The 54,353-nt window shown below is 69.6% G+C and carries 50 protein-coding genes (1 of these 50 cut by a window edge); 23 read left to right on the top strand and 27 right to left on the bottom strand.

The genetic code is table 11. The features are described 5' to 3' along the window. Positions 1 to 7, top strand: the 3' end of a protein-coding gene (locus EDF33_RS14605) for an SbcC/MukB-like Walker B domain-containing protein (RefSeq protein ID WP_132100399.1). Its footprint begins 3,359 nt before the window's first position; the window shows 7 of its 3,366 coding nt (coding positions 3,360-3,366); its start codon lies beyond the left edge, outside the window; the stop codon is at positions 5 to 7. A gap of 336 nt (positions 8 to 343) precedes the next feature. Further along, positions 344 to 670, top strand: coding sequence for a hypothetical protein (locus tag EDF33_RS14610; RefSeq protein ID WP_132100400.1), 327 nt, complete (start codon positions 344 to 346; stop codon positions 668 to 670). A gap of 181 nt (positions 671 to 851) precedes the next feature. Here EDF33_RS14610 and EDF33_RS14615 read toward each other — a convergent pair whose 3' ends face one another. Further along, a complete protein-coding gene (locus tag EDF33_RS14615; RefSeq protein ID WP_131846848.1) occupies positions 852 to 2,315 on the bottom strand; it encodes a peptide MFS transporter in 1,464 nt (487 codons plus the stop codon). A 401-nt stretch (positions 2,316 to 2,716) separates the two neighbouring features. Between EDF33_RS14615 and EDF33_RS14620 the strand changes: the two genes are divergently transcribed. Next, a complete protein-coding gene (locus EDF33_RS14620; protein ID WP_228505749.1) occupies positions 2,717 to 4,690 on the top strand; it encodes an acyl-CoA dehydrogenase in 1,974 nt (657 codons plus the stop codon). 113 nt (positions 4,691 to 4,803) lie between these two features. Here EDF33_RS14620 and csrA read toward each other — a convergent pair whose 3' ends face one another. The 13 genes from csrA to EDF33_RS14685 form a co-directional block, all read right to left on the bottom strand. After that, positions 4,804 to 5,073: a carbon storage regulator CsrA gene (csrA, locus tag EDF33_RS14625; RefSeq protein ID WP_132100402.1), complete on the bottom strand. Its 270-nt coding sequence runs from the start codon at positions 5,071 to 5,073 to the stop codon at positions 4,804 to 4,806. Between the two features lie 4 nt (positions 5,074 to 5,077). Continuing rightward, positions 5,078 to 6,010 carry a hypothetical protein gene (locus EDF33_RS14630; RefSeq protein ID WP_132100403.1) on the bottom strand — a complete coding sequence of 311 codons (933 nt, stop codon included), beginning with the start codon at positions 6,008 to 6,010 and terminating at the stop codon, positions 5,078 to 5,080. Further along, positions 5,985 to 8,039, bottom strand: coding sequence for a flagellar biosynthesis protein FlhA (locus tag EDF33_RS14635; RefSeq protein WP_132100404.1), 2,055 nt, complete (start codon positions 8,037 to 8,039; stop codon positions 5,985 to 5,987). Before EDF33_RS14635 ends, EDF33_RS14630 begins: the two co-directional genes overlap by 26 nt. Further along, positions 8,036 to 9,229 carry an EscU/YscU/HrcU family type III secretion system export apparatus switch protein gene (locus EDF33_RS14640; RefSeq protein WP_132100405.1) on the bottom strand — a complete coding sequence of 398 codons (1,194 nt, stop codon included), beginning with the start codon at positions 9,227 to 9,229 and terminating at the stop codon, positions 8,036 to 8,038. Before EDF33_RS14640 ends, EDF33_RS14635 begins: the two co-directional genes overlap by 4 nt. 6 nt (positions 9,230 to 9,235) lie before the next feature. Then, positions 9,236 to 9,994: a flagellar biosynthetic protein FliR gene (locus EDF33_RS14645; RefSeq protein WP_123339580.1), complete on the bottom strand. Its 759-nt coding sequence runs from the start codon at positions 9,992 to 9,994 to the stop codon at positions 9,236 to 9,238. Continuing rightward, positions 9,994 to 10,269 (bottom strand): flagellar biosynthesis protein FliQ, encoded by a 276-nt coding sequence (gene fliQ, locus EDF33_RS14650; protein WP_111084131.1) that lies wholly within the window; start codon positions 10,267 to 10,269, stop codon positions 9,994 to 9,996. Before fliQ ends, EDF33_RS14645 begins: the two co-directional genes overlap by 1 nt. Positions 10,270 to 10,278: 9 nt before the next feature. After that, positions 10,279 to 11,025: a flagellar type III secretion system pore protein FliP gene (gene fliP, locus EDF33_RS14655; RefSeq protein WP_243692464.1), complete on the bottom strand. Its 747-nt coding sequence runs from the start codon at positions 11,023 to 11,025 to the stop codon at positions 10,279 to 10,281. Between the two features lie 68 nt (positions 11,026 to 11,093). Beyond that, complete coding sequence (locus tag EDF33_RS14660; protein ID WP_132100407.1) at positions 11,094 to 11,621, bottom strand: flagellar biosynthetic protein FliO; 528 nt, start codon at positions 11,619 to 11,621, stop codon at positions 11,094 to 11,096. Positions 11,622 to 11,628: 7 nt separating this feature from the next. Next, the gene (fliN, locus tag EDF33_RS14665; RefSeq protein ID WP_132100408.1) at positions 11,629 to 12,333 is read right to left on the bottom strand and encodes a flagellar motor switch protein FliN; all 705 of its coding nucleotides are present in this window, start codon (positions 12,331 to 12,333) and stop codon (positions 11,629 to 11,631) included. Continuing rightward, on the bottom strand, positions 12,333 to 13,211 hold the full coding sequence (locus tag EDF33_RS14670) for a flagellar motor switch protein FliM (protein ID WP_123292756.1): 879 nt from the start codon (positions 13,209 to 13,211) through the stop codon (positions 12,333 to 12,335). The genes fliN and EDF33_RS14670 overlap by 1 nt, the downstream gene beginning before the upstream one ends. Before the next feature lie 88 nt (positions 13,212 to 13,299). Further along, positions 13,300 to 14,229 (bottom strand): flagellar motor protein MotB, encoded by a 930-nt coding sequence (locus EDF33_RS14675; protein ID WP_132100409.1) that lies wholly within the window; start codon positions 14,227 to 14,229, stop codon positions 13,300 to 13,302. A 2-nt stretch (positions 14,230 to 14,231) separates the two neighbouring features. Further along, positions 14,232 to 15,056 (bottom strand): MotA/TolQ/ExbB proton channel family protein, encoded by an 825-nt coding sequence (locus EDF33_RS14680; protein ID WP_123339575.1) that lies wholly within the window; start codon positions 15,054 to 15,056, stop codon positions 14,232 to 14,234. A 1-nt stretch (position 15,057) separates the two neighbouring features. Further along, positions 15,058 to 15,339 (bottom strand): flagellar FlbD family protein, encoded by a 282-nt coding sequence (locus tag EDF33_RS14685; protein WP_123938088.1) that lies wholly within the window; start codon positions 15,337 to 15,339, stop codon positions 15,058 to 15,060. Between the two features lie 239 nt (positions 15,340 to 15,578). On the opposite strand from EDF33_RS14685, the gene EDF33_RS14690 reads away from it, so the two are divergent. From EDF33_RS14690 to EDF33_RS14715, 6 genes are all read left to right on the top strand, one after another. Continuing rightward, positions 15,579 to 16,418: a DUF4397 domain-containing protein gene (locus tag EDF33_RS14690; RefSeq protein WP_131879985.1), complete on the top strand. Its 840-nt coding sequence runs from the start codon at positions 15,579 to 15,581 to the stop codon at positions 16,416 to 16,418. Positions 16,419 to 16,468: 50 nt separating this feature from the next. Further along, on the top strand, positions 16,469 to 17,068 hold the full coding sequence (locus EDF33_RS14695; protein ID WP_132100410.1) for a class F sortase: 600 nt from the start codon (positions 16,469 to 16,471) through the stop codon (positions 17,066 to 17,068). Positions 17,069 to 17,136: 68 nt separating this feature from the next. After that, the gene (locus EDF33_RS14700) at positions 17,137 to 17,682 is read left to right on the top strand and encodes a sigma-70 family RNA polymerase sigma factor (protein WP_131879981.1); all 546 of its coding nucleotides are present in this window, start codon (positions 17,137 to 17,139) and stop codon (positions 17,680 to 17,682) included. Then, positions 17,679 to 18,428 carry an anti-sigma factor gene (locus EDF33_RS14705; protein ID WP_132100411.1) on the top strand — a complete coding sequence of 250 codons (750 nt, stop codon included), beginning with the start codon at positions 17,679 to 17,681 and terminating at the stop codon, positions 18,426 to 18,428. The genes EDF33_RS14700 and EDF33_RS14705 overlap by 4 nt, the downstream gene beginning before the upstream one ends. Positions 18,429 to 18,536: 108 nt before the next feature. Next, positions 18,537 to 20,105, top strand: coding sequence for a UDP-N-acetylglucosamine 1-carboxyvinyltransferase (locus EDF33_RS14710; protein WP_185002989.1), 1,569 nt, complete (start codon positions 18,537 to 18,539; stop codon positions 20,103 to 20,105). A 147-nt stretch (positions 20,106 to 20,252) separates the two neighbouring features. Next, a complete protein-coding gene (locus EDF33_RS14715; RefSeq protein ID WP_131879978.1) occupies positions 20,253 to 21,398 on the top strand; it encodes a DUF475 domain-containing protein in 1,146 nt (381 codons plus the stop codon). 1 nt (position 21,399) lies between these two features. Here EDF33_RS14715 and EDF33_RS14720 read toward each other — a convergent pair whose 3' ends face one another. Further along, entirely contained in the window at positions 21,400 to 22,740 is a 1,341-nt protein-coding gene (locus tag EDF33_RS14720; protein ID WP_243692459.1) for an MFS transporter, read from the bottom strand. Positions 22,741 to 22,956: 216 nt separating this feature from the next. Between EDF33_RS14720 and EDF33_RS14725 the strand changes: the two genes are divergently transcribed. The 3 genes from EDF33_RS14725 (at position 22,957) to EDF33_RS14735 (ending at position 28,081) form a co-directional block, all read left to right on the top strand. After that, entirely contained in the window at positions 22,957 to 25,929 is a 2,973-nt protein-coding gene (locus tag EDF33_RS14725) for a glycosyl hydrolase (RefSeq protein ID WP_132100412.1), read from the top strand. Further along, the gene (locus tag EDF33_RS14730) at positions 25,926 to 26,420 is read left to right on the top strand and encodes a MarR family transcriptional regulator (RefSeq protein ID WP_123292749.1); all 495 of its coding nucleotides are present in this window, start codon (positions 25,926 to 25,928) and stop codon (positions 26,418 to 26,420) included. Before EDF33_RS14725 ends, EDF33_RS14730 begins: the two co-directional genes overlap by 4 nt. A gap of 80 nt (positions 26,421 to 26,500) precedes the next feature. Next, the gene (locus EDF33_RS14735) at positions 26,501 to 28,081 is read left to right on the top strand and encodes a Na+/H+ antiporter (RefSeq protein WP_131846864.1); all 1,581 of its coding nucleotides are present in this window, start codon (positions 26,501 to 26,503) and stop codon (positions 28,079 to 28,081) included. Between the two features lie 58 nt (positions 28,082 to 28,139). Here the strand turns inward: EDF33_RS14735 and EDF33_RS14740 are convergent, their stop codons facing one another. The 5 genes from EDF33_RS14740 to EDF33_RS14760 all read right to left on the bottom strand — a co-directional run bounded on the left by EDF33_RS14740 (position 28,140) and on the right by EDF33_RS14760 (position 31,908). After that, positions 28,140 to 28,988, bottom strand: a complete 849-nt coding sequence (locus EDF33_RS14740; RefSeq protein WP_131880222.1) for a formylglycine-generating enzyme family protein — start codon at positions 28,986 to 28,988, stop codon at positions 28,140 to 28,142. Between the two features lie 50 nt (positions 28,989 to 29,038). After that, positions 29,039 to 30,580 carry an arylsulfatase gene (locus EDF33_RS14745; protein ID WP_123292748.1) on the bottom strand — a complete coding sequence of 514 codons (1,542 nt, stop codon included), beginning with the start codon at positions 30,578 to 30,580 and terminating at the stop codon, positions 29,039 to 29,041. 103 nt (positions 30,581 to 30,683) lie between these two features. Then, complete coding sequence (locus tag EDF33_RS14750; RefSeq protein ID WP_123292747.1) at positions 30,684 to 30,989, bottom strand: hypothetical protein; 306 nt, start codon at positions 30,987 to 30,989, stop codon at positions 30,684 to 30,686. After that, the gene (locus EDF33_RS14755) at positions 30,986 to 31,492 is read right to left on the bottom strand and encodes a DUF1269 domain-containing protein (protein ID WP_123339568.1); all 507 of its coding nucleotides are present in this window, start codon (positions 31,490 to 31,492) and stop codon (positions 30,986 to 30,988) included. The genes EDF33_RS14750 and EDF33_RS14755 overlap by 4 nt, the downstream gene beginning before the upstream one ends. Continuing rightward, positions 31,489 to 31,908, bottom strand: a complete 420-nt coding sequence (locus EDF33_RS14760; protein ID WP_123339567.1) for an SHOCT domain-containing protein — start codon at positions 31,906 to 31,908, stop codon at positions 31,489 to 31,491. Before EDF33_RS14760 ends, EDF33_RS14755 begins: the two co-directional genes overlap by 4 nt. 154 nt (positions 31,909 to 32,062) lie before the next feature. Here EDF33_RS14760 and EDF33_RS14765 point away from each other — a divergent pair, with 154 nt between their 5' ends. From EDF33_RS14765 to EDF33_RS14780, 4 genes are all read left to right on the top strand, one after another. Next, the gene (locus tag EDF33_RS14765; protein ID WP_131879970.1) at positions 32,063 to 32,977 is read left to right on the top strand and encodes an HAD family hydrolase; all 915 of its coding nucleotides are present in this window, start codon (positions 32,063 to 32,065) and stop codon (positions 32,975 to 32,977) included. Next, on the top strand, positions 32,974 to 38,988 hold the full coding sequence (locus tag EDF33_RS14770; RefSeq protein WP_131879967.1) for an isopeptide-forming domain-containing fimbrial protein: 6,015 nt from the start codon (positions 32,974 to 32,976) through the stop codon (positions 38,986 to 38,988). Before EDF33_RS14765 ends, EDF33_RS14770 begins: the two co-directional genes overlap by 4 nt. Positions 38,989 to 39,062: 74 nt before the next feature. Then, complete coding sequence (locus EDF33_RS14775; protein ID WP_243648784.1) at positions 39,063 to 40,061, top strand: alpha/beta hydrolase; 999 nt, start codon at positions 39,063 to 39,065, stop codon at positions 40,059 to 40,061. Positions 40,062 to 40,079: 18 nt separating this feature from the next. After that, positions 40,080 to 40,709: a hypothetical protein gene (locus EDF33_RS14780; RefSeq protein ID WP_243648785.1), complete on the top strand. Its 630-nt coding sequence runs from the start codon at positions 40,080 to 40,082 to the stop codon at positions 40,707 to 40,709. 86 nt (positions 40,710 to 40,795) lie between these two features. On the opposite strand, the gene EDF33_RS14785 is transcribed toward EDF33_RS14780, so the two are convergent. Then, on the bottom strand, positions 40,796 to 41,338 hold the full coding sequence (locus EDF33_RS14785) for a DoxX family protein (RefSeq protein ID WP_131879963.1): 543 nt from the start codon (positions 41,336 to 41,338) through the stop codon (positions 40,796 to 40,798). Positions 41,339 to 41,644: 306 nt separating this feature from the next. Beyond that, a complete protein-coding gene (locus EDF33_RS14790; protein ID WP_132100413.1) occupies positions 41,645 to 44,053 on the bottom strand; it encodes a hypothetical protein in 2,409 nt (802 codons plus the stop codon). An 856-nt stretch (positions 44,054 to 44,909) separates the two neighbouring features. Between EDF33_RS14790 and EDF33_RS14795 the strand changes: the two genes are divergently transcribed. The 4 genes from EDF33_RS14795 to EDF33_RS14810 all read left to right on the top strand — a co-directional run bounded on the left by EDF33_RS14795 (position 44,910) and on the right by EDF33_RS14810 (position 48,879). Then, positions 44,910 to 45,830 (top strand): hypothetical protein, encoded by a 921-nt coding sequence (locus EDF33_RS14795; RefSeq protein ID WP_132100414.1) that lies wholly within the window; start codon positions 44,910 to 44,912, stop codon positions 45,828 to 45,830. A gap of 426 nt (positions 45,831 to 46,256) precedes the next feature. Next, positions 46,257 to 47,522 carry an MFS transporter gene (locus EDF33_RS14800; RefSeq protein WP_132100415.1) on the top strand — a complete coding sequence of 422 codons (1,266 nt, stop codon included), beginning with the start codon at positions 46,257 to 46,259 and terminating at the stop codon, positions 47,520 to 47,522. Between the two features lie 117 nt (positions 47,523 to 47,639). Further along, positions 47,640 to 48,278, top strand: a complete 639-nt coding sequence (locus tag EDF33_RS14805; RefSeq protein ID WP_132100416.1) for an HAD family hydrolase — start codon at positions 47,640 to 47,642, stop codon at positions 48,276 to 48,278. A gap of 115 nt (positions 48,279 to 48,393) precedes the next feature. Next, positions 48,394 to 48,879 (top strand): GNAT family protein, encoded by a 486-nt coding sequence (locus EDF33_RS14810; RefSeq protein ID WP_132100417.1) that lies wholly within the window; start codon positions 48,394 to 48,396, stop codon positions 48,877 to 48,879. Positions 48,880 to 48,918: 39 nt separating this feature from the next. Here the strand turns inward: EDF33_RS14810 and EDF33_RS14815 are convergent, their stop codons facing one another. Both EDF33_RS14815 and EDF33_RS14820 read right to left on the bottom strand, forming a co-directional pair. Further along, the gene (locus EDF33_RS14815) at positions 48,919 to 49,560 is read right to left on the bottom strand and encodes a GNAT family N-acetyltransferase (protein WP_132100418.1); all 642 of its coding nucleotides are present in this window, start codon (positions 49,558 to 49,560) and stop codon (positions 48,919 to 48,921) included. Between the two features lie 140 nt (positions 49,561 to 49,700). Next, positions 49,701 to 50,321 (bottom strand): DUF402 domain-containing protein, encoded by a 621-nt coding sequence (locus EDF33_RS14820; protein ID WP_132100419.1) that lies wholly within the window; start codon positions 50,319 to 50,321, stop codon positions 49,701 to 49,703. Between the two features lie 169 nt (positions 50,322 to 50,490). On the opposite strand from EDF33_RS14820, the gene EDF33_RS14825 reads away from it, so the two are divergent. Both EDF33_RS14825 and EDF33_RS14830 read left to right on the top strand, forming a co-directional pair. Next, positions 50,491 to 50,892 (top strand): NUDIX domain-containing protein, encoded by a 402-nt coding sequence (locus EDF33_RS14825; protein ID WP_132100420.1) that lies wholly within the window; start codon positions 50,491 to 50,493, stop codon positions 50,890 to 50,892. A gap of 88 nt (positions 50,893 to 50,980) precedes the next feature. Beyond that, complete coding sequence (locus EDF33_RS14830; RefSeq protein WP_132100421.1) at positions 50,981 to 51,394, top strand: hypothetical protein; 414 nt, start codon at positions 50,981 to 50,983, stop codon at positions 51,392 to 51,394. 92 nt (positions 51,395 to 51,486) lie between these two features. Here EDF33_RS14830 and EDF33_RS20710 read toward each other — a convergent pair whose 3' ends face one another. Then, positions 51,487 to 51,612 carry a hypothetical protein gene (locus tag EDF33_RS20710; protein WP_279388066.1) on the bottom strand — a complete coding sequence of 42 codons (126 nt, stop codon included), beginning with the start codon at positions 51,610 to 51,612 and terminating at the stop codon, positions 51,487 to 51,489. Positions 51,613 to 51,795: 183 nt separating this feature from the next. Between EDF33_RS20710 and EDF33_RS14835 the strand changes: the two genes are divergently transcribed. After that, positions 51,796 to 52,221, top strand: coding sequence for a hypothetical protein (locus tag EDF33_RS14835; protein WP_132100422.1), 426 nt, complete (start codon positions 51,796 to 51,798; stop codon positions 52,219 to 52,221). A 515-nt stretch (positions 52,222 to 52,736) separates the two neighbouring features. Here the strand turns inward: EDF33_RS14835 and EDF33_RS14840 are convergent. Both EDF33_RS14840 and EDF33_RS14845 read right to left on the bottom strand, forming a co-directional pair. Further along, positions 52,737 to 53,567 carry a hypothetical protein gene (locus EDF33_RS14840; protein ID WP_132100423.1) on the bottom strand — a complete coding sequence of 277 codons (831 nt, stop codon included), beginning with the start codon at positions 53,565 to 53,567 and terminating at the stop codon, positions 52,737 to 52,739. Continuing rightward, positions 53,564 to 54,076, bottom strand: a complete 513-nt coding sequence (locus tag EDF33_RS14845) for an SLATT domain-containing protein (RefSeq protein WP_132100424.1) — start codon at positions 54,074 to 54,076, stop codon at positions 53,564 to 53,566. The genes EDF33_RS14840 and EDF33_RS14845 overlap by 4 nt, the downstream gene beginning before the upstream one ends. Between the last annotated feature and the right edge of the window lie 277 nt (positions 54,077 to 54,353).

Raw genomic sequence — 54,353 nt, forward strand, 5'->3', positions numbered from 1 at the left:
CGCCTGACGCTTGCCGAGAGGTCACGAACTGTCGGATGGCGGCGGCGCCGCCGACAGTTGGTGACCACTCGACGCGCTACCGGCGGGGTGTCCTGACCACCCGGCACACGCTGTGGGAACGGCCGACGGCGGCCTGGAGGCGCGGTGCGGGCCCGCCACGGGCGTCCCGGCCGCTCGTCCGCCGGTCGCAACACCCCGCTCACCTTCGCGCACTGGTCACGATGCGTCGCCTGGCGGCGCCGCCGCCGACGGCCTGCGACCGCTCGGCGCGCGGCCGACAGGGTGTGCTGACCACCCGGCGGGTGCTTCGTCAGCGTGTCGACAGGCGCCGCACAGACGTTCCTTGACCACTCGCCGCTACGGTGAGGCCGTGTTCGGACGCCGCTCCCCCAAGCCCCGCCCCGACGACGCCCCCGGCCTCGGCATCGGTGCGCTCGTGCAGGTCATCGACTCCGCGGAGGGCGGCGAGCGGTGGGCCGACGAGCCGATCGGTGTGATCGTGGCTCCCGGTGGCAACCAGATCGTCGGCTACCCCGGCGTCGGCGAACCGCTGTCGTGGACCGTCGCGTTCGAGGAGCCCGTGTACACGAAGGACGGCCGCGGCCCCTTCGAGCGCGCGACCGTCCTGAGTCGTCAGTTGGTGCCGATCACGACCGGCAGCGGCGAGTAGCCCAGCGGGCTCAGTACTCTTCGGAGCCGCTCTTCATCATGGCGGCGACCGCCATGCAGCAGCCCACACCACCGAGGACGCCGATGCCGATGATGATGCCGGCGATGAGTTCGAGCATGGGGTGACTCCTTGGTTGCTTCGGCCGTGTGGCTTCCCTCAGGTTAGCGGATGCCGCGACGGATCAGCGGATGCCGCGCATGAGCTTCAGGACCGGCTTGGCCAGGACGAGCAGGACCACGCCGACCGCGACGGCGACGAGACCGAGCACGGCGAAGTACGGCGCCTCGTTCGCCGGGTCGTAGTACTGCGACAGCACCCCGGTGACGGCGGTGCCGAGCGACACGGACAGGAAGAACAGCGCGACCATCTGCGTCTGGAACTTCGGCGGCGCGAGCTTCGTGGCGACGGACTGCCCGACGGGTGACAGCAGCAGCTCGGCCAGCGTGAAGACGAGCAGGATGCCGACCAGGGCGAGCAGCGGCGTGCCGTTCTGGCCCGACCCGACGAAGGGCAGGAACAACAGGAACGCGACGCCCATGATGCCGGTGCCCAGGCCGAACTTCGTCGGGGTCGACGGCTGTCGGTCGCCGAGCTTGGTCCAGAGCGCCGCGAAGACCCCGGACAGCACGATGATGAAGACCGGGTTGATCGACTGCACCCACGAGACCGGCATCTCCCACCCGAAGAGCGAGCGGTTCAGTCGCTCGTCGGAGTAGACCGTGACGACGGTGAACTGCTGCTGGTAGAGCGACCAGAACACGGCGCTGCCGATGAAGAGCGGGATGAACGCGAACACCCGCGACCGCTCCTGCGCCGTGATGCCGCTCGTCAGGATGACGACGAAGTACCCGATCGTGGCGAGGATCACGATCGCGACGACCACGGTGGGCAGGTTGCCGACGTTCAGCAGCCCGGTCAGGACGGCGACCGCGATCACGACCAGGGCGACGACGACCCCGATGCCGATCAGCGGCAGGCGTCGGCGGTCGACCGGGTTCGTGACGTGGCGCACCGTGTCGGGCAGGTTCTTCCGACGGATGGCGTACTGGACCAGGCCGGCTGCCATGCCGACGGCGGCGAGCCCGAAGCCGTAGTGGAAGCCGAGCGAGCTCTGCAGCAGCCCGGTCAGGAGCGGCCCGAAGAACGCACCGAGGTTGACGCCGAGGTAGTACAGCGAGAAGCCGGCGTCACGGCGGGGGTCGTCGCGGCTGTAGAGCCCACCAACGATCGTCGTGGCGGTCGCCTTGAGTCCGCCGGACCCGAGCGCGATGAGCACGAGTCCGACGCCCACGCCGGCCACCCCGGGGATGAGCGCCAGGGCGATGTGGCCGAGCATGACGACGATCGCGCTGCCGAACAGTGTGCGGTCGGCACCGAGCAGCCGGTCGGCGATCCACGCACCGATGATCGTGAACAGGTACACGGCGCCGCCGTACGCGCCCATGATCCCGGTCGCGATGCCCTTGTCGATCCCCAGGCCGCCCTGCGTGACCGTGTAGTACATGTAGATCAGGACGATGCCCTGCATGCCGTAGAACGAGAACCGCTCCCAGAGCTCCACCGCGAAGGGCGTCGACAGCTCGAACGGCTGTCCGAAGAAGGTGCGTTTGGGCTTGGGATCGTGTCCCGTGGTGGAGCCTGACATGTCGGCCAGTCTGCCCCGCGGGCCGGTGGCGCGCCCAATCGTTGATGGGTGCTCATCAAATCGATCGACGCGTGCAGTTGGAGGGTTCCCACCATCGTGGACGGTCCGTGCCGGGCAGCGTTGTGCGGCCCGCACGGCGTTCCGCCGGCTCCCGGCGGTGGTGTCTAGCGTGGGGAGCGCAACACCGGACACCGCAGTTCAGGAGGACTCCGACCATGGTCGACACCGCATCCGCGCAGCACACCGGCACGCCCACGGCGAAGCACGACGCCGGCGTGAACCCGGGCACGAACGCCAGCGAGAACTCGGGCACGAACGCCAGCGAGAACTCGGGCAAGAACACGAGCAAGCACACGAGCGACAACGCGGGCAAGCACACCGACATCCGCATCGACGTCGACATGGTCGAGACCCTCCTGCTGGGCCGCTGGGCCGAGGACCGCCGGATCTCCCGCCGCCTCGTGCTCGACCCCGCACTGCACAAGACCGAGGGACTCGGCACCATCGAGCACCGTGCCCGCGCGTTCGAGCAGCTGCAGATCCTGGTCGACGCCGGAGCCATCCAGCGCCCGTACCCGCCCGAGCTCGGCGGTCAGGACAACCACGGCGGCAACCTGGCGGCGTTCGAGGAGATCACCACCGCCGACCCGTCGTTGCAGATCAAGGCCGGCGTGCAGTGGGGCCTGTTCGGCTCCGCGGTGCACCACCTCGGGACCGCGCGGAACCACGAGGAGTTCCTGCCCGGCATCATCGGGTTCGACGTTCCCGGCTGCTTCGCCATGACCGAGACCGGCCACGGTTCGGACGTGCAGAACATCGCCACGTCGGCCACGTACGACCCCGCCACGCAGGAGTTCGTCGTGCACACGCCGTTCCGCGGGGCGTGGAAGGACTACATCGGCAACGCGGCCCTGCACGGCAAGGCGGCCGTCGTCTTCGCGAAGCTCGTCACCCAGGGCGTCGACCACGGCGTGCACGCGTTCTACGTGCCGCTCCGTGACGACGACGGCGCGTTCCTGCCGGGCGTCGGCGGCGAGGACGACGGCGTCAAGGGCGGCCTGAACGGCATCGACAACGGCCGGCTGCACTTCGACCACGTCCGCGTCCCCCGCACGAACCTGCTGAACCGCTACGGCGACGTCGCCGAGGACGGCACCTACAGCTCGCCGATCGACTCGCCCGGACGCCGCTTCTTCACGATGCTCGGCACCCTGGTGCAGGGCCGCGTGTCGCTCGACGGTGCCGCGGTCGTCGCCCAGAAGATCGGGCTGCAGATCGCGCTGACGTACGCGATGCAGCGCCGGCAGTTCCCGACGGCGGGCGGTGTCGAGGGCGTCCTGCTCGACTACGGCCGGCACCAGCGCCGGCTCATCCCCCGTCTGGCGACGGTGTTCGCGCAGTCGTTCGCGCACGAGCAGCTGCTCCGCACCTTCGACGACGTGTTCAGCGGGCGTGCCGACACCCCGGAGCGCCGCGAGGACCTGGAGACCCAGGCCGCCGCGTTCAAGTCACTGTCGACGTGGTCCGCGCTCGACACCCTGCAGGAGTGCCGCGAGGCCTGCGGCGGCGCCGGCTTCCTCGCCGAGAACCGCCTGACGAGCCTGCGCGCCGACCTCGACGTCTACGTGACGTTCGAGGGCGACAACACCGTCCTGCTGCAGCTCGTCGGCAAGCGGCTGCTCACCGACTTCCGGAAGCGCGCGCCGCGCGACGCCGCGTCGACCGCCAAGTTCGTCGCCTCGCAGGTGGGCGCGAAGCTCGCGGACGCCTCGGGCCTCCGCCGCCTGGGCCAGACCGTCGCCGACCGCGGGTCGCTCGCCGCGAGCGTCACGGACCTGCACGACCCCGCCACGCAGCGCGCGCTGCTCGCCGGCCGCGTGGACACCATGGTCACCGAGATCGGGCTCCGGCTGAACACCGCCGGCAAGGACCGCGCCCGCCAGGCCGTGCTCCTGAACCGGTCGCAGCACGAGCTGATCGAGGCTGCGCGCGCCCACGCGGAACTCATGCAGTGGGACGCCTTCACCGAGGGGCTCGACGCGGTCCCCGAGGGCGACACCCGTCGGGTCCTCGTGTGGCTGCGCGACCTGTTCGCGCTGGGACTGCTCGAGCAGCACCTCGACTGGTACCTGGTGCACGGCCGTCTGAGCGCGCAGCGTGCCCGTGCGGTGTCGGCGTCGATCGACCGGCTCGTGGCGCGGCTCCGTCCGGTGGTCCCGCAGCTCATCGAGACCTTCGGCTACGAGCCCGGCCACGTGCGGGCGCCGATCGCGCTCGGCGAGGAGCAGGCGCGCCAGGACGAGGCCCGTGCGTGGTTCGCCGCCGAGGCGGCAGCCGGACGACTCCCCGAACAGGAGAAGAAGCCGCGCGCGTAGCCGCCCGGCCCGCGCCCCGCCAGCGTCATCGCGCCCCGAAGAGTCGGGGCGCTATGCCCGCCACGGGGCGCGCTCGCCGACGACGGTGCGACAACGACCGCGCCCGGCCCGGACTACGCCTGGTCGGCCCCGCCGCGGTCGCCGAGCGCGGCACGCAGCCGCGCCTCGGCGTCGTCGCCGGAGGCACCGGTCGCGCCGGCAGCCGCAGCGGCCTCGGCGTTCGCCTCGGCGACCGCCCGCACGACCTCTTCACGCTGGATCTTCACCCCGCGTGGTGCGTCGATGCCGATCCGGACGCCGTCGCCCCGGGCGTCGAGGACCGTGATGACGATGTCGTCACCGACGAGGATCCGCTCGCCGACCTTCCGCGTGAGTACCAGCACCCGCTCAGCCTAGCGACAGGACGGGGACCCCCAGCAGGTCGACGGACTCCGGCGTGGCGGTCTCCCCCGCGCCGATCGCGACGACACCGGCCACCGGCAGCCGTGCGGCCACCGCGGACACCATGGCCGCGGTGTCCTCGGGCTTCCGTCCGACGTCGACGACCACCCAGACCTGGTCGGCCTCGATCCCTTCGCCGGTCGCGCGGTCGTCCCACGCGGCGACGGCGAGCACCGCGTGGCCGTCGCGCACGCCGTCGGCGCGGGCGAGGATGGCGGACCGCCGGTCGGCGGCGTCGGTCGGCCGCAGCGCGTGCCGGACGGCGAACAGCCCGGCCGCCGCGTCGACGTCGTTCGCCCGGCCGACCAACAGGACCAGGTCACCGTCAGCAGACCGCACTGCCGGGACAGCAGATCGCACGGCAGGCGCCGTGGACCGGGCCGCGCGCCGGCCGGGCGCGACGTCGGCGACGGTGGTCGGGCCTCCTGGCAGGGTGTCGGTGACGGCCTGGAGGCGCGGGTCGACGTCCGCAGGCCCGTCCGCTCCGGGCAGTGCGCGCGTCGGGCGCGGGGCGCTCCCCGTGATCCCGTCCGCCACGAAGCCGTCGAGCACCGACGCGAACGCGTCGGCACGCGTGGCCTGGGTGCCGTCACCGCGCGCGATGCGGGCCTCGGCCGCGTCGGCGTCGGCGAGCAGCGCCGCGATGCCGATCCGCTGGACGGGTGAGTCGGCGATCACGACGCGTGCGGTCGGGGTCTCCCCCGGTTCCGGCACCTCGACGGTGGCCTCGACGTGCGCCTTGCGGAACAGCCCGCCGATGCCCGGCGTGGTGACCCGCTCGGCGGCGACGATCCTCGCGCCCGCGCCGAACTCGGTCCGGACGGCGTCGCGGACCTCGTCGAGCGTTGCGCCGTTACGCTGCAATCGGGTCGGCGGCACGGACGACTCCCACGGTCTCGATGGTGGAGCCCGCGGCGGTGGCCTCCTGGTACGACAGCACCGGGAGCCCGTTCGACTGGGCGGCGACCATGCGGTGCACGGCCGGGCGGAGCTGCGGGGCGCAGACGAGAACGGCGGACAGTCCCTGGTCCTCGATGCTGCGCACGGCATCGCGGACGGAGCCCAGGACCTGCTCGATGCGGTGGGCGTCGAGGACGATCTGGCTGCCCTGTTCGGATGGCCGCAGCCCCTCGAGCATCGACTGCTCGAGCAGCGGGTCGATCATGATGACGCGCAGGGTGCCCTGGTCGGTGTACCGGGCTGCGAGGGCGGGGCCGAGTGCGGCGCGGGCGGCCTCGACCAGCCCCTCGGGGTCGGTGGAGGCCTTGGCGCGCAGGGTCAGCGCCTCGCAGATCCGCCCGAGGTCGTTGATCGGCACGCGTTCGGCGAGCAGGCCCTGCAGCACGCGCTGGAGTTCGGCCATCGAGAGCATGCCCGGCACGAGTTCCTCGACCGCGGCGGGGTTGACCTGCTTGACGCCCTCGGTCAGGACCTTGACGTCCTCGCGGGTGAGCAGGCGAGCGGCGTTGTCACCGATGACGGCCTGCAGGTGCGTGACGAGCACGGACACCCGGTCGATGACGGTGGCGCCGGTCATCTCTGCGGCGTGCCGGAGTTCGGCGGGCACCCACTTGCCGGTCAGGCCGAACACGGGCTCGACGGTCGACGTGCCCGGCAGCCCGTCGAGGTGGTCGCCGAGGGCCAGGACGCTGCGGGCGGGTGCGGTGCCGCGGCCGGCCTCGACGCCGGCGATCCGGATGGCGTAGGTCGACGGCGGCAGGTCGATGCTGTCGCGGGTGCGGACCGGCGGCACGACGATGCCCATGTCGATCGCGATCTTGCGACGGAGGGCACGGACCCGGCCGAGCAGGTCGTCGGAGGCGCCGGACACCATGTCGACCAGGTCGGGCGCCAGCAGGATCTCGAGGGCGTGCACGCGCATCTGCTCGATGAGGTCCTCGGGGGTGTCGCCGGAGGGAGCGGCGGCTTCGAGGGCCTGCTGCTCGGCGGCGGCCGACTCGGCGTTCGCGGCGTTCCGGCCGATGCGCCACGCGGTGAACAGCAGGGTCGCACCGACGAGCAGGAAGGGCAGGATCGGCATGCCGGGGATGAACCCCATCGCGATCGCGGCGACGCCGGCGATCATCAGGGCGTTGCGCGACTGCGAGAGCTGGGTGGCGGCCGAGGCACCCATCTCGGACTCCGCGCCCGAGCGCGTGACGATCATGCCGGTGGAGACCGCCATGAGCAGGGCCGGGATCTGCGTGACGAGGCCGTCGCCGATCGTCAGGATGCCGTACTTCGACAGGGCGTCGGTGGCGGACAGCCCGTTCTGCAGCATGCCGATCGCGATGCCGCCGACCAGGTTGATGATGATGATCAGGATGCCGGCGATCGCGTCGCCCTTGACGAACTTCGAGGCGCCGTCCATCGCGCCGTAGAAGTCCGCCTCGGCGGAGACCGCGGCGCGGCGGTCCTTCGCCTGCTGGTCGGTGATGAGCCCCGCGTTCAGGTCGGCGTCGATCGCCATCTGCTTGCCGGGCATGGCGTCGAGGGTGAACCGTGCCCCGACCTCGGCGACGCGCTCGGCACCCTTCGTCACGACGACGAACTGGATGACGATGAGGATGAGGAAGATCACCGCGCCGATGATGATCGACCCGGACACGGCGACGTGGCCGAACGCCTGGATGACGTCGCCGGCGAAGCCCTCGCCGAGCACGAGCCGGGTCGACGCCACGTTCAGGCCGAGGCGGAACAGCGTCGCGACGAGCAGCAGCGACGGGAACACCGAGAAGTCGAGCGGCTTCTTCACGAACAGCGTCGTGAGCAGGATCACCAGCGCCAGCAGGATGTTGATGATGATCAGGAAGTCGAGCAGGAACGACGGCACCGGCAGGATCAGCAGCAGGATGATGCCGACGATGAACACCGGGACGACGAGCTTCGGCAGGTCCTTGCGGTTCATGCGGGGAGTCCTTCGGTCGGGGTCTCGGCGGTGCGCGGTGCGCGGAGCTTGCGGGGGCGGAGGTCACCGGTCAACGTGGCCGGGTCGATGACGCTCGCCACCTCGTCGGGCGTGGTCGGCCTCGGCGGTGCGTGGGTGCCGGCCGCTGCACCGCGGGCCTTCAGGGCCATCACGAACGACAGCACCCGGGCGACCGGCGTGTACAGGTCGACGGGGATCTCGTGCCCGAGCTCGCACGCGGCGTGCAGCGCTCTGGTGAGCGGGACGTCGCGCACGATCGGCACACGGTCCTCTTCCGCCCGGGCACGGATGACGTCGGCGACGGGCCCGGCGCCCTTCGCGACCACCCGGGGCGCGGCCTTGCCCGGCTCGTACTTGAGCGCGACGGCGTAGTGGGTCGGGTTCGTCATGACGACGTCCGCGGTGCCGACCGTCTGGATCATCCGGTTGCGGCTCATCGCGAGCTGGCGGGAGCGGCGCTGGCCCTTGACGAGCGGGTCGCCGTCGCTCTTCTTCTGCTCGTCCTTGACCTCGCGCTTGGTCATCATGGTGCGCTTGCGGTTGCGGCGGATGACCACGAGCACGTCGATCGCGGCGAGGACGAGCCCGGCCGCGATCGCGGCGCGGAGCAGGGTGCCCGCGCCGTCCGCTGCTGCCTCGAGCACGGCGGACAACGGCAGCGAGCCGCTGGTCATGAGCACGGGCATCAGGCCCTGCACGGCGAACCAGAGCACGAGCCCGACGACGGTGGTCTTCAGCAGCGCCTTCGCCCCGTTCCAGAGCGCCTGGACGCCGAACACGCGCTTCAGGCCCGCGATGGGGTCGAAGTGCGAGGCCTCGGGCGCGAGCTTCCGGATGTGCACCCCGCCCTGCGCGACGGCGGCCGCGGTGACGGCGACGAGCACCACCGCGAGCATCGGGCCGAGGGTCGCGCCGACGCTGGCCATCGCGTCGCCGAACACGTGGTTCATGGTGCCGATGGTCGGGTTCGCGATGACGGACTGCACGGCGACGAGCTGTGCCGTGCCGGCGGCCGCCGCGTTGCCGATCATCGACGGCACCATGAGGGCGACGACGGCGATGCCGATCCACGCACCGAGGTCCTGGGACCGGCCGAGCTGGCCCTTCCGGTGGACCTCCTGCATGCGCTTCTGGGTGGCCTTCTCGGACTTCTCACCACTGTCGGACACGGTGCCTCACCCCCGTCCCGTGATCGCCTGGACAGCGTCGCCGGTCAGCGACGACACCACCGAGGGCAGGGCCATGAAGAGCGCTCCGGCGAACAGGACGGTCAGCCCGATCTTGATCGGGAACCCCATCTGGAACGCGTTGAGGGCCGGTGCGACGCGGGTGAGCAGGCCGAGGCCGACGTCCGCAAGGAACAGCACGACCACCAGTGGTCCGGCGATCTGCAGCGTCGCCAGGAACATCTGCGACATCGCCGCCACGAGCAGGTGGGCCAGACCGTCGACCGCGAAGCTGCCGGTGAGGGGCACGGCGTCGAAGGACCGCACGAGTCCACCGACGATGAGCTGGTACCCGCCCGAGGTGAACAGGAGCGCGAGCGCCGCCATCTGGAACAGCCGGGTGAACTGGGCGCCGTTGACCTGCGACTGCGGGTCGAACGCCTGCGCGAGCGTGAACCCGCCGAACAGGTCGATGAGCGCACCGGCCGACTGCACCGCGGCGAACACCAGGAACACCAGGAAGCCGAGCGACAGCCCGACGACGAGCTGGGTGAGCAGCGCGAGCAGGAAGGGCCCGGTGTCGAGCGACTCGTAGCCGACGGCGACGCGCGGGGCGACGCCGATCGCCAGGCCGAGCCCGAGGATCACCTTCACGGTGCCGGGGAACGCCCGGTACGAGAACGGCGGCGCGATGACGAAGAACGCGACGAGCCGGACGCCGGCGAGCATGGTCGCCTCCAGACGGTCGGCGTTGATCGCGAGCTCCATCAGCCGCTGCCGAGGAGCTTCGGGATCATGTCGAAGGCGACGTGCGTGAACGCCACCATCTCCGAGATCATCCAGTTGCCGCAGACGACCAGGGCGATCGCGACGGCGACGGCCTTCGGCACGAACGAGAGCGTGACCTCCTGGATCTGGGTCACGGACTGGAACAGCGAGATCGCGAACCCGACGACGAGCGACGTGACGAGCACCGGAGCGGCGAGCTTGCCCGCGACCAGGAGCGCCTGGAGGACCAGGTCGATGACGGCCTGCTGGTTCATGCCCGCCCCCTAGACAACGTGGTAGCTCTCGATGAGCGACGTGATGATGAGGCCCCAGCCGTCGACCAGGACGAAGAGCAGGATCTTGAAGGGCAGCGAGATCATGACCGGCGGGAGCATCATCATGCCCATCGACATGAGTGCCGCCGAGACGACGAGGTCGATCACCAGGAACGGGATGAAGATGACGAACCCGATGATGAACGCGCTGCGGAGCTCCGAGATGATGAACGCCGGGATGACGGTCGTCATCGGCACGTCGGCCATCGACTTCGGGTTGTCGAGCCCGGCGGCGCGGGTGATCAGGGCGACGTCCTCGTCACGGGTCTGGTGCAGCATGAAGGTCCGCAAGGGTTTCGTGCCGATCTCGACGGCCTGGTCGAAGTCGAGGTGGCCGGCCAGGTAGGGCTGCAGGGCGTCGTCGTTGATGTGCCCGAGCACCGGCGCCATCACGAACAGCGACAGGAACAGCGCCAGGCCCGCGATCACCTGGTTCGGCGGGATCGACTGCAGTCCGAGCGCGTTCCGGGTCATCGCGAGGACGACGAAGATCTTCGTGAACGACGTCATCATCAGCATGAGCGCCGGGGCGACGCTGAGCAGCGTGATGCCGATGAGCGTCACGACAGCCGACGACGGGGTGCCGTCCGGACCGTTCACGCTGACGCTGAAGTCGCCGTTCGCGGGAGCGGTCGGCGTCGCGGGGGCGGTCGGTTCGACGACGCCGGCAGCGTGGGCACCGGTCGCGGTGAGCATGAGGAAGCCGGCGACGACCGCCAGCCCGAGCAGGACGAGGGCGGCGGTGCGTCCGGTGCGGACCGCGGTCACCCGGCGCGCCGGTTCCGCAGGGCGGCGGCCGCCTGCCGCCAGGTGTCGACCGACAGGATCGAGCCCTGCAGCTGCTGCGCGGTCGGCACCGTGGTGCGCTGCGGACGACGGTTGCGCGGGCGCATCGGCAGCGGCGTCGCCGCGTCGGCCGGGAGGGACGTGGTCGCGTCCGCCTGCAGCGCCAGTTCCTGACCGAACACGTCGGCCGACGGGGCGGGACGCACGGGCAGCTGCACGGGTCCGGTCACGATGGTGAGCTCCGGAGCGGGCGCTTGCCCGCTCGTCAACAGGCTGACGCCCTGCTCGGAGACCCCGAGCACCAGGCGCTCCCCCTCGACGTCCACCACCACGACGCTCGCCTTGCCGCCGAGGCCCTGGCGACCGACGACCTCGACGGTCGCCGCACGGCGCCCGGAGGTCTTGCCGGCGAAGCGCTTCTTGCTGGCACGGTGCAGCACCCACATGAGGGCGAGCACGACGCCGAGCGACAGCGCGACGCGGAGCGTGATGAGGAGGGTGTCCACGCGGGGCTCAGAGCGATTCGGCGACGTCGAGGATGCGGGTGATCCGGACGGCGTAGTCCTGGTCGACGACGACGACCTCGCCGTGCGCGATGAGACGACCGTTCAGCAGGACGTCGGCGGGCGCACCGGCGCTGCGGTCGAGTTCGACGACCGCGCCGGGCTCCATGCCGAGCACGTCGCGGACCGACATGCGGGTGCGACCGATCTCCACGGTCAGGGTCATCTCGACGTTGTTGATGCGGCCGAGGTTGCCGGCGGGCACCCCGACGGGTGCGGCGGCCGAGACCGTGCCGTGCTCGCGCACGCGGATGCCGAACCAGCCGCTCGGGACACCACCGGCGGTCAGCTCGAACACCACCGTGTCGGGGTCGGCCAACAGCGCCGCCGCCGACTCGCGGCTCGCCTCGCCGAGGACCCCCACGCCGAGCACCGACGCGGCGGCCTCGAGCGACGGACGCAGCACGTCGGTGACGGCCACGATTCCGTGGTCGGTGCCGCCGGCCGCGATCACGGCCTCCAGGTCGGTGAGCACGAGGGCCAGATCGGCCGACAGGCCGCCGACGAACGACGCGACCACGGCGTCGGTCGCCGCTTCGAGCACGACCCGGGTCGCGCCTCCCGGCAGCAGCAGCGCACCCAGCGGGACGGCCGTCGGCAGCTGCGCCGCGAGCGACTCGGCCGCGGTGGTCTGGAGGGTGGTCGTTTCGGTCATCAGTGCTGCTCCGTGCTCGTGGTGGTGACGACGATGCCGGCGAGGCGCGAGCCGTTCGCGCCGACCGCGGCGGTGCCGACGGGTTCACCGTCGACCGCGATGGTGAGGGGGCGGTGCTGCGGGTGCGGCAGCGGCAGGACGTCGCCGACCGCGAGCCGGAGCACCTGCGTCGGCAGGACCGTCGCCGGCGCGAAGCGCAGGCTGACCCCGACGGGGACGCCCGCGAGCTGCGCGTCGAGCAGGGCCTGGGCGTCAGCGGGCGACACGTGCGCGGCGGCCTCACCGAGCTGCGGCAGCACGGCCTCGGCCGGCAGCGCGAGCGTGCCGGGGGCGACGCGGTCGCCGACGCGGATCGAGAACGCCGCGACGATCATCAGGTCGCCCTTCTGGGCGGCCTGGGCGAACTGCGAGTTGAACTGGAAGCCACCAGCCGTGACGTCGTGCGCGAGCAACCCGCCGAACGAGTAGCGGAGGTCGTCGAGGGCGTCCTCGACGATCTTGCGCACGAGGGCCTGCTCGATGGGCGTGAAGGTGCGCTCCGGGGTCGGCAGCGGCTTCGACGCGCCGAGGGCGTGCGAGACCCAGGTCAGCGCGGCGTCGAGCGGGACCTGCAGGACGCCCTTCGGGACGACGTCCGCGATCGGCAGCAGCACCATGCCGGTGAGCGCGGGCAGCGAGGCCGCGTACTCGTCGTACGTCACCATCTGCACCTGCTCGCAGGTGACCTGGCTGACGGCGCGCACCTTCGCGGTGAGCTGCGTGCCCCACTGCCGCGCGAAGGTCTCGAACGCGAGCTCGAGGACCCGGGCGTGCTCGCGGGCGAGCGTCGACGGGCGCGCGAAGTCGTACACCTCGGGCGCTGGCAGGGTCTCGGTCACGGGTGCGTCTATCGGTCGCCTGTGCGGCACCCGTCAGTGCTGTACCCCGTACTGGGGATGCGGGGTCTCCAGCCCCGTCGGTCGTGCGTCAGCCCTGGCGTGCTCCGTCCTGCGCCTTCGCCAGCGCCGGCATCAGCGCGCTGACGTCCTGGTCGGCGTTCGACAGGACCACGATGTCGACCCGTCGGTTCAGGGCGAGGTCCTGGTCGGTCCCGCCCTTCGCGAGCGGCCGGCTCGACCCGAAGCCGACGCTCTGCACGTGGTCGCCCGGCATCCCGCCACGCTCGACGAGGTCGCGCAGCACCCCCGTCGCCCGGGCTGCGCTGAGCTCCCAGTTGGTGGCGTACGGCGCCGTCGAGTTCCGCTGGTCGGCGTGCCCCTCGACGCTGACGTCGTGGTGGCTCGTCTGCAGGACCGGTGCGATCGCGTCCATGATCGACCTCGCCTGGTCGGACAGGTCGGCGCTGTTCGTGCCGAAGTAGGTCTCACTGCCGACGAGGCGGACGATCAGACCACGGGCGTCGACGGTGAACTGCACGTTCGCGGTCTGGCCGGCCTTCGCGAGGTTCTGCTTGATCGCCTGCTCGATCGCGGTGAGGTCGTCGAGCTCCTTCTGGGCGTCGGCGAGGTCCTGCTTCGTCGCGGTCACCGGCACGACGGTCGACGCGGGGTCGACGTTGGTGTCCTTCGTGCCGGACGACGCCGTCGAGTGGTCGGCCTGCGACTTGTCGGTGGAGTACCCGGAACCGTCCTCCACCTGGTCCTTCGTCACCACCGTGCCGCTGGCGGTGTCGACCTTCTGCGACTTGACCTCGCCGAAGCCGGTCGCCAGGGAGTTCTTCAGGGCGATGTACTTCTCCTGGTCGACCGTCGACATGGCGAACAGCACCAGGAACATGCACATCAGCACCGTGATCATGTCCATGTACGACGCCATCCAGCGCTCGTCGGGGTGCTCGGCCTCGTCGTGGCCCTTCTTCGCACGACCGCGGCCACGGCCACGGGGGTTGGCGCTCATCGTCAGGCCGCCAGCTGTTGGTCGTCGGCGTCGGCGTCTTGCTTGTTCTTGCCGGCCTTGCTCTTCGAGGTGTCGGTGCGCGCTGCCGGCGGCACCATCGCCTTGAGGCGTTCACCGAGCAGGCGGGGCTGGCTGCCGGCCTGGACCGCGAGCAGCCCTTCCATCAGGAGCGTCTGGCGGTCCGACTCGAGCTGTGCGAGCTTCCGGAGCTTGCCGCCGATCGGCAGCCACATGAAGTTCGCGGTGAGCAGGCCCCACAGGGTCGCGACGAACGCGCTCGCGATGAGGGGACCGAGCTCGTCGGGCTTGCCGAGGTTCGCGAGCACGTGGGTCAGGGACACGACGGTGCCGATGATGCCGACCGTCGGGGCGAAGCCGCCGAGTCCCATGAAGAACGCACTCGCACTGCGCGTGGGGGCCGCGTTCGACTCGATCTCGTCCTCGAGCAGGATCCGCAGCTCGTCACCGTCGGTGCCGTCCGCGATGTTCTGCAACGCCTTCTTCATGAACGGGTCGTCGTGCTTGTCGGCCTCCTGCTCGAGGGCGAGCAGACCGTTCGACCGAGCCGTCTCCGCCAGGCCCACGACGTCGTCGATGACCGACTGCGGCGGCGTGACCTTGCCGGTGAACGCCTTCGGGACGGCCTTGAAGCTCGCGATGGCGTCCTTCAGCGTGGTGCTCGCGATCCCGCAGCCGATGGTCGCACCGAACACGAGCAGCATCGGCGCGGGCAGGAACAGCCCGGCGAGCTCGACGTGCTCCATCTCGACCATGCCGAACAGGGCGCCGAAGGCGAGCAGGATCCCGATGATCGTCGCGATGTCCACGTCAGCGTCCCCCGTCCTGCGTGCGGAGGGGTGCGACCGCAGCGAGCGTCGGCTGGGGGCCGGTGGCGTTCCGCGTGTTCGGCAGGTCGGTGCCGTAGGCCATGCCGACGATGCGGGCGCGGTACGCGGCGATCAGGTCGATGACGTCGGCCATGGACTCGCGGACGATGTACTTCGCCCCGTCGACCATGATGAGCGTCGTGTCCGGCGTCTCGTGGATGCGCTCCACGAGGTCGGGGTTGACAGCGAATGCGCTGCCGTTGAGTCGTGTGACGACGATCATGGCCCGTCCTGGTTCTCGATCGTCCCGCCGCCGTCCGTGGGGCGGGATGCCGCCCGTCCGTGGGCCTGCACGGAGGTCTATCGGCGGGTGGGGCCGGGGCGTTAGCAGCGGTCTGGCGGCGGCTCGGCTGATCCGCACGGATCCGGTGCATCCGATCGGGGTCCACGGCAGGTAGTGGGGGTACGACGTCGATGACGACGCCGTCCGCTCCGGCCCGGACCGGCCCGAAGGAGAACGCCATGCGCAAGACACTCGTCACCGGCCTGAGCGCCGGTGTGCTGTTCGCGGCCGCCGCGGTCGTACTGCCCGCCACCGCCGCGACCGCCGCCACCGGTGAGGCGACACTCTCGGTCCTCCACGCCGTCCCGGACGTCACCGTGGACGTGTACCTCGACGGGAAGCGGGCGATCGACGACTTCACTCCCGGCACCCTCGCCGGTCCGATGATGGTGCCGGCAGGTGCACACCAACTCGCCATCACCGCCTCGGACGCCGCCGACGCGTCGAAGCCGATCATCGGACCGGCGGACGTCTCGTTCGACGCGGGCGGCAACTACACCGCGGTCGCACACGACGCGGCGGACGGATCACCGACCGCCACGGTGTTCACCAACGACACCTCCGCCGTGCCCGCCGGCCAGGGGCGTCTCGTCGTCCGGCACGTCGCGGCCGCACCCGCGGTCGACGTCCTCGCCGGCGGGAAGGCCGTCGTCACGAACCTGTCGAACCCGGACGAGCAGGCACTGGAACTGGCGGCCGGCACGGTCTCGGCGACCGTCGCCGCGACCGGGACGACCGACCCCGTGATCGGCCCGGCAGACGTCGCGGTCACGGCCGGCGCCGACACCATCGTGTACGCGTGGGGCAGCCTGGACGACTCGAACCTCGCGCTCGCCACGCAGACGATCTCGGACCTCGGTGGCACGCCGAACGGTGTCCCCGCCGGCAACGCGGGTCTGGTGGCCACGAACGGTCAGGACTCCCTGCCGCTCGTCGGTGGTGCTGCAGCGGCCCTGGCCGCAGCCGCCGCGATCGGTGCCGTGCTGCTCCGTCGACGCACCGCAGCGGCCCGCCGCTGAACGTGCGGTTCCCAGTGCGGTCCGTCACGGTGACGGCCATCGTCGTCGCCGTGGCGGTCGCATCCCTGACCGGGTGCTCGTCGGCCGGATACGCCCCCGACGGGCAGCCGCCCGCCCTGCCGACGAGCACCCCCACTCCGGTCCCGACGGCGTTCTCGACCGCGGTGCCGCAGCAGGCAGCCACCATCCCCCCGGTCCGGCGCGCACCGGCTCCGACCGGCATCGTCGTCGACCACGACGGCATCAGCGCCCCCGTCCAGCCCGAGGGCGTCGACGGCAGCGGGGCGATGGGCCTCCCGCCCGACCCCGCGACCGCCGGGTGGTACCGGTTCGGCCCAGCGCCGTCGTCACCGGAGGGCACCGTCGTGCTCGCCGCCCACGTCGACGCCGTCGGGTACGGTATCGGACCCTTCGCCCGGCTCCGGGACGTCCCCCGCGGGACGACGGTCACCCTCACCGACGCTGCCGGTGCCGACACCCGGTGGCGGATCGACTCCGTCAGCACGCTCGAGAAGCAGGGCCTCCCCTGGGGAGACGTGTTCCGCGACGACGGACCGCGCCGACTCGTCCTGGTCACGTGCGGCGGCCGGTTCGACACGAGCACCGGACACTACGAGAGCAACCTCGTCGTCACCGCGGCACCGATCTGACCGAGGCGACCGACGGCCGCTTACGATCAGGTCGTGGTCGACGACGACCGCACCAGCGACAGGAAGACGTGACGACCATCCTCCCGGACGACGGCGAACTCTCCGACGCGTTCAGCGCCGGGGGCGAGCGCGCCCTGCGCGCCGTCTACGAACGCTGGTCGTCGCTCGTGTACTCCTTGGCCCTGCGGGCGCTGTCGGACCCGGCAGCCGCGGAGGACGTCACGCAGCAGGTCTTCGTGAAGGCCTGGCAGCGGAGCGCCAGCTACGACCCTGCCAGGGGTCCGCTCGGCGCCTGGCTGGTCGGCATCACCCGCAACTGCATCGTCGACGCCCTGAACGATCGCCGTCGGCACGCCAGCGCAGCCGACCCCGAAGTCGTCGAAGCGACGACGCCCGCACCGGAACCGGCGTTCGACCTGGCGGAGCGCGCACTGGTCGCGGGCGAGCTCGACCGACTCGACGAGACACCGAGACGAGTGATGCGACTGGCGTTCTACGACGACCTCAGCCATCGTGAGATCGCCGAACGGCTCGACCTGCCGCTGGGCACCGTGAAGAGCCACATCCACCGGAGTCTGGCTCGGCTCCGAACACGTCTGGAGGTGATCGAATGAAGCACGTCGACGACGAGACCCTGGCGATGCTCGCGGTCTCCGACCAGGTGGCTGAGGACGACGTCGCCGAACACCTGGCGTCCTGCGCCCGGTGCCGCGACGAGGTCGCCGTGCTGCAGCGGGTCGCCGCCGTCACGCGGGCGTCCGACGACCTCGAGCTCATCGCGCCACCGGACCACGTGTGGGACCGGATCGCGGCCGAGATCGCGCAGACGCCGCAGCAGGTGACCGCCCCCGTCGACCCGCGGTCCCACGTCGTGTCCCGTCGACCCCGGTCGGCCACGCGTCTTCGTCGTCTCGTGACGGTCCTGATCGCGGGTGCCGGCGTCCTCGCGGTCGTCCTGGGCATCGGCGTGGCGACCGGCGTCGTCCCCGGGTTGCCCCGTGGGGGCACCGAGACCGTCCTCGCGAACACCGAACTCGCGGCGCTCCCCGGCTGGTCCGGCACGTCCGGTACCGCCGAACTCGAACGCGACCGGGACGGGCGGGTGACGCTCGCGGTCGACCTGCACGGTGAACGCGGTCGATCCGGTACCGGTCCGCTCCGCGAGGTCTGGATGATGCGGTCCGACCTCGCCGGCCTGGTGAGCGTCGGCTACCTGGACGGCGACCGCGGCACCTTCACCGTGCCCGCCGACCTGGACACCGCGCGGTTCCCCGTGGTCGACGTCTCCGCCGAAGCGGACGACGGCGACCCGGCGCACTCCGGCGACTCGATCGTGCGCGGGACGCTGACCGATCCCTGAGCGTCTTCGTCCCCCGAATTCTCAGCTGTGACGTATTCGAGACCTCGGGGCGCGCAACGGGTGTCGTTCTCCAGTCGTTTTATCTCATGAGCGTGTTACGTTGGCGCCATGTCCGACACCACCACCGTCGTCTCGCCGGCCACCCCGGCATCCGCCGCCCCGCTCCGCGAGGTCGGTGCCCTCATCCGGGGCGCCCGCAAGGGCCGCAGCATGACCCAGGCGCAGCTCGCCGAACGCGTCGGCACCAGCCAGAGCGCGATCAACCGCATCGAACAGGGCGGCCAGAACCTGTCCCTCGAGATGCTCACCCGCATCAGCGACGCCCTCGACCAGCAGATCGTCTCGATCGGCGGCGCCCCGCAGCGTGCCCACCTGCGCGTGCAGGGCGGCCGGAAGCTCAGCGGCTCCATCGCCGTCAACTCGAGCAAGAACGCTGCCGTCGCGCTGCTCTGCGCCTCGCTGCTCAACCGCGGCGTCACCCGCCTGCACAAGGTCGCCAGGATCGTCGAGGTCGACCGGATCATCGACGTCCTCCGCAGCCTCGGCGCGAGCGTCACGTGGTCCGAGGACGGCGAGACCCTCGAGATCGTCGCACCGTCCGACCTGCACCTCGACGCGATCGACGCCGACGCCGCCCGCCGCACCCGCAGCGTCCTGATGTTCCTCGGTCCGCTCAGCGGCCGGTACGAGTCCTTCCGGCTCCCGTACGCCGGTGGCTGCGACCTCGGCACCCGCACGGTCGAGCCGCACCTCATCGCGCTGCGCCCCTTCGGCGTCGACGTCGAGGCGACCTCCGGCTGGTACGAGGTCGGCGTCGCGAACCAGGACGTCCCCACGAAGTCCGTCGTCCTCACCGAGCGCGGCGACACCGTCACCGAGAACGCGATCCTCGCCGCGGCCGCCCGCGACGGCGAGACCGTCATCCGCAACGCCAGCCCCAACTACATGGTGCAGGACCTCTGCTTCTTCCTCGAGCTGCTCGGGGTGCAGGTCGAGGGCATCGGCACCACGACGCTCCGCATCACCGGCAAGAGCCGCATCGACGAGGTCGTGGACTACTGGCCGAGCGAGGACCCGGTCGAGGCCATGAGCCTGCTGACCGCCGGCATCGTCACCGACTCCACGCTCACCGTCACCCGAGCGCCGATCGAGTTCCTCGAGATCGAGCTCGCGACCCTGGCCGAGATGGGCCTGCGGTTCGACGTCACCGACGAGTACCCCGCCGCGAACGGCCGCACCCGCCTGGTCGACATCACCGTGCACCCGTCCGAGCTGCACGCCCCGATCGACAAGATCCACGCGATGCCGTTCCCCGGGCTGAACATCGACAACCTGCCGTTCTTCGTGGTCATCGCCGCGATGGCCGAGGGCACCACGCTCGTGCACGACTGGGTCTACGAGGGCCGGGCGATCCACCTGCTCGACCTGACCCGCCTCGGCGCGAGCGTCACCCTGCGCGACCCGCACCGCCTCGACGTCACCGGTCCGACGCACTTCTCCGGTGCCGAGATCAGCTGCCCGCCGGCCCTCCGCCCCGCGGTGGTCATCCTGCTGGCGATGCTCGCGGCGAAGGGCGAGAGCGTCCTGCGCAACGTGGGCATCATCGCCCGCGGCTACGAGCAGCTGCAGGAACGGCTGAACTCCCTCGGCGCGTCCATCGAGACCTTCCACGACTGAGGCGACCGCCTGCCCGCGTGACCCGACGGCCCGTCCCCGCAAGTGGGGACGGGCCGTCACCCGTTCTGCGCGGATCGACCCGTGCCTCCAGGCTGATGCGCAGGAGCGCTCCACCACCCATCCAGGCGACCGGTGCTGGATGGGGTGATGGCCACGAGATCGCTCTTGACCGTCCCCCTGTCCATCACCGTCGCGGCCGCCGCGGCGGCCTGGTTCGTCCTCGGCCCCGCCGCCGCGCTGGCGTTCGTCGCGCTCGCGCTCCTCGAGATCGCGATGGCCGCCGACTCGTCGGTGCCGATGGCCGGCATCGCGGGACGGCTGCACTCCCCCGCCCGGCGCCTGTTCCTGTCGCTCGGGATCGTCGCAGGCGTCCTCGCGATGCGGCTGCTCCTGCCGCCGGCTGCCGTCGCGGTCGGCGACGCGACCGACCCCGCGAGCTCCGTGCAGGAAGCCGTCTTCGCCCCCGGCTCGTTCTCGGCGCACCTCGCCGAGGTGCGCCCCGCCCTCGCCGCCTTCGGCGCCGCCTTCATCTGGCTCGTGTTCGCCGAGTACCTGTTCAACACCGACCGTGCGTCGCGCAGGTCCTGGCTGGGCCGCCTGGAGGCCCGGCTCGCCGCCGTCGCGCGTCCTCGCGTCTGGTCCCTGGTCACCGCTGCGACGGGGGTCGCCGTCACGGCCGTCCTCGTCGGCGTCGACCGCGCATGGTCGCCGGGTGCCCTGCTGCCGGTCGTGCTCGGCGGTGCGGCGGGCATCGTCGCGTACCTCGGGTCGAAGCGCGTCGCCGCCTGGGCGCTCGACGGGGTCGGCTCGGACACCGCGTCGATCGGGGTCGGGCGGGGTGCCTGGCGGATCCACGCCCACGCGTCGACCGTCGTGTTCGAGCGGGGGCTCGTGGTGTTCATGCTGTTCGAGATCCTGGACGGCGTGTACAGCCTGTCCGGGTCCGGGACCCTCGGCGCCGACGGCCTCGGAGCGCTCGAACAGGCGGCGGTCGCGGTGGCGGCGATCGGCGTCGGTGCCGTGTTCCTGGCGCGGTTGACCTCACGGTTGGACGAGGCCGCGGGACTGAAGCGGCTGCGGTACCTGAAGGCCGGGGCGGCGTACGTGCTCGGAGTGCTCGCGGTGCTGCTGTGGGCGAGCCTGCTCGTGCCGATCCCCGGGGTCGTCGTCGCCTGGTTCGGCAGCGTGGTGATCGGTTCGGCGCTCGCGAGCTCGTTGCCGTGGCGGGCGTGGTGGCGGCGGGTGGCGCGGGGGTCCGCGAGGTCGCGCAGCAGCAGCGGCCTCGCTCCGTGAGTCAGCGGTGGTCGCGGCGAGCGGCGGCTGCGGGAGCGTCATCGCGGACACCGGCGGCGAAGAGTGCCTCCTGCGCGTCGGCGAGGTCCTTGCCCTCGATCGAGAACGCGTCGAAGACCGCGTGCCGGAACCCGAGCCACCCGACCACGACACCGACCGCGACGAGCGCCGTGAGGATGCCGTACATGACCTCGGGGTGGTCGAGGAGCAGCGGGGTCACGAACGCCAGCAGCGCCGCGGCGATCCGGGCCACCGCGATGATCGTGCCCTGGACCGAACCGCGGAGCAACGTCGGGAACGACTCCTGTGACCAGACCTTCATGATCGCCTCGAAGGCGAACGCGTTGCCCACCGCGCCGAACGCGAGCATCGCGACGAGGGTCGGCAGCGAGAAGCCGAACACGAGCGGCAGGCCGTAGCTCACCACGAGGCACACGGCGCCGACGATGTAGAACGGCATCCGCAGCCGACCGTCGACGATGCGCATGAACCAGAACGCGAGCAGCATCCCGATCGGCACGCTGACCAGGTTCATCGTCGAGAAGAACGGCACCGACAGCCCGACGACGTTGACGGCCACGTAGGCGCCGAACTGCCCGCCGGTGTTCGCACCGAGGTTCGTCAACGTGTAGAAGACCAGCAGGGACAGGAACGGCAGCAGGAAGATGCGCTGCGTCAGCACGTCGCGGATGCCGTGGCGGGCAGCACGGACGGTGTGTACGCCCGCGGCCTTCTCGGCATGGGCGTCGGACCACGTGGTGGACTCCGGGATCGTGAAGCGCAGGACCATCACGACGAGTGCGACGACCCCGACGTGCGCGAACATGATCTGACCACCGGTGCGGCCGAGGTCCCCGACGCCCGCCGAGATGGCGTAGGTCGCCAGGATCCCGGCGAACCAGAGCACCTGGGAGAAGCCGACGAGCTTACCCCGGTTCTCGTCGGTCGCCGCCTCGGAGATCGTCGCGAGCGAGACCGGCAGGTCCGCTCCGGTGCCGAGGCCGACGAGGATCGTGCCGATGAGCAGCCCCGCGAACGCCGGGCTCGCCACCAGGACCCCCGCACCGACGACGGTCATCGCCATCGTCACGATGAACACCGCCCGACGACCGAACAGGTCACCGAGCCGGCCGCCGGAGAGCGCGCCGATCGCGATGCAGAACGTGAGCGCGCCGGAGAGCACCCCGATCTGCGTGCCGGTGATGCCGATCGACTGCTGGTACAGGACGAGCGCGGTGCCGGAACTCACGATCGCGGCCGCGTCGATGTACGAGGCCATCCCCGAGACGACGGCGACCCACCAGGGGTGCGGTCGCCGGGCGGGCTGCTGGGGTCGGTTCACTGCGTTCTCCTTTGAACGTCGGCCGAACACCGGATGAAACGGTTCAACCGGTCGGCGGCACTGTAGCTCGCCGAGTGCCGCAACCGCAAGGATCGTTCACTCCGCCTGCTGCCCACAGCCTCGCTGTTCGTTTCCTGAGGACATTGACTTCTGCGAATCCCAGAACCTACGGTCATCGCAGCGGCACCGTCGCCGCGCGTTCCCGAGGAGAACACCATGTCGATCGAGCACCTCGCCCGTGGCGTCGCCCATCCGGCCATCGAGTACCGTCCGGAGCTGCGGTGGTGGCTCGCCGAGGGCCTGCACACCGATGTGACCCTCCGACGCGAGGTCGACACCGCCCACGCACTCGGGTTCGGCGGCATGGAGTTCCTGGCGATGGACGAAGGAGCGATCGACCACGGCCGGTACGGCTGGGGATCCGAGGAGTGGGTGCACGACTCGCAGATCGTCGTCGAGGAGACCACCGCCAGGGGCATGTCGGTCAGCTTCACGTCCGGGACGAACTGGTCGAACGCGAACCTGCCGACGATCGACGCAGACCACCCCGCCGCTGCGCAGGAACTCGACGTCGTGCACGAGGACCTGCCCGGCGGGACGAGCCGCTCGGGTGCGCTCCGTCGGATCGACCTCGACGCGCCGATCGCACACACGACGCTCCCCGGTGAACGCGGGACGGTGCGCGTCCAGACGCTCGTCGCGGTGGTCGCGACGCGCGTCGTCCCGGACTCCGCCGGTTCCGGCGCCGCGACCGTGCTGGACCCCGGCTCGGTGGTGGACCTGACCAGCGCGGTCACCGACGAGGCGCTCGACTGGACCGCACCGGAGGGCGGCACGTGGCGCTTGTCCACGTTCTGGAGCCACGGCACCGGCCAGACGGCGTCACCGTCGGCGACGGTCAACTGGACGGTGAACTACCTGGAGCGAGCGGGCGTCGACGCCGTGATCGACTACTGGGAACACGTCGTCCTGACCGCTGAGCTCCGCGCCGAGATCGCCCGCAACCCCCGTGCCCAGATGTACATGGACTCCCTCGAGCTGTCGACCTACGGCGCCGGTGGCCTCTTCTGGGGAGCGCACGTCGCCGAGGAGTTCCGGACGCGCCGCGGCTACCCGATCACGCCGTGGCTGCCGTTCCTGACCCGCAGCGCCCCGTTCATGGCGTCGAGCACCACGTACCACGCCGAACCGGTGCCGGACCGGGCGGTCGACGTCGAGAAGGTCCGCTTCGACTACGTCCGGACGCTCACCGACCTGTACATCGAGAACATGCTGCGCCCGTTCGCGGCGTTCCTGCACGCCAACGGCATGACGCTGCGGTCCGAGATCAGCTACGGGCTGCCGTTCGAGTTGACGCGCCCCGGGCCGGAGGTCGACGGGATCGAGACGGAGTCGCTCGAGTTCGCCGCCCAGATCGACGCGTACCGGCTGCTCGCAGGGCCGGCGCACCTGTTCGGCAAGCAGTACTCGTCGGAGACCGGTGCGACGACCCGCAACCACATGCTCGACCACCGGTTCACCGACCAGATCGTCGCGACGCAGCTCGCCGCCGGCATCACGAAGACCGTCCTGCACGGCTGGGCGAGCACCACGGGCGCCGAGGGCGTCACGAGCTGGCCGGGACACGAGGGCATGTGGAGCATGTTCTCGGAGCGCTTCGACGCCCGGCAGCCCGCTGCCGAGTTCTACCCGCTCTGGAACGACGCGATCGGCCGGTACCAGTACGTCCTGCGCCAGGGACGCCCGCGGATCGACGTCGGCATCCTGCACACCGACCACTTCACCGACAACGCGTCCGGCATGGTGTTCCGCGACGCCGACGGTGGCCGCGTCCCCGACGAGGTCGCCTACGGCCAGTACTGGATGCGCGACCGGCAGAACCACTGGTGGCGCGACCTCGGCATGCAGGACGCCGGGTGGACGTACGAGTTCCTCGACGGGTCGCTGCTGCTCCGCGACGACGTCCGGGTGGACGGCGGCCTGGTGCAACCGGACGGCCCCGGGTACCAGGCACTGCTCGTCTTCCAGAGCGCGCTCGATGCCGACGTCGCAGCACGCCTGCTCGCCTGGGCCGAGGACGGCGTGCGGATCCTCGTCGTGCACGGCACGCGTGAGCTCAAGTCGCTGATCGCCGGGACGGACACGCACCACCCCCGAGCGGCCGCCCGCACCCCGGGCCTCGACGGACGCGACGCCGAGCTCGCGGACACCGTCGAGCGGCTGCTGGCCCTGCCGTCGGTGACCGCGATCGACGACGCCGCCGACACCGTCGCCGCCCTGCGCGGCCTCGGCGTGACCGGCCGCGCCGAGTTCGTGACGGAGGACCGGAGCGTCCTGTCGCACCTGCGCGAGGACGGTGACCTGCTGCACGTGTACCTGTACCACTTCCTGTACGAGACGACCTCGGCGACCACCGTGGAGGTCGCGCTGCCCGGCACCGGCGCGGTGTACCGCGTCGACGCCTGGTCCGGCGCGGTGTTCCCCCACCCGGCCGCACGGACCGAGGGCGACCGGACGATCGTCACCGTGGACCTCGCGCCCGGTGAGACCGCGCTGTTCACGCTCGACCGCAGCGGGCCTGCGCGCGAGACCGCACTCGACGCCCGGCTCGGCGGACGCACGACGACCGACGTCGTCGTCGAGATGACCGACTGGCGGATCGCGGTCGAGAGCTGGGACGCGGGCGGTGAGGAGCTCATCACCGAGGACCGCGGCCACGGCTACGTCACGCGCGAGGTCCGGCCGCTGACCGACGTCCGACGACTCGACGCCGGTACCGGTCCGCTCCGTCCGTGGAAGGACCTGCCCGCCGTGGGACCGGAGGTCTCCGGGGTCGGCGAGTACGCCACGTCGTTCTCCGTCGACACGGTGGACGACGACGGCGCCCGGTTCCTGCTCGACCTCGGGTCGACGGCCGGCGGGCTCGGTTCGGTCGTGCTCAACGGCGGACCGGCACGCGGGTTCGACACCTCGCACCCGGTGGTCGACGTCACCGACGACCTGCGCGTGGGAGAGAACACGGTGGTCGTGCGGGTCGCCAGCTCACTCAACAACCGGTTGCTCGCCCGCGGGTACTACGAGGACGTCCCCGACGTCATCGCGCAGCTGCTCGGCGACCCCGACGCGGTGCAGACGACACACGTCCGCGACCACGGCCTGCTCGGTCCCGTTCGTCTGGTGGTCGGATGACCCGTCGCGGCGGACGACCGAGCGGTGTGGACCTGCGCCCCGTCATCACCCCCGACCCGTTCGACATCCGGGTCGCGCTCGCGGGCATCGTGCACTGGGCGGACAGCCCGCAGGTCCGGCAGCGCATGATGACCGCGATCGACTTCCCGGTGGCCGATCTGTCGATGTTCCTGGTGGTCAACCAGCTGACCTACCGCGGCGCGACGAAGCCGAGCGTGCTCGCGGGGGCGTTGGGCACCGGTCGTGCCAACCTCACGAAGATCGCGAACCGGCTCGAGGACATCGGGCTCGTGGTACGGGTACCGGCTCCCGATGACGAGCGCAGCGTGTTGATCGCGCTCACCGCCGAGGGCCGCGGGTACGGCGAGCGGATCAGCGACCAGCTCAGCCAGGACCTCGATGCGGTCCTCGCCCACTGGGGTCCGAAGGACGTCGACGCCCTCCGGCGGGTGCTCGCGCGCCTGCGACACGACGCGGCGAACGGGTCCTGAGCCGAGCGTCGCTCCGGCACCCGTGTGCACGATCACCGTCGGCCGCGTTGACTGGAGTGTCGGTCGAACGAGGAGTGCACGTGCTGGGTCCTGAACTGGTGGTCGTCCTCGGCCTCGCCATCGCACTGACGGCGGGGATCGCGGACCGGATCCGGGTGGCCCCTCCGGTCCTGCTGCTCGTCTTCGGCGCTGCGCTGGCCTTCGTGCCGGAGTTCGCGGACGTCGAGCTGCCGGCCGACGCCGTCCTGCTGTTGTTCCTGCCGGCGCTCCTGTACTGGGAGAGTCTGACGACGTCGCTGCGCGAGATCCGGAAGAACCTGCGCGGCATCGTCCTGATGGGCACGCTGCTCGTCGTCGCCACGGCGGGCGCCGTCGCCGTCCTGCTCCACCTGCTCGGCATGCCGTGGGGTCCGGCCTGGGTGCTCGGCGCCGCCGTGGCCCCGACCGACGCGACCGCGGTCGGAGTGCTCACGAAGATGCTGCCGCGCCGGAACGTCACCGTGCTGCGGGCGGAGAGCCTGGTGAACGACGGCACGACCCTCGTCGTCTACGGCATCGCGGTCGCCGTCACGGTGGGCACGCAGGAACTCACGTTCTGGGGCGTGTCGGGGATGCTCGTCCTGTCGTACCTCGGTGGGGTCGCCGCGGGGCTCGCCGCGGCGTGGGTCGGCACGCTCGTGCTGCGCCGGGTCGACACCGTGGTGCTCGAGAACCTCGTCACGCTCCTCGTGCCGTTCGGTGCGTTCCTGGCTGCCGAGGCGATCGGCGCCTCCGGTGTGCTCGCCGTGGTGGCGGCCGGCATCGTCGTCAGCCAGGTCGGGCCGAAGCTCGACCGCGCCGAGACCCGGCAGCAGGTCCGCGCCTTCTGGTCGTTCCTGACGTTCCTGCTCAACGGTGCACTGTTCGTCCTGGTCGGCATCGAGGCGATGGTCGCGGCCCGGGCGCTGACGCCGTCCGAGCTGCTCCGCGCCGTCGGCGTCGTCCTGGCCGTCGCGGTCGTGCTCGTCGTGGTCCGGTTCGCGTTCCTCAACGCCGCGGGCGGCACCGTCTGGCTCGTCACCCGTCGCACGGGAGGCGCGCCCCGCGAGGGCCACCGCGACCGGCTCGTGAGCGGCTTCGCCGGGTTCCGCGGCGCGGTCTCGCTGGCGATGGCCGTCGCCGTCCCCCGCGTTCTGGAGTCCGGAGCGGACTTCCCGGACCGCGACCTCATCGTCTTCGTCACGGCGGGCGTGGTCGTCGTCACCATCGTCGGTCAGGCACTCGTGCTGCCGGCGGTCCTGCGGCGGGCTGCGCTGCCCGAGGACGAGTCGGTCGGTGAGGAACGTCGCTACGCCGAGCGGACCGCGATCGAGGAGGCCCTCGACGCCCTGCCGCGGTTGGCACGGTCGACCGGAGCCGACCAGGCCACCGTCGACCGGGTGCGCAAGGACTACGAGGCGCACCTGGACGTCATCCAGGCGCGCGAGGAGGACGACGACGAGCACCCGGCGGTGCAGCGGCACGACACCGCCGTCGCGCTCGAGCTCGCCCTGGTGCAGCACAAGGCCGCGACCCTGCTGCGGCTCCGTGACTCGGACGAGATCGACGACCTGGTGCTCCGCCAGGTCCGCGCCGGCTACGACGCGGAAGAGGCGCGACTCGACGGCATCACCCCCGCGTAGCGGGACACCGGACGGGGCGGTCAGACCGGTCGCGCGCGGTCAGACCGGTCGGGGGCGGTCAGCCCGCGATGCGGAAGCCGATGTGGCTCATCCCGGTGTCGGACTCCTGGCCACGCCGTGCCGCCGGACGGTACCGGCGGCAGTAGCTGTCGGCGCACAGGAACGATCCGCCCTTCACGACCCGGCGCTCGACGGTCACGGCCTCGGACGCGGGCGCACAGCAGTCGTGCTCGGCGGCGGGGTCCACGTACCGGTCGCTCGTCCACTCCCAGACGTTGCCCGCCGTGTCGTGCAGACCGTAGCCGTTCGGTGGGAACGACCCGACCGGCGACGTCCGTCCGTACCCGCGTTCCGCGCGCCAGGGGAAGTCGCCGTGCCAGTAGTTCGCGCGCCGCTCCCCGGGGCGCTCCGCCTCGTCCCCCCAGGTGAACTCCGCGCCCTCGAGGCCACCGCGCGCCGCGAACTCCCACTCGGCTTCGGTGGGCAGTCGCCCGCCCGCCCACACCGCGTAGGCAGCCGCGTCCTCGTGGGCCACGTGCACGACCGGGTGGTCGGCGCGGTCGGCGATGGTCGAGCCGGGACCGGAGGGACGACGCCAGTTCGCGCCGGGCGTCCACGCCCACCACTGGCTGAGGTGTCGGAGGTCCACCGGCCCGCTCGTCCCGGTGAACACCATCGAGCCGGCGTGCAGGTTCTCGGCCGGGGCACCGGGGAACTGCGCCGGGTCGAGGGGCCGCTCCGCCACCGTGCGGTACCCGGTGGCACGGACGAACGCCGCGAACTCCCGGTTCGTCACGGCCTGCGGGGCGATCTCGAACGCGGCGACGGTGACGCTGCGCGCCGGGGACTCCTCCGGGTAGTGCTGGTCGGAGCCCATCGTGAACGCGCCGCCGGCGATCCGCACCATCGAGGAGCGGATCGCCGTGGCGGTGGCCGGGCCGGTGGTGGTCGGCACCGTCAGTCGCCGCCGGCCAGGAACGACTGCAGCTTGTCGACCGCCTGGTCGATGCTGAACGTCGCCGCGCGCTGTCGTGGCGGGAACTCCTCGAAGGTGTCCAGGAACTGGGTGACCAGCGTCGTGGCGGCGAGCAGCAGGTAGTCGTTCTCGAACAACCAGTCGAAGTACGTGTTCGACGTCTGGTCCGCTCGTTCGAACGGGTCGGTCCGCAGGTTGTAGAGCTTCGGGACCCGCAGCACGACGAACGGATCGAACCAGACCTGCAGGGTGCCGGTGACGCGCTGCTCCATGAACACCGCCTTCCAGTTGTCGAACCGGAGCGCGAGGACGTCGCCGTCGTCCGAGAAGTACACCAGGCCCGGTCGCGGACCCTGCTCGACCTCCCCGGTCAGGTACGGCAGGAAGTCGTAGCCGTCGATGTGCACCTTGTAGGTCCGGTCGCCGATCGTCTTCCCGACCTTGAGCTCCTCGACCGTGGTCGTGTCCCCCACCGCCGCCAGGAACGTCGGGAGCCAGTCGTGGTGCTGGATGATCGCGTTCGAGATCGACCCCGCCTCGATGTGGCCGGGCCAGCGGATCATCTGCGGGACCCGGAACGCGCCCTCCCAGTTCGTGTTCTTCTCACTGCGGAACGGGGTCATCCCGCCGTCCGGCCACGTGTTCATGTGCGGGCCGTTGTCCGTGGAGTAGATCACGATCGTGTCGTCCGCGATCCCGAGCTCGTCGAGCTGGTCGAGGAGCGAGCCGACCACCAGGTCGTGGTCGATCATCGTGTCGTGGTACGGCGACTGCCACCGGCCGGCCTGCCCCCGGCTCTCCGGCTTCGGGTGCGTCCGGAAGTGCATGTGGGTGGTGTTCATCCAGACGAAGAACGGGGTCTCGGACTCCGCCTGACGCCCGATGAAGTCCATCGCGGCGTCCGCGAACTCCTCGTCGATGGTCTCCATGCGCTTCTTGGTCAGCGGGCCGGTGTCCTCGACGCGCTGCTTGCCACGTCGTCCGTATCGACCGTCCTCGGTGTCGTCGTCCTCGTCGGTCGACCACGAGTGGATCACGCCGCGCGGCCGGGCCCGCTCGTTGAAGGCCGGGAACTCCTCGATGGACGGCCAGTTCGCCGACTCGGGCTCCTCCTCCGCGTTCAGGTGGTACAGGTTGCCGTAGAACTCGTCGAACCCGTGCGCCGTCGGCAAGAACTCGTTCTTGTCGCCGAGGTGGTTCTTGCCGAACTGCCCGGTGGCGTACCCGTGCGGCTTCAGCACCTCGGCGATCGTCGGGTCCTCGGCGCGGAGCCCCAGGTCCGCGCCGGGCATGCCCACCTTGCTGAGCCCCGTGCGGAACACGCTCTGTCCTGTGATGAAGGACGACCGGCCGGCGGTGCAGCTCTGCTCCCCGTAGGAGTCGGTGAAGCGCATGCCCTCATCCGCGATCCGGTCGATGTTCGGTGTGCGGTAGCCCATCAGGCCATCGCTGTAGGCGCTCAGGTTCGTGATCCCGATGTCATCGCCCCAGATGACCAGGATGTTCGGCTTGTCCTTCGGCATCGCTGTCCTCCTCGTTCGTGTGGTCGTGCTCGTGCATGGATCGTGCTCGGGTGCGCTCCGGTGCGGGCCACCCCGACCGGGTGAGATCGTGGACGTCGTCTGCTCAGCCCGTCAGCAGCGCGACGGCCACCGCGACGGCGGTCGCCAGCGCACACGCGATCGGCAGGAGCCCGAGTCCCTGGGCCGCCGTGGCGGTCGACCGCACCACCAGGTGCCGACCGTCGAACCGGCGCAGCAGGAACCCCAGGACCACGACGACCACGAGGCCGACCCCCGCGATCGGGAGCGTCCACCACCAGTCGAGGGGCGCCACGAGGCCGAAGACGACGAAGAAGGCCACGGTGGACACGAGCGACGCCGCCGTCACGAGGACGAGTGTCCGAGCCGATGGACCGACTGCGCTCGTCACGGGTGCCCACCAAGGTCGTGCGCGATCGCCCGGAGGTCCTCGTCGGAGAGCGTCGTCCGGAGCACCGTGCCGCCGAGGTCCGTCATCGCGCCGACGAGCCGGTCCCCGTCGACCGACGCCACCGAGACGATGACGGCCGCCCCGCCCCGCGCCAGCTCGGCGGCGAGACGCTCCCGGAAGTCCGCGTCCACGCCGGCACGGTCCAGGCTCGCGAAGAGCGCCCCCACCGCACCGCCGACGACGAGCCCCGCGAACGGCATGAGGAACAGGAACCCGAGCACGGTGCCGAACACCGCGCTCGAGGCCGCCCGTGCACCACGCTGCGAATCACGCCCGGTGGAGTCGACGTGGGTGCGACCGTGCTCGTCGACGTGCACGACGGCGATGCCGTCGAGGGCGATCTCCGCGCGGCGGTCGAGGCGCAGTGCGGCGTCGTGCGCCGCCCGGGCGCCGTCGTCGTCGTCGAAGGCGATGACGACGAGCTCGGTCGCCCGGTCGCTCACGCCGCAGCCGGTGCCGGCGCCGCGCGGGTGCTGCCGACCGCGTTCGCCTTGATCGCGTCGAACTCCGCCGCCGTGATCGTGCCGGCGTCGAGGAGTGCGCGTGCCTTCGCGATCTCGTCGGACGGGGACGTGCCCGCCACGGTGCGGATGTAGCCGTCGGCGGCGTCCTTCTGCCGCTGGGCGGACTCCGCGCTGCGGTCCGCCATCCCACGACCGCGTGCGATCAGGTAGACGAACGTCGTCAGGAACGGCACGAAGACCAGGAAGAAGACCCAGATCGCTTTGTACCACCCGCTGAGCGAACGATCCCGCACGAGGTCCGCGAGGACCGAGAAGAGCGCCATGAGCGAGGCGATGAGCGCCGAGATGAGCAGCCCGTACCAGATCACTGCCCAGAACGTGTACCAGAAGTCCATGATCGTGTTCCCTTCAGGAGTGCGTGGGCGTGCTGTCTAGCGCCGACGGCGCGCGGCCGGCACCACCCGCTTCGGGCGATCCGGCGCGACGGGCTTCCCGGTTCACCCGATCAGGATGGTGCGCACCGGCCCGCGCGGCCGGACGATCCGGGGCATGGACACACTCCCCTCCTGGCGCCCGGGGCACGCCCGCGACGCCGTCGAACAGTTCCTGGCCCGCACGACCGGCGGGGACACCCCGCTGCCGGTCGACGACCGCGTCGCCGTCTTCGACAACGACGGCACGCTCTGGAACGAGAAGCCGATGCCGACCCAGCTGCACTGGCTCGTCCAGCAGTGGGCCGCTGCAGCGTCCGCCGACCCGGAGCTCGCTCGCACGCAGCCCTACGCGGCCGCGCAGTCCGGTGACCTGTCGTGGATCGGGGGCGCCGTCGACCGGCACGCGAGCGGGGACGACTCCGATCTCCGGCTGCTGCTGGCGGCGGTGGGGCGTGCGACCGCCGGCATGAGCGTCGACGACTACCGACGGCTCGTGTCGGACTTCTACGCGCACGCCGAACACCCCGTGCTCGGCGTTCCCTACGCGGCGACGGTCTACCAGCCGATGGTCGAGCTCGTGCGGCTCCTGCACGAGCACGGGTTCACCTGCTACGTGGTGTCCGCGGGGGAACGCGACTTCATGCGTCCCATGACGGAGCAGAACTACGGCATCGCCCCGGAACACGTCATCGGCTCCGCCATGGGCCTGGAGTACGTCGACGGCGAGGTCCGCTACGTCGACGCACTCGCGTTCTTCGACGACGGCCCGGAGAAGCCCGTCCGGGTCTGGAGCCGGATCGGACGGCGGCCGGCGGTCGCGGTCGGGAACTCCGACGGCGACCGGGAGATGCTCGAGTACACCGTGCCCGGCCACGCAGGACTCCGTCTGCTCGTCCACCACGACGACGACACCGGCCGCGGCGACCAGCCGTACGACAAGGGCGCCGAGGTCGTGCTCCGTGAGGCCGACGAGCGCGACATCACCGTGGTCAGCGTCCGCGACGACTGGGCCACGGTGTTCCCGACGTGAAGCGCATCGGCCGGAACCACGTGCTGCGCTCGGCGATCGCCGCGACGACCGCGGTGCTCCTCGCGACCGGGGCGATCGTGACGACAGCGGTCCCCGCATCGGCTGCGGACCCTGCGGCGATCGAGGTGAACAAGCTGGTCGACGGCGGCAAGAGCGCCACCCTCGGCCCCGGCGACGAGTTCACCTTCACGATCCGACTCGGGTGCGATGACGCCGACTGTGTGGACGCCCGGATCGTCGACACCCTGCCGGCGGAGCTCGAGGGCTTCCCGATCGTCGACCTCAGCGCCACTCCGCCCAACCCCGCCGCGCCGGCAGACCCGGACTGGGTCGTCACCCACACCGGCTGCGGCGGCACACCGGCGACGGTCGTCACCAGCGACCCGCCGTGCGTGGGCACCCTCGAGTTCGTCCAACCGCTCGCCGACGGCTCCCAGGGCCTCGCCGCGGGCCAGGCGTACACGCTCACGGCGACCCTTCGGGTCCCCGCCGACCTCCCGCCGACGTGGCCCCACAACGGCCAGCCGATCACGAACACCGGTACCGGCACCGCGGACAACGCCGCGACCGCGTCCAGCGCCGCGAAGGTCACCGTGGACATCCCGACGACCGTCGACGTCGCGACGACGAAGTCCTGGACGCCCACGAACGAGCAGTACTCCCCCGGCGCACCGTCGACCATCGAGCTCTCCGCCTCGAACGCGTCGAACGTCCCCGCCACGTCCCTCGTCGTCCAGGACCCGTCGAACGCGGCGGAGGGTGCGGCGACGCTGGACGCCACGAACCCGTTCCGGTACGTCGACGTCACCGGACCCGGCACGATCGCCCTGCCCGCAGGAGCGACCGCCGTGCAGGTCGACGCGTACGTGCTCGACCCCGGGACCGGCACCTATCGCTGGGTCACCGGGACTCCTTCGCCGCCGGGATCCGCGACGTTCCCGGCCGGCGTCGACGACGCCGACGTCGCCGGGGTCCGGTACACCTTCACCGGCCCGGACGGGGCCGTCCTCACGCCCGGCGATCCGGCTGCCTCGATCCAACTCGACGTCGGACAGCGCAGCACCGAGCGGGACTCCGACGTCGAGCTCGGCGAGGGATGGTCCGCCACGAACACCGCCGCCGCCACCGTCTCGGTCCCCGGGCAGGACCCCGCGACGAGCACGGCCTCCGCCGAACACACCGTCTCACCGACGAACCTCGGAGCAGCGGTCACCAAGTCGATCGACCCGGCGCGGGTCCCCGCGGGCACGAACGCGGTCGGCAGCGTGACCGCCACGAACACGTCGGACGGACCGGTCGAGGAACTCCGCGTCAGCGACCTCGACTACTTCACCGCCGACGTCGGCTTCGCCGGGTTCAGCAGTCCGCTCGCGTACCCCGCGACCGCCACCGGCGCCGACGTCGTCTGGCACTTCAGCGACGGGACGACCCGCACCGATCCGTTCGCCGACGGCGACACCCCGGCGGCCGCGGCCCCGGACGGCACCTTCGTGACCGGGTTCGAGATCGTGTACGACGGCCCGATCGATGCCGACGCGACGACGACGACGCGCTTCGGCATCGACACCGCGCTCGATGCTGCCGACGACGCACCACTCCGGACCACCAACCGTGCGACGGCCTCCGTACGCAACGGGGGTACGACCGCCGACGACGGCGCGTCCGCGCCGCTCGACGTGTTCCGCCCGGACATCGAGATCGCGCTCTCCAAGACCCTCAGCCCGCAGGAGCCGATCGCACCGGGCGGGACGGTCGTGGCCCAGCTCCCGGCCACGACCAGCACGGACTCCGCGTTCGTGACCCCGACGACGATCACCATCGAGGACGTCGCGCCGACGCCCCACGACGACGGATCGTTCTGGAACGCGTTCGACCCGGTCGCGATCGCGCCCACGCAGGTGCCCGCGGGCACCACGCTGACCATCGACTACACGTCCGACGACGGCGCCACCTGGCAGCCGCTCCCGATCGACGGCCTCCCCGCCACCGGCCCGACGAACTTCTCCGGCACCGTCCCCGCCGACCTCCGAAGCGCGATCACCGGACTCCGGTTCGTGTTCACGAACCCGGACGGCTTCCCGCAGGGCACCACCGTGCAACCCAACGTCGTCTCGCAGGCCCGTGCGGACCAGCGGTACGGCGGTGGATCGACGAGCACCCCCGACGCCGGTCCGTCGACCTACACCAACACGGCGACCGCACAGGGCGAGGGTGCCGTCGACGGCGGCACCACCATCGAGAGCGACGTCGTCGAGGCCGACGCCGACGCCGACATCGAGTCGACGACCGGGACGGGGAGCACGATCGCCGGGAAGCGGTGGACCGACACCGACTTCGCCACCGACCGGACCACCGTGGACAGCCAGTCCGGCGAGCAGTTCGGGTCCGTCCTCGAGTGGGGCTCGCGGACGACCGGGACGTCCCAGATCGTCGTCACCGATCCAGCAGGCAACGCGGGGAACCCGGCCGCCACCGTCTTCCAGGCGTTCGACCTCGAGTCGATCGACCCGATCGCGGTGAGCACCGACCCGCTCTGGCGGTGGGACACCGTCACCTCCGTCGAGCTCTTCAGCGACGGGACGTGGTCCACCGTCCCGGCGCCGACCTCCGGCTGGGTCGACCAGACCGGCTTCGTCGGGTACGCGCTGACGAGCGAGCAGACCGCTGCGACGACGGGCGTCCGGATCACCGTGGCGCCCGACGACGACGCCCGCGCGGCGAGCACCGACCCGACCCGACCCGTTCCGGGGTCGGGGATCGCCACGAGCACGACGCCGCGACCGTTCCACCTCACCTGGGAGCTCCGGAACTCCCTCCGAGCACCGGGCACCGCCGACGTCGAGTGGGTGAACGGCACCACCGACTACAACCTCAGCACCGCCGGGTCCGTCCGCAACGCGGTCGACGTCACGGCCACGACCGACGACGGAGACCAGAGCTCCACTGCGGTCGACGACCTCGTCATCCTCGACCGGCCGCCCCTCGTCGGGCTCGCGAAGACCTCCGAGCACGACAGCCTCGCCGTCCCGGCACGCGGTGACGTCGACCCCGACGAGTACCCCACGAACGACTTCACCGTCACCGCCACGAACGGCTCCGCCTCGCGCGCGTCGTACGTCCGCGTGACCGACCCGATGCCGTGCACACCGGCGACCCTCTCCGACTGCACGAGCGACCCCGACGCGTGGTCGGCGGACCCCTTCGACGGAGCCGACTCCACGACCGGCAACCCGTTCGAACGGTTCACCCTCACCGGACTCGACTTCAGCGTCGACGACGACGAGGTCGACGCGGACGCATCGACGGTGACGTTGCTGCACCGGAGTGACACCGGGACGACCTCCAGCAGCACGACCTCGATCACCGGCGCCCGGGCCCAGACCGCGGCACAGCTCGCGGACGTCGTCGGCGTCAGCGTCGTCTACCAGGGCACGGACCCCACCCGCACCGGCGGGACCATCTCCACCGGCCGACCGCTGACCATGACGATGCACACGCAGTTGCGGGCGACGCTCCGGAGCCTGCCGTCCGTCCCCGTGACCGCGACGACCACCGTCACGAACCGGGCGTTCGCGCAGTCGTACGACCCCGTCCTGGCGCCGTCCGGTCAGACCAGCACCCCGACGGACACGGCCTCCGCGGCCGTCGCGCTGGTCCGCGGCGTCCTCGACGTCACCGCGGAGAAGACCTTCACACCGGACACCCTGCTCGAGGCCGACCGCAGCGACACGATCGACGTGCGCCTCGACGGTGCGCAGGGCGACGACGCGACGGTCTCGCCGGACACGGTGACCATCGAGGACACCGACCAGGACTTCTGGAACGACGTCCGGCTCGCAGCGTTCTCCGCGGACGACGTGACGTTCCCGGCCGGGGCCGACCGGGTGAGCGTCGACGTCCAGCTCGACGGCCAGCCTGCGTGGGAGCTCGGGGCGGCATCCGACTCGGCGACGTTGCCGACGTCTGACACGGCCGCGATCACGGGCATCCGCTTCGTCTTCGACCGAGCGGACGGCGACGTCCTCTCCCACGCCGACCCGCCGGCAGCCTGGACCGCCGCCGCGGTGCTCCACGTCGTCGTGCTCCCGGTCGGCCGGGACGGTGCACCCGTCCGGTTCCCCGGCACCCTCGACGACTCGGCGACCGTCACCGCCCACCGCAGCGACGACACGCTCTTCCCCGACGCCACCGCCGCCGCGGACGACACCCTCACGCTCGACCCGGGTACCCGCCAGCTCGACGTCGCCAAGGCGCCCGCGAACGACCAGCACACCGTGCCGGTCGGGACCCCGGTCCCGTGGACCGTCACGATGCGCAACACCGGGACCGGCATCGTCACGCTGACGTCCGTGCGCGACGAGCTCCCCGAGGGCCTCACGTGGGACGGAACGGACCCGACGTTCCGCACCTCGCCCGACGGGACCCTGTCCGCCGACGTCACGACGGTCCAGGACGGCCGGACGATCACGTTCACCTGGCCCACCGACGACGACCGGATGGCCCCGGACGAGACGTTCACCATCACGATCCCCCTGACGCTGGAACCCGGTCTGCACGAGGACGAGCGCGCCACGAACTCGGCCGTCGCCGTCACCGGCTCGGCGCTCGACCGCTGCACGAACGACTCCGGCAACGGGCAGGGCACCATCTCGGGACTCCCTGCCGAGGAGTGCGGCACGACCAACTACGTGCAGCCCACGCCCGGGCCGGCGCTGCAGACGAGCAAGGCGGTGCGTGGCGACGTCGTCGACCCGCTCGTCTCGGGTGCGTCCGACCCGTCGGACCCAGGCACGTCCTGCACCCCGGACGACGACGGCTTCACCCTCCCGCCCTGCGTCGCCGCCACGCGTGTCGGCGGGACCGACGAGTGGCGCGTCCGGACGACGAACACCGGCACCGTCGACCAGGACCGGGTCACCTTCGTCGACCCGCTCCCGCAGCCCGGCGACCGGCTCCTCGCGACCGGGGCTCCGCGTGGGAGCAGCTACCGGCCGGTGTTCGACGACTCCTTCGGCGTGGAGGTCGACGCACCGCTCGGTGCGACGACGACCTGGCAGGTCACGACCGACCGCACCGTGTGCTCGACCACCGACTCGACGACCTGGACGGACGACTCGCTCTGCTCGACGAACACGTGGACCGCGAACGATGCGTTCACCGGCGACTGGGACGACGTGACGGGCCTGCGCGTCTCGGTCGACCTCGGGTCCGTCGGCGGGCTCGACCCGGGCGAAGCCGTCACGGCCCGGTACCGCACCGTCGACGAGCCGGTGACCGCCGCGCACCCGGACGGTGTCCCCACGACGGTCCCGCTCCGCGACGAGACGGCCTTCAACCAGGTCGGGACCACCGCCACACTGAGCGACGGCGGACTCCCGATCGCCCAGGCGCCGGTGAAGGTCGGCGTCGCACCGTCCGTCGGGTCGATGCTCATCCGGAAGCAGGTGACGGGCGCCGGCGCAGGCCGAGCCCCTGATCGGTTCGACGCCGACGTCCGGTGCGAGGTGGCCGGTGTCGCGCTCGACCTGGGTGGTGCCGCCGTGGTGGCCCTCACGTCCGAGAACGCCCTCGAGGCGCGCATCGACGGCATCCCGGTCGGCGCCACCTGCGACGTCGCGGAACGCGGTGCGGTGGGCGCGTACGGGGAGGACGCCCGGACCGTCGCTCCGGGCACGGTCCGGGTGCTGGTCGCATCGACAGCCGACCAGAGCGTGCCGACCCTGCAGGTCGTGACGATCACCAACGACTACGACTTCACCCCCACCCCGCCGACGCCGACCCCGACCCCGACACCCACACCGGCACCGGGCCCTCCGTCGGTGACACCGGGTGGGGACGGCAGCGGGTCGGGTCCGGTCGGCCCCGCTCCGGACTCCCTGGCGTCCACGGGCTACGACGGTCGTCAGGCGGTCGTGGCGCTCGCCATCGCCGCGCTCCTGCTCACCGGTGGCATCGCGATCCGCCGTTCCACCCGCCGTCGGCGTCGAGACGGGACCAGGTGGTCCGGGTGAGGACGCGCCCGGGTGCGGGGCCGACGAGACGAGCCCGTCGCGGCGACGATCCGTCGAGCGGGTGGGCCCCGGACGTGCTCGGTCCCGACTTCGAGGCCCGCTCGTTGCCGCTCGAGGACGACGACGAAGGACCGGTGACCGCGACCCTGGTGCGGCGCACCCGGACCCACCGGCTCCCGCGACGGTGGCGGACCGCGATCCCGTGGCGGTCGGGCCACCTCCCCCTGGGCGGCGCCGACGTGCTCTACGTCCACGGATGGTCCGACTACTTCTTCCAACGCGAGATGGCCGAGCACCTCGAGGCGCTCGGCGCGCGCTTCTTCGCACTGGACCTCCGCAAGTACGGCCGGAGTCTGCTGCCGCACCAGACCCCCGGGTACGTCGACGACCTCGCCGTCTACGACGAGGACATCGCTGCGGCACTCGACACCATCGGGCACGGTGACCCCGAGCACGGACGTCGGCGACTCATCCTGTTCGGCCACTCGACCGGCGGGCTGACGCTGGCGCTCTGGAACAGCCGCCACCGGGGTGTGGCCGCCGGACTGGTGCTCAACAGTCCGTGGCTGGAGTTCCAGGCGACCGGCTTCGCCCGCGAGCTGATCGCTCCGCTGATGAAGCTCGGCGCGCGACGCAACCCCCTTGCTCCGCTCCCGACCGTCGACCCCGGCTTCTACACCCGCGCCGTGTCGAGCGGGTCCGACGGCAGCTGGACCTACAACCAGGCCTGGCGTCCGGAGCGCGGCTTCCCGCTCCACCCGGGGTGGCTCGCGGCGGTGTTCGCCGGTCAGGACCAGGTCGCCCACGGGCTCGGTGCCGAGACCCCGACGCTCGTGCTGCTCAGCACGCACAGCCTGCTGTCCCCGAAGTGGTCGGAGGAGATGACCCACGTCGACGTCGCACTGAACGTCGACGCCGTCGCGCACCGGGCACTCTCGCTGGGCGACGACGTCAGCGTCGCCCGGATCCACGGCGCCCTGCACGACGTGATGCTCTCGGAACCCCGGGTCCGCGAGACCGCCTACACCGCCATCCGACGGTGGGCACGCACGCTCCCCCTGCCGGGCGCCTGACCGACCAGGACGATGACGATGACGATGACCGAGAAGCCCGAGCGCCCCCACTGGACGCGCCGACGCGAGGTGGCGACCGTGGTCCTCCTCTCGATCACCGCGGTGGTGACCGCCTGGTGCGGCTTCCAGGCGTCGAAGTGGGGCGGCGAGATGTCCATCTCGTTCAGCCAGGCGTCGAGCGCCCGGATCCAGGCCGCCGACGCCGCGTCCGGCGCGCGCGACGCACGGCAGTGGGACGTCACCATCTGGGTGCAGTGGGTGCTCGCCGATTCACGGGACGACGCCACGCTCCGCAGCTACGTGCAGGAGCGGTTCTCCCCGGAGCTCCGCACCGCGTTCGAGGAGTGGGACGGTACCGGTCGGACCGCGGACGGGCCGTTCGCGACGGACGCGTACGTGCCCGCCGGATCGGACCGCGCGGCAACGCTCTCGGCGAAGGCCGACCGGCAGTTCGACCGTGCCCTCGCCGACAACCAGCAGTCCGACGACTACTCGCTCCTGACGGTGCTGTTCGCCCTCGTCCTGTTCTTCGCGGCCGTGTCGGACCGAGGTGGCCGCGAGTGGGCCCGCATCGCGTTGTTCGTCGCCGCGGTCATCGGCCTCGTCGGCGGGGCGTGCCTGCTCGCCACGTTCCCCGTCCTGGTCTGAGACGGGCGCGAGCGCGGCAGGAGCGCCGACCACGGACAGGACGGGAGGCCCGGTGCCAGCTGGCACCGGGCCTCCCGTCTCGTGGTCTACGCGTCTTCGGGCGCCGCCGCGTCGGACGCGAGCGCCTTCCGACGCTGCGCGACCTGGACCGCGATCGCGACCGGGATCGCGGCGAGGGCGACCGCCCGGAGCCACGGGCGGTCGAACACGTGCCGGGTGGCGTGGTCGAGCGACACCGGACCGGGGCCGCCGAGCGCGAACATCGCCGCCGAGAAGCCGAGGAACGCCGGGAACTCGAAGCCGCCGTCCGCGTTGAAGAAGCCGTTCGGGGTGTGCACGCTCGACGCGACGCCCATCGTCGTCGCGGCGCCCGCACCGGCGATCGGGGTGGCGAGCCCGAGTGCCAGGGCGGCACCGGAGCCGGCCTCGCCGATGCCGGCCAGCACGGCGTTCCGCTTGGCGGGGCGGAACCCCATCGCGTGCATGCCCTGCGCGGTGCCCTCGATGCCTCCGCCGCCGAACGCGCCGAAGAGCTTCTGGGAGCCGTGCGAGACGAGCACGGCTCCGAGGGCGATGCGGAGCAGGGTCTTGGCGGTGACCGAAGCGGTACCAGTGCTGTGCGAGCTCATGCGCGCGACGGTACGCCGCGACCGGCGATCGTGAGCAGAAATGGTCGGGTCGCCCGGAGGCACCCGACCATTTCTGCTCACGAAGCGCACAGCGCCGCGGCGCAACGAAACGCGACGCGCGCAGCGCGCCTACTGTATCTGTCGGGAAACGGGGGTGTCTCCTGCGTCCCAAAGCCCCGCGCTGTCTCCTGCTGGTTGGTGCGATTCTGCAGGAACGAGTTCCACCTGTCTCCTCCCGAGATCGCCGCTGATCAGGCCTGAGTCTCAAACGACCGGGCGACGTTCAAGCCCGTGCGGTCCGAACCATCAACCGATGGGCGCCGGTGAGGCCAACTCCTCGACGGTCTGGTTTGGCGAGGTTGGGCTGTCGGGGCTTCCGCGCTCCGGTCGGTGCGGGATGCCTTCCCAGTACAAGGAGTAGTCCGAATCGAATCCTTCGCGGAAGCGGAGCATCTCGTTCGGCTCGGCGAAGACCGCTCCCTGCACGAGGTACACCGGCAGCATCAACGACGGCAAACCAAGCATTCCGAAGCCGTTTGGCCCGGAGAACTTGATGTCAGCGCCGTGCGATCGCATCAGCGTTGTCGCTCGCCCCCAAGCGTCGATACTTGTCGACACCGCCTGGTACGTGTTGCGCACGCAGCCGATCTCCTCCAGGAGTCGCAATGCCGATCGCGCCTTCGACAGCGCGTCGTTAACTTCGACGATCGTTGGAGTTCGTTGCGACTTGGCGTGAGCGAGCCCGTTGCGCGCAGTCATGATGCCGGAGTTGTTGAGCTGTTGACCCACAGCTCGTAGCGTCTGAGGCAATGCGTGTTGCGAGGAATCAAGCAGATCAAGGAACGGCACGACGTGGCGGAACGGGAATCTTTGCAGATCTGTTTTCCTGACGAACTTCGGCAGCTCTGACTCCAGCCGCACCATTTCTTCCTCTCGTCCCAACAACGAAGTCAAGTGGTCCGCCAGTCGCGTGAAGCCCTGCACGATGCTGCTGAGGTCCGGATCCTCGCGAAGGTCGTTCTGCGAAGTTCCCGGCTTGCGCTCCACGGAGCCGTTGAGCGTCGCAATCGTGAAGGATCGCGCCGCCGCATGGTGGTACCTGAACGGGCTCTTCGAAGTGACATGATCAGTGAGGAGGGCCCAGGTGGCGAAGGTCAGTGAATCGAACAGAAACCGTTCGAGTTCCACGAAGTAGTTCGATGCGATCTCCCTCAGCCGGGACTCGGTCGAGTCAGCATTTGCCGACGCCGTCGTGACGAATGTCTCAAGTGCCTGATGCCTGCTCCAGTACTCGTCGCGTATGTCTGCACGCCGCTCAAGCGGAAAACCAAGCTTCCAAAGGATGCGATCGACAAAATCGTCGCCAGTGCTCAAGCTGATACTCAGCAGATCGGCAGCACGCTGCGCATTGCGGCGTCGACCTAGTATGAGCGTGGAAACGATTGTCCTTGGGCTCTCCTTGCGAAGGAACTCCTCCAGGCGTTCCGCTGTCGTCCGCCCACGCACCTGGCGAAGCATCCACGCGAGCTCGTCCATGTCTTCCGGCGAATTCTTGTCGAACATCGCTCGGACTGTCGACGCCAAGCGCAGCAAAGTGGTCGTTTCGTCGCCGGGTCGAACTCGATATCCGAGATGGCTTGCCTCTGGCCGCAGCCGCCAGGCACCAGAGCGCGTACGGTGATTAACGACCGGGCGTCTTACCTCTCCAAACGGCACTCGTATGTCTTCTTCCACGATGGCTTTGTCGAGGACCTTCGCGAGGACATCATCTGCTTCGGTGAGGAGCAACTGGAGCAACTGTGCCCGGTCCAGACCTGGCAACCATTTCTCGATCACGCCGTTCAATCCGAATGTCCGCGCAGCTCGAGTCAGGCGACCGTCCACTTCTTCAGCGACACAATGGACGAGCACTTGCAGCTCCTCGTCGGAGAATCCGTCCCCAAGGAGGAACGGCAGCGTGGAGCCGTCGTCGATCTCGTACGGATTGAAGTCACCCTCTGTGAAGTCGAGTACGAACCCGTTCCAATCGGCAGGGTCCTTCGAAACCTGATCGAGAACCTTGTACAAGGCCGCACGAGTCTTGTTGATGCTCGCGTCGTAGCTCGTTGTCAATCGTACGGAGTGAACGGCCGCGCACGAAAGGTCTGCACAGTGCTGAATCGGAACAGACATCCGTGGGTTCAGTGAGCGCTGATGCGGAACGCGATGAATCCCGAATGGCCCGATCAGGAAGGGGCCAGAATGGAAGACGCCTTGTGGTCTTCCTTCCAGGAGGCGCAGGGTGTCTTCGTGCTTCAAGATCGATCGTTCTTCCGGGATGAGCGCCGTCGCCCCATCGTAGAGCGCCCTTCCGAAGATGAAGGGAAACTTGATGCGCCCATCAACGATGTACGTCGAGATCGCGCCGATGATCCTGTCCACGTCGATAGCAGCGATGTCAACGAGGGGCTCAACGTGGACAAGACCGAGGAGGCAGAGGAGGTTCGCGTCCTTAGCATCGACCGTTTCCTTTGTTATCAGCTGGTCACGGACCTTCTTCCCGGCTTCACTCAAGACGATTGAACGGTTCAGCTCGTCGGAAACCTTGAAGTTGCCTTCGATGACACAGTGACTCAGGAGTTCGACGATGGCGAGCAACTCAAGGAATCGTTCGCGCCACGCGGGATCTGCGTAGTCGCGAGCTAGAGCCGCGCGATCACGAGGGTCTTGGGACATCGGTCCTCCTTCGGAGACTGTCACCGAACTTTAGCGATCCTCACCGACACAGCCCACCGCTCGTTCGAGGGTCAGTGACCTTGGAAGCCGCAGACGGGAGGACTCTCGCAGCTCGCTGACGTGAAGTGGCGCGGGATGTGCCGTGGGGTAGGACCGTGTGCTCCGAGGCTCGCATTTTCGCCTCAAGGGGCTGCGGCACTGCTTAGCTCATCGCGGTAGTCCTGGACATCTGGCCGGCCTCCCCCCAGCACTTCAGCGCTCTTGGGGTTCCCTGCGGTCGCAGCGGTGCTCACTATCAGCCCCGGCCTCAAACACCACACTGGTGCCGGAACAACGGCGCCACGTCCGTTCGGCGTGTTGTTCTACCGCGCCTTCAGCCCATGCAAGTCGACTCTGACAGCCGCCGACCAGGACGTGCAGTTAGCGACTGACCGTAGCCTGGTACTGACCGGGTCACCGGGCATGCCTCCAGCAAGATGCGGGTTCTTTCCGCGCGACCGACGAGGATGGGCGTCCGGACGGCCAGCTAGCTCGGTGGAGCTCGATGGCTGTCGTTTCTCAACCCCGATGAGACTTCTCTCGAAGTGAGAGTGGAGCCGGGCGACATGCGCTGGATAATTGTGCGCATCCAGTCAGGCCCGCCATACCAAGCATCAAGACCATTGCTCCGAACAGCATGCGGAGACCGTTCATAGCTTCTCCAGACATGTGGCACAAAAGTAAGCAGATCATAGGGGCAACTGCTGCGGACTTGGACACTGAAGCTCGCCATTCGTAAGGCCAAGGATGCGTTCGGTGAGTCCGGCGACCGGCTCCAGGCTATGTTGGTGTCGCTCCTCCTGGGTAAGGTCCTGACGTGGCTGACTACTCCCCCGAGGATCTCCACCGGCTCGATGTGCTTGGCCGGATCATCGCTGCTGCCGGCGAGCGGAGCATGAACCAACAGGCGATCCCCGGTGACCTGCTCGGTCCTCAACCGGGCACCTCAGCTCTGGACGAGCTGCGCGAACGTATCCGGGATCTGGAGGGCGCCGGCTACGTGACGGTCGACTGGCGGTACAGCGGCGGGTGGAGCGCCCGTCCGACTGCAGAAGGTCGGGACGCGTGGACGGCGTTGGAGACGGCGCGCAGCAGCGTGCGTGCTCGCCGGCGGCGGATGCGGGACGAGTACCTGGTGTGGGTCGTCGATCAGGAAGACGCCGGCGCTTCGCCGACGTCGGACGGCTTCCTGGCGACGGGAGCGACCTACTTGGGGATCTCGTACACGCAGGAGGATCTCGAGCAGGCCGGGAAGTGGTTGTACGAGGGGCGTTTCATCAGGGGTCCGATGGCAAGCCAGCGCCCCGATCCGCTGCGGCCATCACCTACCGCGAAAGGGCGGTGGATCGTCGAGGAGGGGAGATCAGTGAACGAGCCAGCGAACGGCGAGACCTCTGGAGGGTCGACCGTCACCAACAACTTCCACGGACCGGCGAATGTGGCGCAGAACAGCCACGACGTGCACCAGACGATCAACATCGGCTGGCAGGACCAGGCCCGCGAGCTCGTCGACGAGGTCTCTCGCCGGCTCGACGACGTCGAAAGCGAGCAGGCGCGCACCGAGCTCGCCGCGGCCGTCGCGGAGCTGCGAGCAGAGGTCGAGGGGCAGGCGCGTCCGCACGCGGTCCGCGGGATCGTGACGAAGCTGGGCCTGGCGATCACCACGGCGATGGCCGGCGAGCTCGGGTCCGAGCTCACGCAGCACGCCTTCCAGCTGCTCGGCGCGCTACCCGCGTAGGTGCAGCTCGAACGGCTCGTCGCCGGCAACCGCCGCGGCGTACTTGTCGAGGTCCTCCGCTGTGGGCAGCTTCGGTTGGTGTCGTGGTTCTCGCGCCCCTTTGTGTCGTGAGCGCGTCCCGGTAGACGATCGCCAACCGAGACGGAGGCGTTGATCCGTCAACCTGAACGCTGCTAGCGTTCGATGAACTGGTCCGACGATGGGGAAGGTGACAACGATGCCGTTCAGCGCCCCTCGTGGACTGTTCCCCGCAAAGCCTGCGCCCGAGCTTGTCGGACCGCGGCCGATCCCTCCCGGAGTCATGGCAACGCAGTACTGAGCTGACCAGCACGGTCGGCCTTCCTCGCCGCGAGCGTTCTGCTCGCGTGCTTCTGCACGCCCGCGCCACGCACAGCAGCGGTGCGACAACTTCACGGGATCACATCCATGCTCTTCACTCCTGCCCGATTCCGGGCTTCACTCGCGAGCCTGCGCGAGCACCGCTTCGTCACGTTCGCGGTCCTGACCGACACCATCGGCGCTGGCCTCACGCTGCCGCTGACGATCGTTTACTTCACCATCACCACCGACGTGCCCCTGGCGGTGATCGGTGTCCTCTCCACCGTCGCATCACTGGTCGCCTTACCGATCGGACTCGTCGGAGGAGTCCTCACGGACCGGTTTGGTGCGAAGGCGTCGATGATCCTCAATAACCTGCTCTCCGCAGCGGGCTTCACGCTCTACCTCTTCGCCCACGACCCGGCGATGATCTTTGCGGCGATCTTCCTCGCCAACGCGTCCGAGCGGCTCTACTGGACGTCGTGGACTGCCTATGTCCACGACCTCGCGGAAGGCCGCCCGTTCGAGCGCTGGTTCGCGTTCCTCGAAGCAACGAAAGCCGCAGCACTCGGCGCTGGCGCGATCGTCGCGGCGATCACCCTCGCAAACGGCCATCAGGACGGGTTGCGGTGGCTGGTCCTCGCCAACGTGGTCACCAGCGTCGCAGCGGCCGTCGTGTTCGCAACGCAACGCACCGGTCACCGGTCCCCGCAGACAGCAGCCCACACGGAAGAGGCCGACGCCGCCGGATCGCTTCGCGCCTTCCTTGCTGACCGGTCGATGCGGCTCATCACGCTCGGTCAGTTCCTGATTGGTCCCGCCATGGTGCTGCCGAACGTCGCGTTCAGCGTCCTGTTTGTCGAGCGGTGGGGCATGTCCCCAGCGGTCGCATCCGTCCAGTTCGCCATCGCAACAGGCCTGTGCGCACTGTTTCAGACGTCCGTCACCCGGTGGGTTGCTGGGCGGCAGCGTGGGACGCTCATCGCGCTCGGCTCGGTCCTGACCGCTGCGACGGCAGCACCGCTGATCGTTCTTCCTCCGCTGCATGGGCTGGCCGCATGGTCGTACGTGGTCGTGGTCGCTGTTTTGTTGGCCGCGGCGGACATGATCTACCTACCTGCGGCGAACGCGGTCATGGCTGAAGCCCCGCACCCGCGCGTCCGCGGTCGAGCAATCGGGGTGTTCCAGACCGCGAGCTCGATTGGAATGGCACTGTTCCCGCTCACCCTGGGTCTGTTCAACTCACGAATGCCGTGGCTGCTGTGGCTCATCGCCACGGGTGTGTTCCTCGCAGCCGCATGGGCATGGCGCGGAGCGGTACGAGGTCTGCCGCAACAGGTGCAAGTAGCGGAGCTGACCGACATCGACGCGTGAGTGTGGCTTGGCCGGACGCAACCGCGTCCGGCCAAGCACCGTCTCGATAGGCTATCGGGCGCCGTTGCTCACCTGGTGGATCGCTGAGCGAGGCTGTTCGGGTGGGAGGATCGCCTCGTGTCGATAGAACTACCCGCAGGAGTCCTCGCCGTCGTTTTCGACGTCGGCGAGACGCTCGTCGACGAGTCGCGTGCTTGGTCGGCGCAAGCGGAAGCGGCGGGAGTCACACCGTTCACGTTGATGGGAGTGCTCGGTGCGTTGATCGCGCGCGGTGAAGACCACCGTCGAGTATGGGCGCTACTGGGCGTCGAGAGGCCCGCGGGGCGTGCGCTGATCGAGGAAGCAGATCTCTATCCCGACGCGCTGCCGTGCCTTCGTGCGGCCACCGAGCGCGGCCTCGTCGTCGGCATTGCAGGGAACCAGCCGGCGGAAGTGGAGGCACAGCTGCGCGCGGCCGGCTTCTCACCGCACTTCTTGGCTTCCTCCGCGGCGTGGGGCGTGGAGAAGCCCTCATCCGAGTTCTTCGCTCGCGTCGTCGCGGAGGCAGGGCTCGAGCCCGGGTCGATCCTCTACGTCGGTGACCGGCTCGATAACGACGTCCTGCCAGCACGCGCTGCCGGCATGCGGACCGCGTTCATCCGGCGGGGGCCGTGGGGTCACCTTCACGCGGAACGGCCGGAAGCACATCTCGCGGACCTCCGAGTCGACACCTTGGCGGACCTCACCGACGCGCTGGTTGCCGGCCGGCCGGGGTGAAGGCTACGTCGTGATCAGGAGCAGTCGAGTGCGACTGCACTCAAGAGCGCCCGGTAGTCGATCCTCTATCGGGTTGGCTGCCCTACCGGGCAGCCTGGTCTGAGAGCATCAGGGCATGACACTTGTCGGTAGCCGAACTGTGCTTCAGGCGATCTCACCGGCGACGGCGCGTCGCATCGTCGTGCGGGACGAGCGTCCCGGTGACGACTGGCACCCCGAGTACCCGTTCGCCGACGAACTGGACCCACTCCGGGCCCTCGCTGCAGAGACCGCAGCGGATCCGGAGTTCACCATGTACATCGTCCGGCGGCGGTCGGATGGCCCCGCCATCGGTGGTTTCGGATTCTTCGGTCCGCCGGACGATAAGGGGACGGTCGAGTTCGGGTACGGCGTGGTTCCCTCAGCCCGAGGCGCGGGACTCGCGAGCGAAGCCGTGCAGCTCGGACTTCAGCACGCCGCTACGCGCGGTGCGCTGATCGCGCTCGCGGACACGGAACTGGAGAACATCCCCTCGCAACGTGTCCTCGAGAAGAACGGTCTCATCGAGATCAAGCGCGACCAGTCGCACGTGTACTACCGACGCGATCTCGTTGCCCGGTAGCCGATCGGCTACCGGACCGCCGAGCGCTCGCCTGTTGGACTACATCAAGAACTCGGTCGCTGCTTCGACCCCTTCAGTCATCAGGCTCCAGCTCGGCCGGGCGAAGTCCTCCCGTCTCAAGCGCACCCTGACCTCGTCAACGACCTCATCGGCGCGAGTCTGGGCGCGAGTGACACCGTTGAGCTCGTAACCGAGCTTCGCGGACACCCGAAGGGATGGCTCGTTCCAAGCGACTGCGCTCGACTCCGCCCACTCAGCTCCCAAATGGTCGAACGAGAACAGCAGCAGCGCCGCCCGCATTTCGGTCCCGAGCCCGTGGCCCTGATGTTCGAGGGCGAGCCATGAGCCGCTCTCGACGGTCTTGCGGGCGTTGAAGCGGCGAGCGTGCAGCTCTTGGACCCCGACCGGTGTCCCCTGGTGAAGCACGGTGAAGCTCACACCCCACGAGTCACGGCTCACCCCGGACCGGAGCTTCCAGTGGTACTGCGCGAGAGAACGAGCCAACGTTGTCGGTTCTGCGTCCGTCCATGGGACACCGAACGGCATTCGAGCGGGATCGTGGACGCCGGACAGAGCCATGTCGGCGAGCCCAGGAAGATCCTCGTCGCGCAGGGGCCGCAGTTCCAGCCGAGGAGTGATGAGGCGCAGCCCAAACAAGGGCCAAACGTGATCGAGATCCATCGCCCAACGATAAGAGCGCGGCGTCGAACGTTACGGGCCAGCGATGTCCCGTTGGCCGATCGACTACCGGACTGCTGGGTAATCGTTCTGAGAGCGACCGGCTCGCATCGCAGTCGGGGCCGAACCAGAGACACTGGGTGCTAGGGGTTGAGAGCGTCCCATCCGTTCGGCAGCACCAATGGTTCGTGCATGTTGGTGTGAGGACGGAAGGTGTCCCAGTGCCCGAGTGAGTCAACGAACCCGCGAGGGTCTCCCGCGATCTGCTCAGCGGTTCGCCGGGCCCGGAGAAGATCTTGCTCCCGCAAGTACTGGGTCCGGACCGCCGCCTTGGCCTCGTCCTCGTCCTTCCACGCAACCTCGAACGTGGGGGAAATCAGCAGGTCCAGGTGCCAGTCGACTGCGGTAACGCCGAGCCGGTGCTTCTGTTTCGTAGACTCGAGGTTCACGTACCACCCGGTGAACGTGCCTGACGCGTCCCAGAAGTGCACCACCTGCCACGGCTCATCCAGGGGAATGACTCGAAGGACACTACTGCCTGTCCAAGTTCTCCTACCGGTCGTGAGGATCTGATGGAATCGCGATTCGAGCGGCGTTGCCCTCGGGTCTTCTCCGCTCGAGGTTGCCCAGTACGCAATCTCGGACCCCAAGGGCTGCCACCCCACGAGCCGATCTTCCGTCGATTCGAGCAGCAGCAGCGGGAACGCAGCTTGCAGGCGCCCATCGGGGTAGCAGTACCGCAGCAAAGTGGTCGCTGATTCCATGCCACCAGCCTACGGAAGCTGCTCAACTCAACCGCCGCCACAAAGAGACCGGAATCGACTCCGACCACCAACTGTTGGGGCAGGTCACGCCCGATATTCGATCGTCAATCGAGGCACCATGATGCCGGACGGTGGCACTCGGATAGGCGTTTTGTGGTGAGCTAGCTGGATGCGCATCAGGTCAGCGGCCGTTGTCGTCCGAGACGAGAGCCTGCTCGTCATCGATCGGTTGAAGAACGGTCGTCACTACTGTGTGCTCCCTGGTGGCGGGGTCGAGGAAGGCGAGAGTCTCCGCGAAGCGTGTCAGCGCGAGTTGCGTGAGGAGACGGGCCTTGATGCGAGCATCGGCGACCTGCTGGACGTACCAGTGGATAGCGCCGTTCCCGCGGCTTACTTCGTGGCGCGAGTGCGTCCTGGTCCGTTGGTACTCGGGGGTCCAGAGATCGACCGTGCCTCGGAATTGAACCAGTACGAGCCGAGGTGGGTGGAACTGGGCTTGCTCGCGCACATCCCGTTGGTGCCGGAAGCGGCGAGGGAAGCGGTCAAGCTGGTACTCGAGGCGCACCGCTGACCGGAACAGGGTGACCGAAGGGTGGCGTCGAGAGTCCGTCGCTCCGCCCGATTCACAGGCACGAGTTCGGGTGGCAGGGTGTCTAGTCATGGAGAACGCCGTGGGTCACCGGGACGACCGACACGCGCTCACAGGCCTCGCAGTCGTTGCCGCGTGGGTGCTGCTCTTCTGCGTAGCGCAAGCGCACTACGTTCCTCTCGAGACCGCCTACCAAGGCCACCTCGACTCCCTGAACAATCCGCCCATCCTTCAAGATCCACCCGCTCAAGTTGCCCTTGCCGAGTTCCTCGTGGGCACAGTGCTCGTGCTCGCAGTGCCGGCAGCTGCTATCGCGATTCTCACTGGGCTCAGCACCGCGCGGAACAGCCGAGGCGTGACTTGGGTGCGAGTGCTCGGGTGGACGACGTTCGGGATCGGTGCTGTCGGAGCGTTGCCCGCGCTCTGCGCTGGTTTCTTCGGTGCGATCGGAGCGCTTTTCAACGCTCTGACGTTGCTTGGCTGACTACTCTTGGTGAAGGGGATAGTTCCGCAAGTGGACCCGCCACGGGGCGACGGCCCGGCTTGTCCGCGCGATCGAGGCACACGATCAACCCGTCAGGTCGCAATGGCAGGGGATTGTGTTGCGAGAGCCCACACGATCACGACGACGATGGCGATGAACGCGGCCGCACCGCCGATGATGGCCGCCAGCCCGTCAGCCCGGCGTTCTCGATCACTCATGTCCCCACTGTGCACCGGATGTCAAGCGGCGAGAGCGTGCGATAGGGGATCCGCTATCGGTACACGGGTGATACGAGCGAGTAGCAGTGGCCTGGTCGGACGGTTGCCTTGCGTCGACGCCGCAGGCTTGACTGTTGCTCGACTGTGACCAAGCGAGCGGCGCGAATAGGCGATGCTCGTCCCATGAAGAAGACGCTCAGCGTTGCCGCCGCGGGAATCGTGCTGGCTGCGCTCCCGCTGCTCTCAGCGTGCGCTGGGTCTCCCGGAGACCCCATTGCGTCGGCTCGTGAACTCGCAGACGCACCTGGATGGGTCAGCACGCCGACTGGCACCGATTGCGGCAGCGTGGAGCTCGGACAGCAGCGAACGCTTTCCAAGAAGAACCTGAAGTGCCTCATGGATGCGAGCAGAGCAGGCGACGTCGGCATGCTCACATGGATCCAGCGAACGACCGAGGGTGATCCGGTCCCCTCCTTCGTCATGACGGCAGGCTCGGGCGCCACTGTCGCTTCGACCGCTGCATACGACACCTACGGCCAGGGCGGTTGGACAGAGTACGAGTGCACCGATATCGCGGCACTCCCCAACTGCTCGGATGGGTCTCAGTAAGCAGCAACTGTTCCAACGGGTCTGAGCACGTCCGAACTGCTGTCCAGTGATCGATCGGCTCACGGACACCCTCGTTAGGTTCGACACATGCGAGCAACCAGAGCCGAGCGGCGGCTGCGCAACCTTCAGACCCTGCTTCTCCTCGGGGCTTTCCTGGCAGCGCTCCTCGCGGCCGTGTTACTCATGCTCGTGAACGTTCCTCAACCGATCGCCATAGCAATCGGCTTTTTGGGGTACCTCGCCTGCTGGAGAGCGGTTCTCCGAGCTATCCGTCGACGCAGAGGTGCGAGAAACGAGACCGACGTCCGCTAGTCGATCGCTCACCGTACGGCCTGCATGAGTCCACCGGCATGGGACGGACCGGAGGATCGTCAGCTCAAATCCGGCCCGCGCAGGAGGACTGTGACCGCAGATGCCGCCGCGACCGCATCAGGGGCGAGCGCGGACGCGCACACCAACCGGTAGAGGCGACGAGAAGTACACCTCGATCGTCGAACCCCTGCCGGCGGAGGCGATTACGGCGAAATGAGCTGCTGAAGATGCAACTGCGCGCCGAGATAGTCCGACGCGAGGTACGCGCTTCTGGCTTGATCGGCTCGCGAGGCGGCCCTCTCTGAATACAGCCGCGCGAGCGGGAGGAGCGAGTCGCCTGCCGCGGTGATCCGGCGGCCATCAAAGCGGCTTGGGTCGTTCAAGCCGGCGAGCTCGATCTCGTTGAGCCAGGAGAAGAAGCCCGTCAGGTCCAGCATCATCGCGAACGGTTGGTGCTCGCGCAGGTACTTCGCCGCACGCAACTCCAGGTACAGCGACGTGATCGGCGCCCCCGACCGGTACTTCCACAACTTTACGAGCCGCACGAAGTCCTTCGTCCGCGGGATCAAATCACGGGTGCTGTTGACGTACTCGTTGTGCTTCAACGGACTCGACTTCACCCACCCCGTGCCCTTTGGATCAGGGATCCAATAGTCATCATCGCCAGTGATGTGCGCTGGCATGACCTCCGTGGGTGGTCCGCTAGGCCACTCGATGCGCACCCCGGGACGGTCGATCGTGACGGACCGTGCGGACCACCGAAGCTTGTCCGCCAGGACGTTCTTCAGCTGCAGGATGTCGTCGTAGCTCTGGCTCGGACGGACATGCCGCATCGATGCGAAGTAGTCGACGTCGCTCCACACACGGAGGGCGGTCCCATGGGACCAGGACCCAGTCTCGAAGATCCGGAACGCATCCATGCCGGATACAACGGCATCCTGGATGGCGGTTCGATGGGCACTCGCGACCGTGCGGTCTTCCGCTGAGGGCGTCATCGCAGCGACAGCATCATCCAGGTAGCTCTGCACGGTCATCGGACGTCCGCCCGATGAGTCTGACCGCCGTCGCGCTCGATGTTCCGTTTCGCCCGGAGATAGGCCCACCGCGGCGTCGGGTCCGCCCGTTCACGCGCAGCGTCGAGCTGTGAAGCAATCTCGTCAAGACGGTCCCTGAGAACCGAGTCATCAACCGACGTCAGCGCGTCGACGCGTCGGAGTCGGCGTACTCGGTCCTGAATTGCAAGAAACTGCACCGCAACTGATTGCGCGCGCTCCGCACGCTTCGCAGGCCGCAGGGTTCCGTGAACGCCGGTTGCCGCTGCTGCCAACAACGCCAGCCCACCGGCGAGGTACTGCAATCCGTCAGTTGCGAACGTCAGCACACCGCCCACAGCGCTTCCCGCAGCAATGACGCTTCCCAACGCCCAGCTCCAACCGGTCCACAGCTTCGCCGCTTCAAGGTTCCCCTGTTGCCCGAATGTCGCGTTCTCCTCGAGGCGATCGGCCTCAGCGCGGATCTCGTCGCGCACTCCCCCATCAGCCATCAGCTGCAATCTATGCGTTCTACGCGCTTCCCTTCAACCAGTCTCAATAGCCGATCCTCAACCGGTACGCGCTGCAACAACACCCACGACCCTCGACCAGGTTACATTTCCCACAACAAATATTACGATGCGGTAACGGGGTACGAGGTTCCAATCTCCTCGTCGGAGGGCGCCGAATAACTTGCACAGACCGGGAAACACCCGGAGCGCTCACCAGCCGCACATTGCTGGTTCTCCACCCTGCACCAGGGTGTGTTCGGCGCGCACACAGCAGCCG

It is taken from the genome of Curtobacterium sp. PhB146 (genome assembly GCF_004342995.1).
In the GTDB taxonomy this organism is placed as follows: domain Bacteria; phylum Actinomycetota; class Actinomycetes; order Actinomycetales; family Microbacteriaceae; genus Curtobacterium.

Coding starts and splice junctions, on each gene's coding strand:
- EDF33_RS14845 (WP_132100424.1), bottom strand. CDS start 54,076: ATGGCTGATGGGGGAGTGCGCGACGAGATCCGCGCTGAGGCCGATCGC.
- EDF33_RS14840 (WP_132100423.1), bottom strand. CDS start 53,567: ATGACCGTGCAGAGCTACCTGGATGATGCTGTCGCTGCGATGACGCCC.
- EDF33_RS14645 (WP_123339580.1), bottom strand. CDS start 9,994: ATGGAGCTCGCGATCAACGCCGACCGTCTGGAGGCGACCATGCTCGCC.
- EDF33_RS14635 (WP_132100404.1), bottom strand. CDS start 8,039: ATGAACCGCAAGGACCTGCCGAAGCTCGTCGTCCCGGTGTTCATCGTC.
- EDF33_RS14730 (WP_123292749.1), top strand. CDS start 25,926: ATGACCCGTCGCGGCGGACGACCGAGCGGTGTGGACCTGCGCCCCGTC.
- EDF33_RS14620 (WP_228505749.1), top strand. CDS start 2,717: ATGGTCGAGACCCTCCTGCTGGGCCGCTGGGCCGAGGACCGCCGGATC.
- EDF33_RS14790 (WP_132100413.1), bottom strand. CDS start 44,053: ATGTCCCAAGACCCTCGTGATCGCGCGGCTCTAGCTCGCGACTACGCA.
- EDF33_RS14820 (WP_132100419.1), bottom strand. CDS start 50,321: ATGGAATCAGCGACCACTTTGCTGCGGTACTGCTACCCCGATGGGCGC.
- EDF33_RS20710 (WP_279388066.1), bottom strand. CDS start 51,612: ATGAGTGATCGAGAACGCCGGGCTGACGGGCTGGCGGCCATCATCGGC.
- fliQ (WP_111084131.1), bottom strand. CDS start 10,269: ATGAACCAGCAGGCCGTCATCGACCTGGTCCTCCAGGCGCTCCTGGTC.
- EDF33_RS14825 (WP_132100420.1), top strand. CDS start 50,491: ATGCGCATCAGGTCAGCGGCCGTTGTCGTCCGAGACGAGAGCCTGCTC.
- EDF33_RS14690 (WP_131879985.1), top strand. CDS start 15,579: ATGCGCAAGACACTCGTCACCGGCCTGAGCGCCGGTGTGCTGTTCGCG.
- EDF33_RS14705 (WP_132100411.1), top strand. CDS start 17,679: ATGAAGCACGTCGACGACGAGACCCTGGCGATGCTCGCGGTCTCCGAC.
- EDF33_RS14815 (WP_132100418.1), bottom strand. CDS start 49,560: ATGGATCTCGATCACGTTTGGCCCTTGTTTGGGCTGCGCCTCATCACT.
- EDF33_RS14725 (WP_132100412.1), top strand. CDS start 22,957: ATGTCGATCGAGCACCTCGCCCGTGGCGTCGCCCATCCGGCCATCGAG.
- EDF33_RS14710 (WP_185002989.1), top strand. CDS start 18,537: ATGTCCGACACCACCACCGTCGTCTCGCCGGCCACCCCGGCATCCGCC.
- EDF33_RS14810 (WP_132100417.1), top strand. CDS start 48,394: ATGACACTTGTCGGTAGCCGAACTGTGCTTCAGGCGATCTCACCGGCG.
- EDF33_RS14740 (WP_131880222.1), bottom strand. CDS start 28,988: ATGGTGCGGATCGCCGGCGGCGCGTTCACGATGGGCTCCGACCAGCAC.
- EDF33_RS14675 (WP_132100409.1), bottom strand. CDS start 14,229: ATGAGCGCCAACCCCCGTGGCCGTGGCCGCGGTCGTGCGAAGAAGGGC.
- EDF33_RS14615 (WP_131846848.1), bottom strand. CDS start 2,315: ATGTCAGGCTCCACCACGGGACACGATCCCAAGCCCAAACGCACCTTC.
- EDF33_RS14830 (WP_132100421.1), top strand. CDS start 50,981: ATGGAGAACGCCGTGGGTCACCGGGACGACCGACACGCGCTCACAGGC.
- EDF33_RS14685 (WP_123938088.1), bottom strand. CDS start 15,339: ATGATCGTCGTCACACGACTCAACGGCAGCGCATTCGCTGTCAACCCC.
- EDF33_RS14785 (WP_131879963.1), bottom strand. CDS start 41,338: ATGAGCTCGCACAGCACTGGTACCGCTTCGGTCACCGCCAAGACCCTG.
- EDF33_RS14780 (WP_243648785.1), top strand. CDS start 40,080: ATGACGATGACCGAGAAGCCCGAGCGCCCCCACTGGACGCGCCGACGC.
- fliN (WP_132100408.1), bottom strand. CDS start 12,333: ATGACCGAAACGACCACCCTCCAGACCACCGCGGCCGAGTCGCTCGCG.
- EDF33_RS14745 (WP_123292748.1), bottom strand. CDS start 30,580: ATGCCGAAGGACAAGCCGAACATCCTGGTCATCTGGGGCGATGACATC.
- EDF33_RS14800 (WP_132100415.1), top strand. CDS start 46,257: ATGCTCTTCACTCCTGCCCGATTCCGGGCTTCACTCGCGAGCCTGCGC.
- EDF33_RS14760 (WP_123339567.1), bottom strand. CDS start 31,908: ATGGACTTCTGGTACACGTTCTGGGCAGTGATCTGGTACGGGCTGCTC.
- EDF33_RS14835 (WP_132100422.1), top strand. CDS start 51,796: ATGAAGAAGACGCTCAGCGTTGCCGCCGCGGGAATCGTGCTGGCTGCG.
- EDF33_RS14765 (WP_131879970.1), top strand. CDS start 32,063: ATGGACACACTCCCCTCCTGGCGCCCGGGGCACGCCCGCGACGCCGTC.
- fliP (WP_243692464.1), bottom strand. CDS start 11,025: ATGCTCACCGCGACCGGTGCCCACGCTGCCGGCGTCGTCGAACCGACC.
- EDF33_RS14715 (WP_131879978.1), top strand. CDS start 20,253: ATGGCCACGAGATCGCTCTTGACCGTCCCCCTGTCCATCACCGTCGCG.